This is a genomic window from Aquabacterium sp. (assembly GCF_036279675.1).
Lineage (GTDB): Bacteria > Pseudomonadota > Gammaproteobacteria > Burkholderiales > Burkholderiaceae_C > Aquabacterium.
In genome coordinates this window covers 57,457-109,834 of sequence record NZ_DASUIS010000146.1, presented here as the reverse complement: position 1 = coordinate 109,834, position 52,378 = coordinate 57,457, and the positions used below count along the sequence as shown (strand labels likewise).

Genomic DNA, 52,378 nt, shown 5'->3' with positions numbered 1-52,378 from the left:
GGCCTGCTCCACCTCGGGCGGTACGGAGACATTCTCCAGCACGAAGCTGGTCACCTCGATGCCGTACTTCTCGACCATGGCCGGGTTGATGATCTGCACCAGCGCCTGGCCCAGGTCGCCATAGCGCGTGGCCACGTCCAGCACCGGCACCTGGGCCTTGGCCAGGGCCTCGGTGAAGACGCTGACGATGCGCGAGCGCATGGTGTCGGCAAACTCGTCGATGCGGAAGTTCTGGTCCGTGCCCGCCACTTCCTTGAGGAACAGCGCCGGCTGCACGATGCGGAAGTCGTAGGTGCCGAAGGCGCGGATGCGCACCACGCCAAAGTCCTTGTCGCGCATCAGCACGGGGTTGGAGGTGCCCCACTTGTTGCCCGTGAACAGGCGCGTGTTGATGTAATAGACGTCGCACTTGAAGGGCGACTGGAAACCGTACTTCCAGCCCAGGATGGTGGACAGCACGGGCACGTTCTCGGTGCTCAGCGTGTGCTTGCCGGGGCCGAACAGGTCGGCGTACTGGCCGGCGGCCACGAACTGCACCTGCTGCGATTCGCGCACGATCAGCTGGGCGCCGTTCTTGATTTCCTTGTCGTCGTCCGGCCAGCGGTAGGAGAGCGTGTCGCGCGAGTCATCGGTCCATTCGATGACCTCGATCAGTTGGTTCTTGATGATGTTGAACAGGTTCATGCCACGCCTCGCCCGCAGGGTTACAGGAAAAAGATGGAAAACATTGTAGGGGCCGGATACGCCGCCCCTGGCGGGGGTGTTTTCAAAAAATGTAGCTGTTTGCGTACGTCTGCCGGGTGTTTTGAAGTCATTTCGATTGAAAGCCATTGAAAAACAAGCGCTATCAGCTCACTTTTTGATGCAAGCCGGCCTGCCGGGCGCTGTGGCGCCGGGGCCGGCTGCGTCAAACCCCGGCCCGCGGGCCTAAAATCGCTGTTTTGCGCGCCCGTGCGCGGCACCCCGCGTGCCCGTTGGCCGAGCGCATCCACACCGACCCCAACGCGCCCGCGCCGCGCACCAAGACACCTTCTGAAGTCATGCTGACCTTCCAACAAATCATTCTGAAACTGCAGTCCTACTGGGCCGAACACGGCTGCGCACTGCTCCAGCCCTATGACATGGAAGTCGGCGCCGGCACGTCGCACACCGCCACCTTCCTGCGCGCCATTGGTCCCGAGCCCTGGAAGGCTGCCTATGTGCAGCCCAGCCGCCGCCCCAAGGACGGCCGCTATGGTGAGAACCCCAACCGCCTGCAGCACTACTACCAGTTCCAGGTGGTGCTCAAGCCCGCGCCCGACAACATCCTGGAGCTGTACCTGGGCTCGCTCGAAGCCCTGGGGTTCGATCTGAAGAAGAACGACATCCGTTTCGTCGAAGACGACTGGGAGAACCCCACGCTGGGCGCCTGGGGCCTGGGCTGGGAAGTCTGGCTCAACGGCATGGAGGTGACGCAGTTCACCTACTTCCAGCAAGTTGGCGGCATCGACTGCAAGCCCATCACGGGCGAGATCACCTATGGCCTGGAGCGTCTGGCCATGTACCTGCAAGGCGTTGAAAGCGTGTACGACCTGGTCTACTCGAAGGATCCGGCCGGCAACATCGTGAAGTATGGCGATGTGTTCCACCAGAACGAGGTCGAACAGTCCACCTACAACTTCGAGCACAGCAACGTCGAGTTCCTGCTCGATGCCTTCACCAATTACGAGACGCAGGCCAAGTACCTGATGGAGCAGAAGCTCGCGCTGCCCGCCTATGAGCAGGTGCTCAAGGCTGCACACACGTTCAACCTGCTGGATGCCCGTGGCGCGATCTCGGTGACCGAGCGCGCCGCCTACATCGGCCGCATCCGCAACCTGGCGCGTGCCGTGGCCGCGGCTTACCTTGACAGCCGTGCCCGTCTGGGCTTCCCGATGGCCCCCAAGGCCTGGGCTGACGAGGTGATCGAACAACTGAATAACAAGAAGGCTGCCTGAACATGAGCACCGCGAACCTCCTCGTTGAACTGTTTGTTGAAGAGCTGCCACCCAAAGCGCTCAAGAAGCTGGGTGAAAGCTTTGCCAATGTGCTGGCAGACAGCCTGAAGTCGCAAGGGCTGGCCAAGGCGGATGCCGTCGTCACGGCATTTGCTTCGCCTCGTCGTCTGGCCGTGCACGTGACCGAAGTGGCCTCCAGGGCCGCGGATCAGGCTGTGCAGCAAAAGCTGATGCCGGTGGCCGTGGGCCTGGATGCATCCGGCAACGCCACGCCTGCGCTGCTCAAGAAGCTGGCTGCATTGGGTGCCGGCCCGGAAGCGGTGGCGGGCCTCAAGCGTGCACCGGATGGCAAGGCCGATGCGCTGTTCTTTGACAGCGTCAAGGCGGGTGCCACGCTGGCCGAAGGCTTGCAAAGAGCGCTGGACGACACCATTGCCAAGCTGCCCATTCCCAAGGTCATGACCTACCAGCTGGAGCAAGGCGAAGGCGCCAACTTCCAGCCGGGCTGGACCAGTGTCAACTTCGTGCGTCCTGCGCATGGCCTGGTGGCCCTGCATGGTGATCAGGAGGTGCAGATTGGCGCCTTGGGTCTCAAGGCCGGCCGCAGCACCGTGGGGCATCGCTTCGAGGCACGCGTCGAGAAGATCATCCTGCTGACGGCTGACACGTATGCCGAGCAGATGCTGCATGACGGCGCCGTCATTGCCAGCTTCGCCGAGCGTCGCGCCGAAATCGAGCGCCAATTGGCGGCCGCTGCGGCCAAGGCCGGTGCCGACCTGAAGCCGATCGAAGACGACGCCTTGCTGGACGAGGTCACGGCCCTGGTCGAGCGCCCCAATGTGCTGACGGGCCGCTTCGAGCAGGCCTTCCTGGAAGTGCCTCAGGAGTGCCTGATCCTCACCATGAAGGCCAATCAGAAGTACTTCCCGCTGCTGGACGCATCGGGCAAGCTGACCAACCAGTTCCTGATCGTCAGCAACATCCGTCCGGAGGATCCGAGCGCGGTGATCGGCGGCAACGAGCGCGTGGTGCGCCCGCGTCTGGCCGATGCCAAGTTCTTCTTCGATCAGGATCGCAAGAAGACACTCGAGTCGCGCGTGGGTGGCCTGGCCAAGGTCGTGTACCACGGCAAGCTGGGCACGCAGGGTGACCGTGCCGAACGCGTGCGCGCCATTGCCCACGAGATCGTCAAGCAATGGAGCCTGGCCACCGTGCCCTTCACGGTGGACGCCAAGGACCACTTCGACGTGCTCGACATCAAGGCGCAGCAGGCTGCACGCCTGGCCAAGACCGACTTGCTGACCGACATGGTGGGCGAGTTCCCCGAACTGCAGGGCATCATGGGTGCGTATTACGCGCGCCATGAAGGCCTGCGTGACGGCGTGGCCATCGCCATCGAAGACCACTACAAGCCCCGCTTTGCAGGCGACGCGCTGCCACGCAACCACACCGGCACCGTCGTGGCCCTGGCTGACAAGCTGGAGACACTGGTGGGGCTGTTCGGTATCGGCCAGTTGCCCACGGGTGACAAGGATCCGTTTGCCCTGCGCCGTCACGCCCTGGGCGTCATCCGCATCCTGGTGGAAAACAACCTGCCGCTGGATCTGTCGGCACTGATCGCCGCCGTCATGCCCGTGTTCGGCGAGCTGATCAGCAACCCGGCCGAGCACCTGCTGAGCTTCTTCTCGGATCGCCTGGCCGTGTCGCTGCGCGAGCAGGGCTACAGCGCCCAGGAAGTTGACGCCGTGCTGGCGCTGCAGCCCGAGCGCCTGGGTGATGTGCCTCGCCGCCTGGCGGCAGTGCGTGCCTTTGCCGCGCTGCCCGAAGCCGCAGCACTGGCTGCCGCCAACAAGCGTGTGGGCAACATCCTCAAGAAGGCCGAAACCGAGGTGGAAGCCAAGGTCGATGTCGCCTTGCTGAAAGAGGCTGCCGAAGCCGCGCTTTACGAGGCATTGCAGGCGGCTGCGCCAAAAGCACGCGCAGCCTTCGAAGAAGGTGACTACACTGCAAGCTTGCAGGCGCTGGCCGTGCTGAGAGCACCCGTTGACGCCTTCTTTGACAGCGTCATGGTCAATGCCGATGATGCTGCCCTGAAGGCAAACCGCCTGGGTCTACTGGCCACGATGCACAAGGCCATGAACCAGGTTGCGGATATCTCCAGACTGGCGGCGTGATCTCTTGTCTGGACGCATCCACCCCGGAGAGGGCATGAAACTGGTCATCCTCGATCGCGACGGCACGATCAACCACGAACGCGAGGACTACATCAAGTCCAGCGACGAGTGGGTGCCGCTGCCCGGCGCACTCGAGGCCATTGCCCGGCTGAACCATGCCGGCTGGCATGTGGTTGTGGCCACGAACCAGTCCGGCATCGGTCGCGGCCTGTTCGACATGGTTGCGCTCAATGCCATGCACGCCAAGATGAACCAGTTGCTGGCGAGGGTCGGTGGTCGGGTCGAAGCGGTGTTTTTCTGCCCGCACACGCCGGAAGACCATTGCACCTGCCGCAAGCCTTTGCCCGGCCTTTTCCAGATGATCGGTCAGCGTTTCGGGCGCAGCCTGGATGGTGTGCCGATGGTCGGGGATCTGCCGCGTGACGTGCTGGCGGCGCAATCGGTGGGGTGTGAGCCTCATCTGGTTCGCACCGGTCAGGCCGCCACGATGAGCGAGGCTGATCTGTATGACCTGCGCCAGCGCGTGCCTGATCTGACCATTCACCCGGATCTGTCTGCATTTGCGGATTTCCTTATCCTGCGGGATCGCAAGGCCCATGGCGAAGACAGCCCGGTCGCGACCCATATGGGGGAGTTGACTTGAAACTCCCCGTGCCGATGCAGCTGGCTCTGTGGGGGGACGAAGAGTTCCGCGCTGAACCGCCGTCGGCTATCTCTGTCGTACCTCATTTTTTTCCTCCTTTGACTGCTGCTGTATCGCCGCTTGCGGCCCCTCCTTTGTCTTCGTCTTCTTCACTGGCATCCGATCCCGCAGGGCGGGGCGATGGCTTGCCAGCCCTGGATGACGCACCTGCGTCGTCCACCACGTCCGCCTTGCGGGCGCCTCATCATCATCACGTCGAGTGCCACCCTGTCAGTGGTCTGCCCTGGTTCCGTCACCCTCAAGGCGAGCATGAAATCCGTCTGGGCAAGGCGGTGGTGTCTTATGAAATCAAGCGTGCCCGTCGCCGCTCCATTGGCATGGTGGTGGGCGTCGAGGGCTTGAGCGTGCGTGCGCCGCGCTGGGTGTCGTCGACCGATATCGAGACGGCCTTGCGTGCCAAGGAGCGCTGGATCTGCACCAAGCTCGTCGAGCAGCGCGAGCGCGCCCAGAAGCAGTTGTCCGCGCGCATTGACTGGCGTGAGGGGGCCACCGTGCCCTACCTGGGCGATTCGGTGGTGCTGGTGCTGGACCCTCGCATTGAAGGTGCCGTGCTGCATGAGCCGTCGGTGCTGGTCGAGCGCGCCTTGCCGGGTGTGGCCCAACGCACCTTGCACCTGGGACTGCCTCAGAGTGCGTCATCCGATCAGATCCGCGATGCCGTGCAGGACTGGCTGCAGCAGGAGGCCGTCAAGGTCTTCCAGGCGCGGGTGCCCATCTACGCGGAGCGCCTGGATGTGTCGGTGCGCAAGGTCAGCCTGTCTTCTGCGAAGACGCGATGGGGCAGTGCCAGTGTGGATGGTTCCATCCGATTGCACTGGCGTCTGATCCACTTCGGCATCGATGTCATCGATTATGTCGTGGCCCATGAACTCGCTCACCTGCGCGAGATGAACCACAGCCCCCGTTTCTGGGAGGTGGTGCGTTCGGTGATGCCAGCGTTTGATGGCCCGCGCGACCAGCTTCGCCACGCGGTCATTCCCGACTGAGAGGGTGCCCGGGATGAGGCCTGACTCAGGCCTTGTCGTACAGCCAGGTGCCTTCCGGCGAGCGACTGCGCTTCAACTGGCCGCGGTGCCACAGGTAGTTGAGGTGCGCGATGGCCTCGCCCATGGCGAAGGTGGTCTGGTGCAGATCGAGTTGCCGCTTGAACAACACGGGCAACATGTCGGCAGCATGGCTGGGCCTGGCGCTGCAGGCTTTCAGCACGTCATTCAGGCGGTCGCGGTGATGGTCCTTCAACTGCTGAATGCGCGCGTGGATGCCGGTGAAGGGCAGGCCATGCGAGGGCAGGGCAAGCGTGTCGGCCGGCAGGGCGGCCATGCTGTCCAGCGAGTCCAGAAACAAGCCCAGCGAGTCCCCTTCGGGTTCGAGATCGACCACGCTGACATTGGTCGAGATGCTGGGCAGCAACATGTCACCCGAAATCAGCAGGCCGTCGCGTTCGTTGAACAGCGAGATGTGCTCCGGGCTGTGGCCGTAGCCGGCGATGCACCGCCATTCACGCTCACCGATGGTCAGGCGCATGCCATCCATCAGGCGGCGGTAGTCATAGGGCACCTGAGGCACCAGTGACTTGAAGTAATTGCTGCGTCCGCGGACCTTGCTCACGTCGTCCGGCTTGTTCAGGCCGTGTTCGGCAAAGAAATCTGCCGCGCGAGGTCCGCCAAAGCCGGTGGTCGATTCGCAGGCGAGTTGGGCAGCGAAGTGGTCCGTGGCGCTCATCCACAGGCGTGCGGGCTCGCCGGGGGCGCTGAATTGCTCGATCAGCCATTGGGCGTTGCCAACATGGTCGGGGTGCATGTGGGTGACCAGCATGCGCGTCAGAGGCTTGCCAGCCAAGGGCGCTTGCCACAAGGTCTGCCAGGCCTCACGGATGGCTTCGGTGGCCACGCCTGCATCCACGATGGTCCAACCTGCCTGGCCACCGGTGCTGTCGTCCAGGGCCCACAGATTGATGTGATTGAGCGCGAACGGCATGGGCATGCGGATCCAGTGCACGCCCGGCCGCAAGGTCATCAGCTCGCCGGTCTGGGGGCGAGCCTCGCCCAGTGGATAGTGCAGGGTGGAAGGCTGGTTGGGCATGGCGCTCGCAGGGATGAATCTGCGGACCATTGTGCCTTGCGTGCTTGCGGGGTGTGTCCTCAAATCCTTCGGATGCCCGGGCGCCAGAGCGTGGCGGGCGATAACAATGGGCTCGTCATGGGAAATGGCCTGGCTGACACGCTTCTTTTGCGTTGGGGCAGCAGGATCGGGGGCATCCCTTACTACACTCCCTCCTATGACACTTGACCACTTGTTTGACAACAACCGGGTCTGGGCGCGCGACATCGAGCAACGCACGCCTGGTTTCTTTTCGAGACTGCAGCAACAGCAGTCTCCCCAGTACCTGTGGATCGGCTGTGCAGACAGCCGTGTGCCGGCCAATGAAATCTGCGGCCTGCTGCCAGGTGAGCTGTTCGTGCATCGCAATGTGGCCAACGTGGTGGTGCACTCTGACCTGAACTGCCTCTCCGTCATGGAGTTCGCCATTGACTCGCTCAAGGTCAAGCACATCATGGTGGTGGGGCACTACGGGTGCAGTGGCGTCAAGGCGGCCATGGAGAACCTGCGCATCGGGATTGCCGACAACTGGCTGCGCCATGTTCAGGATGTACGGCACCAGCACAAGGACTGGCTGTTCAGCCTGCCTGAAGGGCAGACCCGGCTGGATGCCTTGTGCGAACTCAATGTGCTGGAGCAAAGCCTCAACGTCTGCCACACCACCGTGGTGCAGGATGCCTGGGAGCGTGGCCAGGAGGTCATGGTTCACGGCTGGGTATACGGCTTGCATAATGGCTTGATCAATGACCTGCGCATGTCCGTGGCCAATCCGGTGGCGCTGGTCGAAGCCTATTCGGAAGCGCTGGCCAAGCTCAAACAGCGCTACGCAAGCAGAACCTGATCACGTCCGCCCGTTTCATTCGTTCACTCAAGGCAAACGATGTTTCCACAACAGCTGACCGACCCACGTGTCTTTGAAATCGCCAAGGCCTTGCTCGATGGCTTCGACCGCCACTACAAGATCTTCAGCGAAACAAGTGCGCAGTCCAAGAAGCGGTTCGAGGAGGCCGACTGGCACGGCCAGCAGACGGCGCAGCGTGTGCGCATCGAGTTCTACGACTTGCGTGTGGATGAAGCCGTCGAGCGCCTGGAGCAGGACTACCAGGCCAGCACCTTGCCCATGGAGGTCTGGCACCAGATCAAGCTGTTCTACATTGGTTTGCTCACCGGCCACAAGCAGCCGGAGCTGGCCGAGACCTTCTTCAATTCGGTCACGATCAAGATCCTGCACCGCAAGTACTACAAGAACGACTTCATCTTCGTTCGCCCCGCCGTGTCGACCGAGTACATCGATGACGATGAAGGCGAGGGCAATGCCACCTTCCGCGCGTACTACCCCACGCGGGAGAACCTCAAGGCGATGCTCAAGACGCTGGTCGTGAACTACGAGCTGTCCATCCCCTTCGAGGATCTCGATCGGGACATCGGCTTCGTGCACGAGGCCTTGCTGGAGCAGATCGGCGACGTGCGCCTGCGCACCAACTTCCAGATCCAGGTGCTGTCCTCGCTGTTCTTCCGCAACAAGGGCGCCTACATCGTCGGCAAGGTGGTCAACGGCTTCCGCAGCCTGCCATTTGCCATCCCCATCCTGCACAACTCCAAGAGTCGCCTCTACATTGACGCGGCCCTGTTTGGCGAAGACGATCTGCTGGCGCTGTTCAGCTTTGCGCGCGCCTACTTCATGGTCAACATGCCGGTGCCTTCAGCCTATGTGCAGTTCCTGCGCACGCTGATGCCGCGCAAGCCCCGTGGCGAGCTCTACAGCGCCATCGGCCTGCAGAAGCACGGCAAGAACCTGTTCTATCGGGACTTCCTCTTCCACCTCAAGCATTCGAGCGACAAGTTCCGCATCGCCCCTGGTATCAAGGGCATGGTCATGCTGGTGTTCGATCTGCCGTCCTATCCCTTCGTGTTCAAGGTGATCAAGGACTACTTCCCGCCGCAGAAGGAAACCACGCGTGCGCAGATCATGGGCAAGTACCAGCTCGTGAAGCAGCACGACCGCGTGGGGCGCATGGCCGACTCGCTGGAGTTCACCAACGTGGCCTTCCCTCGTCATCGCTTTGACGATGAGCTCATCGAGGAGCTGCGCAAGTTCTCGCCCAGCGTCATCGAGGAGGATGAAGATGGCAAGGTGCTGATCCTCAAGCACCTCTACATCGAGCGCCGCATGGTGCCGCTCAACATCTACATCCAGGAAGCGGCTGGCGAGTCGCTGGAGCATGCCGTGATCGAGTACGGCAATGCCTTGAAGGACCTGGTGGCGGCCAACATCTTCCCTGGCGACATGCTGTGGAAGAACTTCGGTGTCACGCGCAACGGCAAGGTCGTGTTCTACGACTATGACGAGATCGAGTACGTCACCGATTGCAACTTCCGCAAGGTGCCCGAGCCGCGCAACGAGGAAGACGAGATGTCCGGCGAGATCTGGTACTCGGTCGGCCCACACGACGTGTTCCCCGAAACCTTCGGGCCCTTCCTGCTGGGTGATCCGCGCGTGCGTGCCATCTTCATGAAACACCATGCCGATCTGCTGGAGGCAGACTTCTGGCAGCAGCACAAGGAGCGCATCAAGGCGGGCTACGTGCACGACGTGTTCCCGTATGACCGGGCGCGGCGCTTCGTGCATCGCATCCACAGCGCGCAGACGCCCATCGATCCATCGGATGAGATCGCACCAGCCGAGGAGCCGGTCGATGTGCGGCCTCTTGGGCGCGAGGTGCACGACCAAGGGACGCTGTCGGGCTTCACCACGGGCGGCGCGGCCAGCGGCGACTGATCCTGCTGCTGCCCACCGTGCTGTGCGTCGGGCATGAAAAAGGGGGCGTCAAGCCCCCTTGTTCTGTGACGCCAGTTTCCGGCTCACCAGAGTTGCCACCAGGGCTTTTTGGCCGGCGCTTGCGCCGCTTCGGCTTGCCCGCCCAGGTAGCTGCTGTTGGGGAAGCTTTGCTTGAGCACGCGCTGGGCATCGTCACGCAATTGCACCAGCCCGAGGTTGTCGTAGGCCTTGTACATGATGTAGAGCGCTTCTTCGATGGCCGGCGATTGACGGTAGTCCTTCACGGCCTGTTGCGCCCGGTTGGCCGCGGCCAGGTTGGCACCCCGGCGCAGGTAATAACGCGCCACATGCACTTCACCCGCTGCCAGGGAGTTGACGATGTGGTTCATGCGCAGGCGTGCGTCCGGCGTGTACTTGGAGTTGGGGAAGCGTTCGCTCAGGAGCCGGAATGACTCGTAGGCATCGCGAGATGCCTGCTGGTCGCGCTCGGCCAGATCCTGGCTGGCCAGGCGACCGAACAGCCCGAGGTCATCATTGAAATTGACCAGGCCTTGCAGGTAGTAGGCGTAGTCCAGCGCGGGGCTGGTCGGGTGCAGGCGGATGAAGCGTTCCAGCTTGGCCAGTGCCTGTGCCTTTTCGCCCGTCTTGTAGTACGCGTAGGCCAGGTCGATCTGAGCTTGCTGGGCCAGGATGGTCCCGGAAGCGCGGGCTTCGACCTTTTCCAGGCGCTTGATCGCGCTTTCGAAATTGCCGTCAGCAGCCTCGTCCTTGGCGTCTGCGTACAATTTGTCCGGACTGATGTTGGCAAACTCGTCTTGAGGGGCCGTTCCGCATGCCACCATGAGGGCGCTCACGGCCAGTGCCAGCAGGCCGGCACGTTGGCCGGTCCAGTTGCTCCAAGAGGTGTTCTTCAGCAGTTTCACGTGTTTATGTTGCGGATTGCTCCGCTTGCAGTCCCGCCTTGCAGCGTCGGAACCCGCAGTATAGAAGCCCTCGGGCCCATCTTTGTTCCCTTACCAGGTTTGTTTGCCACATGGCACGTCGTCCCCGCATTGATTCCCCTCCCGCCGTTGCTGATCTGTCCTCAGAGGAGCTGGTCGATGTCGACATGCCTGATGACGACTGGGCGGATGCGCCGGTGCCTGTCATGGCAGCCAGCGGGCAGGAGCCCGAGCGGCGCACGCTGCAGGTCGGCGCAGACGCGCACGGGCAGCGCCTGGACGTGTTCCTGGTGAGCGGGGCGGGGGAGTTTTCGCGCAGCCACCTCAAGAACCTGATCGATGAAGGCTGTGTCGAGGTCGATGGCAAGGTGGCCAGTTCGGCTTCCCGCAAGGTGCTGGCGGGCCAGCAGGTCGTCGTCCTGCTGAAGCCGACGGCACAGAGCCAGGCCTTTCAGGCAGAAAAGATGGACCTGCCCATCGTCTTCGAAGACGCACATCTTCTGGTGGTGAACAAGCCGCCAGGTCTGGTCGTTCATCCTGCTGCGGGCAATTGGACGGGCACGCTGATGAACGGCCTGCTGGCGCATCACGCTGGCGCAGCCGACTTGCCCCGCGCCGGCATCGTGCACCGCCTGGACAAGGACACCAGCGGGCTGATGGTGGTGGGCAAGACGGTGACGGCCGTCACCGCCCTGACGCGTGCCATCGCTGCGCGTGAGGTGAGCCGGCAGTATCTGGCGCTGGTCCATGGCCAGGTGGCGGAGTCGTTTTCGGTGGAGTCGTCCATCGGCCGGGATCCGACCACCCGCATCAAGATGGCGGTGGTGCCATCGGGCAAGCCCGCTCGAACCGATGTGCGGCGTCTCCTGGTGGGTGACTGGGCCCCCAAGCCTTTGACCGGCAAGGACGATCAACTGCTCGCCCGCCGTTTCAGCGGTGTGTTGTGCACCTTGCACACCGGCCGCACGCACCAGATTCGCGTTCACATGAGCAGCCGGCGTCACCCCCTGGTGGCCGATGCCCTGTATGGCGGGGCGCCAGCGCTGGGCATGACGCGTCAGGCCTTGCACGCGGCCAGGTTGTCCTTCGTGCACCCCGCGACCGGGCAGACGGTGAAATTCGAGGCACCGTTGCCCGAGGACATGGCCGCGGCCTGGGCCCTGCTGGAAGCCTCCGTGCAACCGGCTTGATGATCTGCGCCAGATTTCGCGTAACTGGTGCATAATGCACCGACAGATATCGGGTCAAGAACCCGAAATCGGGCGGCTTTTGAGAAAAAGCCTGTCACGGGAGGTCAGCCCTCAAGGCGTTCCCCGGCCTGATCACCTCGAACCGAGGTCCCTTTTTCAAAGAAACCGGGCGCATCAAACGCCCCCCGCGTGGCCTGACTCGCAGATGAGCCGCCTCAAATCGGCGTATCTGCACCAGGCGTTTCGTTCGGAAGCCATGCAAGGCCATCCGACCACAATCGATTGAAGAGATGGAAGTCCTCAATCCTCAGGATGCCCAGTGCGTTCTTGAAGCGGCGCTGATGTGCGCCCACCAGCCCATGACGGTGCGTGAGATGCGCCAGTTGTTCGACGACACGATGTCGGCGGACACAGTGCTGTCCCTGCTGGCTGAGTTGAGCGCGCGCTGGGAGGGGCGAGGGGTCGAGTTGCGTCAGACGGCGCACGGGTGGCGCTTTCAGACCCGTGCCGAGGTTCAGCCGCATCTGGATCGACTCAATCCTGAAAAACCGCCCAAGTACTCTCGTGCCACGCTGGAAACCTTGGCCATCATTGCCTACAAGCAACCGGTCACGCGTGGCGACATCGAAGACATCCGCGGCGTGACGGTGAGTTCCAACATCGTCAAGCAGCTTGAAGAGCGTGGCTGGATCGAGGTCATCGGGCACCGTGAGGCGCCCGGTCGGCCAGGCCTGTATGCCACCACGAAGCAGTTCCTGGACGACCTGGGGCTGGCTTCCCTGAACGAATTGCCGACGCTGGACGGTTTGCCGGTCAGCCAGGCCTTGTTGCCCGGGCTGGAAGAGTCCGAGCCGGAAGATGGGCCTGCCGATGAGGCTGGCCCGACCGAAGATCAGCCGTCTCTGCTGGAGTCGGATGCCGCTTTGTCACCTGATTTGATGCCCACCGAGCCCGTTGGCGACGTGGAAGAACTTGCCGTGGCTGACCTGCCTGTCGCGTCCGCTGCACCACTTGATGAACCGGCTGCTCCGTCTGAAGTGCAGGAGCCGACCGACACAGAACCCCATACCGATTTCCCTGCTCCATGACCACAGACAACGTGCCCATGCAAGAACCCAATGAACAGCCTTTGGTCACCGAAGAGGTGGTCAAGCCCAAGCGTACGCGTCGTACAAAGACGGCCGAAGAGGCCGCGCCCGTTGCGGAGGCCGTGACGGCGTCCGAAGAGGCTGCACCCGTCAAGAAGGCGGCCACTCGCCGCAAGAAGGTCGTGGCCGAAGCCGCGCCAGTGGACGGTGGCGCCGAGGTGGTGGCCGAGGTCGTCGCGGAAGCTGCCGAGCCCGTCAAGCCCAAGCGCGCACCGCGCAAGAAGGCTGTCGAGGCAGTGGAAGCGGCTGAAGCGCCGGTTGTGACCGAGTCGCCGGCGGCTGTGGCTGCGGAAGCATCTCGCGAGGAAGCCGCGCACGGCTTCATTCAACTGGCGCCGGAGACTGCGGGTGAAGGTGCTGCGCAAGCGGATGGCGAGCAGGCGCCCGCCGAAGGCGGCGCACCACGTGAAGCGCGCGAAGGCCGTGGCCGTCGTGACCGTGATCGTGGCGACCGTCAGCGCGGTCCTCGCGGCGATCGTCCTCCACGTGAAGAGCGCCAGGCCCTGTCGGGTGAGGGCGAGCAGATGGAAGGTGTTGCCAACGAGTCGTCTGACGAGTCCGGCGACGAGCAACGTCCGTCCCGCCGTGCCGCCATCGCGGCCGAACAGGCGACCGAGGTGTTTGCCGAGTTGCTCTCGGGCGACTTCGACAAGACCCACGAGGAAGAAGTGGCGGAAGCCGCTGCCGAAGACACCGGTCCCTACAAGCGCGTGCTGCGTCCCGAGCCCGATGCGCCCAAGCTCCAGAAGGTGCTGGCCCAGGCGGGTGTGGGTTCGCGTCGCGACATCGAGCAGATGATCGAAGACGGTCGCATCGAGGTCAATGACCAGGTGGCGCACATCGGTCAGCGCATTTCCTTTGGCGACCGCATCAAGGTGGCAGGTCGTCCGATCCGCGTGCGCATTGCGCCGCCGCCCGCGCGCATCCTGGCGTACCACAAGCCGACCGGTGAAGTGGTCACGCACGACGATCCGCAAGGTCGTCCGACGGTGTTCCAGCGTTTGCCACGCCTGCAAAACGGCAAGTGGATGTCGGTGGGGCGCCTGGACCTGAATACAGAAGGTCTGCTGCTGTTCACGAACTCCGGCGAACTGGCCAACCAGCTCATGCACCCGCGCTTTGGCGTGGAGCGTGAGTACGCCGTTCGCGTGCTGGGTACGCTGGACGAAGGTGCGCGCAACAAGCTCCTGACGGGCGTCGAGATCGAGGGCCAGTCGGCATCGTTCGTGTCCATCAGCAAAGGCGAAGGCGAAGGCGTGAACCAGTGGTACCGCGTGGTCATCACCGAAGGTCGCAACCGCGAAGTGCGCAAGTTGTTTGACGCCGTGGGCCTGACGGTCAACCGCCTGATCCGCGTGCGCTACGGCGCCATCGTGCTGCCGCGTGGCCTCAAGCGTGGCGTGTGGGTTGAACTGGGTGAATCCGACGTGCGTGCCGTGAAGTCGCTGGCGGGCATGGATCGCCAGGAGTTCGGCCAGGGGCAGGGTCAAGGCCAGGGTCGTGGCGGCAAGAACCAGCCACGCGGCCAGCAAGGTCAGGGCCAGGGGCAAGGCCAGCAGGGCTTCAAGAGCAAGCAGGGCGGCCGCGGTGGTCAGCCGCAGCAAGGCCAGGGTGGTCGTCCTCAGCAGGGCAACCAGGGTGGTCAAGGCGGCTATGGCAACAAGCAGCAACAGCGCGGCCCGCAGCAAGATCGCCAGCAGGACCGTCAGATGGCGCCTCGCCAGGACATGGACGATGACCTGGACCACATCGGACCCATCCCCAATCCGCTGGAGCAGACCTTCGACAAGCGCTTCGTGAAGGGCTCCAAGCGCATCACGTCGGGCTTTGGTCGTCCGGACCAGCAGGACCATGGCGGCGGCCAGAAGAAGGGCAGCGGCCCTCGTCAGCCGGATCCGCTGCAAACCTCCGTGGGCTACATCGGCGCCGATGCCTATTTCGGCAAGGCTGGTGGTGGTGGCCGTCGGGGCGGTGGTGGTGGCGGCGGCGGACGCGGTCGCCGTTGATTTTGCATGGTGGGATGCCGGGCGGCGTGGCCTCAGGGAAACCCGCGTTGACACCCCGCCTTTGAATACTTTTCACGCTCGGCACTGTCACTGACGCACAGTACAATGCCGGGTTTTGTCAAATCTGCAGATCTTTTCTGAGAATCAGGAGAACTAAATGGCTATCGAACGCACCCTCTCGATCATCAAACCCGACGCCGTTGCCAAGAACGTCATTGGCCAAATCATCAGCCGCTTCGAAGGCGCTGGCCTGAAGGTTGCCGCTGCCAAGCTGGTGCAGCTGTCGCAAGCTGAAGCCGAAGCTTTCTACGCTGTGCACGCTGCCCGTCCTTTCTTCAAGGATCTGGTGAGCTTCATGATCTCCGGCCCCGTGTTCGTGCAAGTGCTGGAAGGCGAAGGCGCCATCCTGAAGAACCGCGACCTGATGGGCGCCACCGACCCCAAGAAGGCCGAAAAGGGCACCATCCGTGCTGACTTCGCTGACAGCATCGACGCCAACGCCGTGCACGGTTCGGACGCGCCCGAAACCGCCGCCGTTGAAATCGCTTTCTTCTTCCCCGCTCTGAACGTCTACAGCCGTTAATTCGCTGTTGACCGTTTTCTGGTTCGAGAAGAAGTATGGACGCCGTCAATCTGCTTGACTATGACCTCGAGGGGTTGACCGCGTTCTGCGAGCAACTGGGTGAGAAGCGTTTTCGCGCCACCCAGTTGTTCCGCTGGATCCATCAGAAAGGTGCGACCGATTTCGATCAGATGTCGGATCTCGCCAAGTCGCTGCGCGGCAAGCTCCAGGGTGTGGCCACCCTCAAGCGTCTGCCCGTCATCAGCGAACACATCTCGTCGGATGGCACGATCAAGTGGCTGTTCGATGTGGGCGGCGGCAACGCTGTCGAAAGTGTCTACATTCCCGAAGACGACCGCGCCACGCTGTGCATCTCATCGCAGGCGGGTTGCGCCGTTGGTTGCCGTTTCTGCTCGACAGGCCATCAGGGTTTCAGTCGCAATCTCACCACGGGTGAGATCCTGGCCCAGTTGTGGCATGCCGAGCACGTGTTGCGTCAGCGCTTGAACACGTCCGAGCGCATCATCAGCAATGTGGTGATGATGGGCATGGGCGAGCCGCTGCAGAACTACAACGCGCTGGTGCCAGCCTTGAAGGTCATGCTCGATGACCACGGCTATGGCCTGTCGCGCCGCCGCGTCACGGTGTCCACCTCGGGTGTGGTGCCGATGATCGAGCGCCTGAAGACTGATTGCCCTGTTGCACTGGCCGTGTCGCTGCACGCGCCCAATGATGCCTTGCGCGACGAGCTGGTGCCCATCAACAAGAAGTACCCGATTCACGAATTGCTCGATACCTGCCGCGATTACCTGCAGGCAGCACCGCGCGATTTCATCACCTTCGAATACTGCATGCTCGATGGTGTCAACGACACCGATGCGCATGCCCGCGAGCTGATCGCCCTGGTCAAGGGCAAGATCAACTGCAAGTTCAACCTGATTCCCTTCAATCCCTTCCCTCAGTCGGGCTTGCATCGTTCTCAGAATGAGCGCGTGCAGGCGTTTGCGCGCCTGCTGGCCGACGCCGGGATCGTCACCACGGTTCGCAAGACGCGTGGCGACGACATCGATGCTGCTTGCGGGCAGCTGGCGGGCGAAGTGCAGGATCGCACCAATGCGCGAGATCGCATGTTGCGTCAACCTGTCGAGGCCAAGGTGGCATCCCCGAAGCCCGGGGAACGCAACCGTCACGCGCATTGATGCGCGCTCAGGCGAGGACAGGGGCGCTGGAGCCTCTACACTGAACCCTTTTCAAGGAGACTGCTGCATGAGGATGCTTCGCTCGGTGGTGTTGACAGCTTGCACGCTGGGTGCCTTCATGGCTGGCCTGGGGCAACTGGGCGGCTGCGCCGGAGGTCCTGCGTCGCGGGTGTCGTCTTCTGGCGACATCGTCACCGCCTCGGATGAGGGTGATGTGCAAAAGCGCGCGCGCATTCGCATGGAGCTGGCTTCCACGTATTACGCGCAAGGGCAGTACAACACCGCGCTGGATGAGTTGAAGCAGGCGGTGGCCATCGATCCGTCCTTACCCGATGCCTACGAGATGCGCGCGCTGATTTATGACGCGATGGGCGATGACGCGCGTGCCGTGTCGAACTACAAGCAAGCCTTGTCGCTCGATGCGCGCAACGGCAGCGTCTTGCACAACTACGGCTGGTACCTGTGTCGCAAGCGCCAGTTTGCCGAAGCCGATGCCTTGTTCGAGCGTGCAGCGTCCTTGCCGCAAACGGTGTCCACCAGCAAGACGCTGTTGGCGCGCGGTGTGTGCCAGATCAGCGCCGGCCTGTACCCCGAGGCTGAAAAGACGCTGGTGCACTCGTACGAGCTTGATCCATCCAATCCGGCAACCGCCTTCAACCTGGCTTCCGTGCTGTATCGCCGGGGCGAGCTGGAGCGTGCACGTTTCTACATTCGGCGCGTGAACAATGTGCCCGCCCAGGTGACGGCAGAGTCGCTGTGGCTGGCCATCCGCATCGAGCACAAGCTGGGCAATGCCAATGGTCGCGATGAGATGTCGGCGCAACTGCGCAGCCGATTCCCGACGGCGCGCGAGGCCAATGCCATGGAGCTAGGGAGGTTTGATGACTGAGCCCACGCCCATCATCCTGTCTTCGCCGGATGCCGGCAATCGGGGTGCGGGGGAAATCCTGCGTCTGGCCCGCGAGGCCCAGAACATGACACTCGAGGGGCTGGCCTCGACCATCAAGGTCACGCCCGCCAAGCTGGAGGCGCTCGAGCAGGGGCAGTACGACCGCCTGCCTGACGCCAACTTCACACGTGCGCTGGCCATGACGGTGTGTCGCGCCTTGAAGCTGGATCCGACCGAGGTGCTGGCGGCCTTGCCTGCTGCGCGCCCGACTGCGCTGGCGGAGGGCAAGCCACCTCTGAATCAGCCGTTCAAGGACGTGCGCGGGGGTTCCCCGCTGTTCGATCGTCAGTGGGACTGGTCTGCGCTGCTGAGCTTCAAGTGGCTGGCGCCCATCGTGTTGCTAGCCGGCGCTGTGGCGATCTACGTCCTGCCGGACTCGGTCGATGTGCCAGCCTGGGTGCAAAAGGTGTTGCAGACCGCGCCGAAGCCGACGGAAACCGCTGTCGTGGAGTCGTCCGCCTCCGCGGTGGAGGCGTCTGCCTCCGAAGCATCCGCGCCTGAGCCTGTCGTGGAGCCTGCCTCTGGTGTAGCTCCTGCAGTGTCAGCGACGGTGGCGGCGCCAGGGGCATCGTCGTCGCTGGTGCTCGACTCGGCCGACGCGGGTGCATCTGCGCCTGTCCCAGCCGCCGTGCCTGATCCCCGGTTGGCTCCGGTTGCGGCTGCCTCTGCGGTCACGCAGGCCGCCAGCGGTACGACCACCTCGGGGCCGCTGGTCCTGACCGTGACCGAGGCCTCCTGGATCGAGGTTCGTGACGCCAAGGGCGTGAAGCTGCTGTCTCAGCAGGTCCGTCCCGGCGAGACCTTGTCGCTCAACGGCACGCCCCCTCTCAAGGCCCTGGTTGGCAATGCCGCGGGTGTCAACATGAGCTACAAGGGGCAGCGCGTTGATCTGGTGTCACAGACGCACAACAATGTGGCCCGCGTGGAATTGAAATGACTCTGGAAAATCACCGCCTCATCGACATCGCCCGACCGGCTGCGCGCCGTTCGCGGCAGGCCCGTGTCGTGTGGGGTTCTCGTGTGGTCACCATTGGCGGCGATGCGCCTGTGCGCGTCCAGTCGATGACCAACACGGATACCGTGGACGTGATCGGCACGGCCATTCAGGTCAAGGAACTGGTCCTGGCCGGCTCCGAGCTGGTGCGCATCACGGTGAACACGCCGGAGGCTGCCGAGGCCGTGCCGCATGTGCGCGAGCAACTCGATCGCATGGGCATCGATGTGCCTCTGGTGGGCGATTTCCACTACAACGGGCACCGTCTGCTCACCGATTACCCGGCTTGTGCCGAAGCCTTGTCCAAGTACCGGATCAATCCGGGCAATGTGGGCAAGGGTGACAAGGGTGATCGCCAGTTTGCTCAGATGATCGAAGTGGCCATGCGCTACAACAAGCCTGTTCGCATCGGTGTGAACTGGGGCAGCCTGGATCAGGAGTTGCTGGCGTCCCTGATGGACGAAAACGCCCGCAGTGCCGATCCATGGGATGCACAGCAGGTCATGTACCAGGCGCTGATCAGCTCAGCCCTGCAGTCGGCGCAAGCAGCGCGCGAACTGGGCATGGCGCCTGAACAGATCATCCTGTCTTGCAAGGTCAGTGGCGTGCAGGATCTGATCAGTGTCTACCGTGGTCTGGCCGATCGCTGCGACTACCCGCTGCATCTGGGGCTGACCGAAGCCGGCATGGCCACCAAAGGCACGGTGGCATCGGCCACGGCGCTGTCCATCCTGCTGCAGGAAGGCATTGGCGACACCATTCGCGTGTCCCTGACGCCTCAGCCCGGCGAGGCGCGCACGCAAGAGGTCGTGGTGGCGCTGGAGATCCTGCAGGCCCTGGGGCTGCGCACCTTCGTGCCCAGCGTGACCGCCTGCCCAGGCTGCGGTCGCACCACGAGCACCACCTTCCAGGAACTGGCCAAGCAGATCGATGACTTCCTGCGCGCCCAGATGCCCGTCTGGCGCAGCCAGTACCCCGGTGTCGAAAAGCTGAAGGTGGCCGTGATGGGTTGCATCGTCAACGGCCCGGGCGAGAGCAAGCATGCCGACATCGGCATCAGCCTGCCTGGCAATGGCGAGGCGCCTGCTGCCCCCGTGTTCATTGACGGTGAGAAGGCCATGACCCTGCGTGGCGAGCGCATCGCCGAAGAATTCCAGCAGATCGTCCAGAGCTATATCGATCGCCGTTTCAACAAGGCTGAATCCGCCTCCTGAGCGGCTGCCTGACTCCCTACGCAAAAGAAGAAGATCCCATCCATGGCCGAGATTTTGAAAGCCATCAAAGGCATGAACGACATCCTGCCGCCGGAATCGGCGCGCTGGGAATGGCTGGAAGACGTGGTGCGCAAGGTGATGCGTCGCTACGGCTACCAGAACATGCGCACCCCCATCGTGGAGCCCACGGCCTTGTTCGTGCGCGGCCTGGGCGAGGTGACCGACATCGTCGAAAAGGAGATGTACTCCTTTGAAGACAGCCTCAATGGCGACAAGCTCACGCTGCGCCCCGAAGGCACGGCCGGTTCCGTGCGGGCCATCATCGAGCACAACTTCCTGTACGAAGGCGGCAAGCGCCTGTACTACATCGGCCCGATGTTCCGCCACGAGCGTCCTCAGAAGGGGCGCTACCGTCAGTTCCACCAGGTGGGGGCCGAGGTGCTGGGCTTTGCCGGCCCCGATGTGGACGCCGAGCTGATCCTGATGACCGCCGCACTGTGGCGTGACCTGGGCCTGGAGATCGGTCGCGACGTCTCGCTGCAGATCAACTCCCTGGGGCAGCCGGAAGAGCGCAAGGCGCACCGCGCGGCCTTGATCACCTACCTGGAATCGCACGCCGAGTTGCTGGATGAAGAGGCGCGTCGTCGCCTGCACACCAATCCGCTGCGCATCCTGGACACGAAGAACCCCGCCATGCAGGCCATCGTGGAAGGTGCGCCCAAGCTGATCGATTTTCTGGGCGAGGCCTCGCTGGAGCATTTCGGCGCCATCAAGCACGTGCTGGACGTGGCGGGCGTGCCGTATCAGGTCAACACGCGCCTGGTGCGCGGCATGGATTACTACAACCTCACCGTGTTCGAGTGGGTGACCGACAAGCTGGGCGCCCAGGGCACGGTGTGTGGCGGTGGTCGCTACGACGGCCTGATCGAGCAACTCGGTGGCAAGCCCGCGCCAGCCGTGGGTTGGGGGCTGGGGATGGAGCGCCTGTTGCTGCTCTTGCAGGAAGTGGGTATCGAATCACCGTCCACGGCGCCGGACGCCTTTGCCGTCGTGTTCACCGGTGCCCCGATGGCCACTGTGCTGACCACGATCGAGGGGCTGCGCGCCAAGGGTGTGCAGGTGGTCCTCAATCCCGCGGGCAAGGATGGCCCGGCCAGCCCCAAGTCCCAGTTCAAGAAGGCCGACGCCAGTGGCGCCCGGTTTGCCCTGATTTTCGGGCCTGACGAAGTGGCCCAAGGGCAGGTTGCCATCAAGCCGCTGCGTGACGGTGGCGAGCAACTGACGCGTCCGCTTGATGCCACTGGGGATTGGGCTGAGCTTCTGCTGCCTTCCTCGCGGTCATAATCCTCGGCTTTTACACCTACACAAACGGGAACCGTCATGGCGACCTACGATCTCGAACAACAGGAACAGCTTGATCAGTTCAAGCACTTCTGGAAGCAGTACGGCAACCTGATCACCTGGGTGCTGGTTCTCGCCTTGGGCGCCTACGCAGCCTGGTCCTACTACCTGTACTGGCAACAGCAACGCGGCACAGCTGCAGCCGCCCTGTACGAAGAGCTGGACCGAGCTGCCCTGACGGGCAACGCAGACAAGGTGGCCCAGATCTTTGGCGACATGAAGGACAAGTACGCTGGCGCCACCTTCACCGAGCAAGGTGCCTTGCTGGCCGCGAAGGTCGAAGTCGACAACAAGAAGGTCGATGAAGGCAAGGCCACGTTGCAATGGCTGGTCAGCGGTGGCAAGAACGCCAACCTGGTGGCCGTCGCGCGCCTGCGTCTGGCTGGCCTGCAGATGGACGCCAAACAGTACGACGAAGCACTCAAGACGCTGTCGGGTGATCTGCCTGCCGATTTTGTGCCACTGGCGGACGACCGTCGCGGTGACATCCTGATGGCCCAGGGCAAGAAGGAAGAAGCTGCGAAGGCCTACCTGGCTGCCTGGAAGGGCGTCGATGCCACCGTGGAATACCGCCGCTTCATCGAAAGCAAGCTGACGGCACTGGGCCAACCGCCTGCGCCGCTGCGCAGCAAGGTGGCGCCTGAAGGTGCTGGCGCTGCTGCAGGCATGCCGCCTGGCCTGGCCCCCACGAACTGATCTTTCTGATACTGTCCCCGTCTGGCTGCACTTTCAACCGGACGCTGTCCTGGAATCCCTCATGACCCTGATTCGTGCCAACCTGGTGAATTTGTCCCCGGTCGCCTCTCGCCTGACCAGGCTGGCCCTGTCGGCCGCCGTGGTGGCGGTGCTGGCGGCCTGCGGTTCCAGCAAGCCGAGCCCGGCAGCACTGGAATCGTTGACGCCGACCGTGCGCGTGGCGACGCAGTGGTCCCACCGCATTGGCTCGGTGGAAGGTCAGCAGATTCTGGCCGCGCGCAATGGTCAGGTGACGGCAGCCAGCTCCGATGGCGACATCGTGTCTTTCGACATCGCTTCGGGCAAGGAGCGCTGGCGCGCCAAGGCTGGTGCCGACCTGACGGCTGCCGTGGGCAGCGATGGTCGCTACGCCGCCGTGGTGACGCAAGCCAATGAGCTGCTTGCCTTTGACCAGGGCAAGCAGGTGTGGCGTGAGAAGCTGCCAGGCCGCGTGATCACCGCCCCTCTGGTGGCCGGTGAACGGGTGTTCATCCAGTCGGTCGATCGCAGCGTGCGTGCCTATGACGTGCTGGATGGCCGCTGGCTGTGGCAATACCAGCGTCCAGGTGGCGAGCCGCTGGCTCTGGCCAATGCCGGTGTCATCACGGCTTTCCGTGACACCTTGCTGGTGGGGCAGGGCCCACGTCTGGTCGGTCTGGATCCTCTCAAGGGTACGGTCCGCTTTGATGTGAATGTGGGCACACCTCGTGGCACGAACGAAGTCGAGCGTCTCGCCGACCTCGTGGGGCCGCTGGCGCGCGTGGACGACGAAGCCTGTGTGCGCACCTTCCAGTTGAATGTAGCCTGCCTGGAGCTCAACCGTGGTTCGCTGCGCTGGAGTCGTCCGCAAGCAGGGCGGATGGCCGTCGCGGCCGACGAACGCATCGTGGTGGGCGCCGATGGTGCCGATCGCCTCACGGCCTGGAAGGCCGAGAATGGCGACTTGCTGTGGCGTGTCGACCGTTTCACTTACCGTAGCCTGAGTGCGCCGGCTGTCTGGGGCAACCGTGTTGTCGTGGGCGACGGCAAGGATTACCTGCATGTGCTGGCCGCCGATGACGGCCGCACCGTGGGCCGCATCGAACTGGATGCCCCGCTTGTCGCGGCGCCCGTCGTCGATGGTGACACCCTGCTGGTTCTCACCCGCAAGGGCACGCTGTACGCCTTGCGTGCCAATTGATCTGTTAGCTGAAATTTCATGAAACCAGTTATTGCCTTGGTCGGACGACCCAACGTCGGCAAATCGACGTTGTTCAACCGGATGACCAAGAGCCGCGATGCCATCGTGGCCGACTTTGCCGGCCTGACCCGTGACCGTCACTACGGTGAGGGGAAGCTCGGCTCGCACGAATTCATCGTCATCGATACAGGTGGCTTCGAGCCTGAGTGCACCTCGGGCATCTTCAAGGAGATGGCCAAGCAGACGCGCCAGGCCGTGGCGGAAGCCGATGCCGTGATCTTTGTCGTCGATGCCCGCAATGGCCTGTCGGCACAGGACCACGACATCGCCAAGTACCTGCGCACCGCCAACAAGAAGGTGCTGTTGGCTGCCAACAAGGCGGAAGGCATGCAGACCGGCCCGCAACTGGCCGAGTTCTATGAGCTGGGCATCGGTGAGCCGATCCCGGTGTCGGCCGCGCACGGGCAGGGCATCCGAAGCCTGGTCGACATGTCTCTGGAAGGTTTCTTCCCCGAGGAAGACGAGGATGACCTGGTCGACGGCCGCGACTGGCGCGAGATGGACCTCGACAAGCCCATCCGTCTGGCTGTGGCCGGGCGTCCCAACGTCGGCAAGTCCACCTTGATCAACACCTGGCTGGGTGAAGAGCGTCTGGTGGCCTTCGACATGCCCGGCACCACGCGGGACGCCATCAGCGTGCCATTCGAGCGTGAAGGCAAGCGTTTCGAGTTGATCGACACGGCAGGTCTGCGCCGCAAGGGCAAGGTGTTCGAGGCCATCGAGAAGTTCTCCGTGGTCAAGACCCTGCAGGCAATTTCCGACGCCAACGTGGTGTTGCTGCTGGTGGATGCCACGCAGGGTGTGACCGAGCAGGATGCGCACATTGCCGGCTTCGTGCTGGAATCCGGCCGCGCCGTGGTGATTGCCATCAACAAGTGGGATGCAGTTGACAGCTATCAGCGCGAGATGCTGCAGCGCTCGATCGAGCAGCGTCTGGCCTTCCTGAAGTTTGCACCCGTGCTGCACATCTCGGCCATCAAGCGCCAGGGCCTGGGGCCCCTGTGGAAGGCCATCACGGCCGCCTGGGTCTCGGCCACCAAAAAACTGCCGACGCCGGTGCTCACGCGCCTGCTGCAGGAGGCTGTGCAGTTCCAGCAGCCCAAGCTGGCTGGCGCGTATCGCCCCAAGCTGCGTTACGCCCACCAGGGCGGTCAGAACCCGCCCATCATCGTCATCCACGGCAATTCGCTGGAGCACATCAGCGCTGCCTATCAACGCTATCTGGAAGGGCGTTTCCGCGAGCATTTCAAGCTCACCGGCACGCCCTTGCGTATCGAGTTCAAGTCGTCGCAGAATCCGTTTGCCGACAAGGAACAATAACCCTGGCCACCTGAAAGTGGCGCTGGGCGAAGGCATTTAACCCCGCACAGCGTCATCGATCACATAACCATATCCGGTCAGGTGACGGGGACTGTGTTAAGGTGGCAAATCCGAAACTTTTCAACACGGAGCATATCGTGAGCAACAAAGGGCAACTCCTACAAGACCCCTTCCTGAACCTTTTGCGCAGAGAACATGTGCCGGTGTCCATTTACCTGGTCAACGGCATCAAACTCCAGGGACATATCGAATCGTTCGACCAGTACGTCGTGTTGCTCCGCAATACCGTCACGCAAATGGTCTACAAGCACGCCATTTCCACGGTGGTGCCTGGGCGTGCGGTGAATTTCCACGCCAGCGAATCGACCGAAGACTGATCAGCGAAAGCTGAGCAGTTTTTCTCAACCAGCCGACCCAAGCCCTGACGCCTTGACGACCTCCTCTTCAACGTCTGTGCTTCATCCTTCCGAGGATCCCCGGGTCGTGCTGGTCGGGGTCGATCTGGGCCCCGGCTCATCCTTTGACCCCACATTGGACGAACTGGCATTGCTGGCCGAGTCTGCGGGTGACCAACCCGTGGCCAAAGTCACCGCCAAGCGCAAGGCACCTGACGCGGCCTTGTTTGTTGGCTCCGGCAAAGCCGACGAGATCAAGTCGATCGTGGACCTGTACCAGGCTCACGGTGTGATCTTCGATCAGGCACTTTCGCCCGCCCAGCAACGCAACCTGGAACGCCATCTGGGCGTCGAGGTGCTGGATCGCACGGGCCTCATTCTCGAAATTTTTGGTGCACGCGCGCGCAGCCATGAGGGCAAGCTGCAGGTCGAGCTCGCTCGTCTGCAATACCTCTCCACGCGCCTGGTGCGCCGCTGGTCCCACCTGGAGCGGCAACGTGGTGGCGTGGGCCACCGTGGCGGCCCGGGCGAAACGCAGATCGAGCTGGATCGCCGGATGATCGACGCCAAGATCAAGTCGCTCAAGGCCAGCCTCATCAAGGTCAAGAGGCAGCGCAATACGCAACGCCGGTCGCGTGAACGTACCGGCGCGTTTCGCGTCTCCCTGGTGGGCTACACCAACGCGGGCAAGTCCACGCTGTTCAACGCCTTGACCAAGGCAGGTACGTACGCGGCCAACCAGCTGTTTGCCACGCTGGATACCACCACGCGCCAGTTGTTTCTGGCCGAAGCGCAGCGCAGCGTGACCCTGTCCGACACCGTGGGCTTCATTCGCGATCTCCCGCACTCTCTGGTCGAGTCCTTCGAGGCCACCTTGCAGGAAGCGGCAGAAGCCGATCTCCTGCTGCACGTGGTGGATGCCGCCAGCCCGGTTCTGCACGAGCAGATCGACGAGGTGCTGCGCGTGCTCGACAGCATCGGCGCGGGCGAACTGCCTCAGGTGCTGGTGTTCAACAAGAGTGACTGCCTTGACGCACACCAGCAGCCGCGGGTGTTGCGCGATATTTACGAATTGCCCTCGGGGCGCCGTTGCGTACGTGTGTTTGTCAGCGCGCTCAAGGGCGAAGGCCTGGATGTGTTGCGCGGGGTACTCGCTGAAGCGGCATTGCACGGGCTGGAAGGTGTTCCTGGTGCCAATCAGCCACCAGATCCCCGTTTCGACATGCACAATCCCATCGACGCAGAGGTGCCCAGTCCGGCGTACCCTGCTTATCCGACAATCCGAACATGAACATGCAATCCATGGAAACGGGTTCTCCGTCTGAACCAGCTCGCCCGGGGGCGATCAATGCCGTGGCATCCGCTGCCTGGCAGCTGGTCCGGTTTTCTTATGGCGCGACCCGGCGCTTGAGCTGGTTGGGCCTGAAGGCCGTCCGCGAGGCGACGCCTGGTCTGGCTCGTCCGCAGGGCATGCGCAGCGAGCGCAATGACGGCCCGCCCGACCTGGATGAGCTGTGGCGCGATCTCAATCGCAAGCTGTCCGGCATTTTCTCCGGTCGTCCTGGTGGCGGTGACAGCGGTCCTGGCGGCAACATGACGCCTGATCCGACCGGTGCAGGTATCGGCATTGGGCTGGTGTTGGGTCTGATTGCGCTGGTCTGGCTGGGCAGCGGCTTTTTCATCGTTCAGGAAGGCCAGCAGGCTGTGGTGATGACCTTCGGGCGCTACAGCCACAAGGTGGACGCTGGTTTCCAGTGGCGTGCGCCGTTCCCCTTCCAGAGCCACGAACTGGTCAACCTGACCCAGTTGCGCTCCATTGATGTGGGCAGCAACTCGGTCATGCAGGCCACGGGCTTGCGCGATTCGTCGATGTTGACACGAGACGAGAACATCGTCGACATCCGCTTCACGGTCCAGTACCGTCTGTCCGATGCCCGTGAGTACCTGTTCGAGAACCGTAACTCCGACGAGGCCGTGCTTCAGGCAGCAGAGTCGGCCGTGCGTGAAATCGTGGGCAACAGCACGATGGATTCGGTGTTGTACGAGCAACGTGATGCCATCGCCACCGAACTGGTCAAGTCGATTCAGCATCAGGTCAACAAGCTCAAGGCCGGCGTGACGATTGCCAACGTGAACGTCCAGAGCGTCCAGGCGCCAGAGCAGGTTCAGGCAGCGTTTGACGACGCGTTCAAGGCCGGCGCCGACCGCGAGCGCCTGAAGAACGAAGGCCAGGCCTACGCCAACGACGTGATCCCCAAGGCCCAGGGCACGGCGGCCCGCCTGCGTGAAGAAGCCGCTGGTTACGCCGCGCGCGTGGTGGCCCAGGCTGAAGGTGATGCGCAACGCTTCAAATCCGTGCTGGCCGAGTACCAGAAGGCCCCGGGCGTGACCCGTGACCGCCTCTACATCGACACCATGCAGCAGATCTACAGCAACGTCACCAAGGTGATGGTGGATTCGCGTCAAGGCAGCAACCTGCTGTACCTGCCGCTGGACAAGCTGATGCAGTTGTCTTCGCCAGCCGGTACCGCACCGGTGACGCCTGTGCCGCCCGCAACGCAGGGCAGCGGCACGACGGGCAGTGGCACAGCCGATCTGCCTGCTTCCTCAGGCCCTACGCTGGGTACGCAGGATGCCCGTTCGCGGGACGGCCTGCGCAGCCGCGATCGTGACGCTCGCTAAGCGGCACGCAGCAAGGACAGCAAGGAATCTGACATGAATCGATTAGGCATCATCCTTGGCGGCGTAGTGCTGGCCATCATCATCTCGGCATCGACTTTGTTCATCGTGGACCAGCGGGAATTCGCCGTGGTCTACGCGCTGGGTGAAATCAAGGAAGTGATCACCGAGCCCGGCCTCAAGGCCAAGTTGCCCGCCCCGTTGCAGAACGTCGTGCGCCTGGATCGCCGCGTGCAGACGCTGGACAGCCCCGAGTCACGCCCCATCTTCACGGCCGAGAAGAAGAGCCTGGTGATCGACTGGCTGGTGAAATGGCGTGTGGTCGAACCCAAGCAGTTCATTCGCAACAACGGCGTGGACCTGCGCAATGCAGAGAACCGCCTGTCGCCCATCGTGCAGGCTGCCCTCAACGAGGAAGTGACCAAGCGCACGGTCGGCTCGATGCTGTCTTCCGAGCGTGACAAGGTGATGCAAGGTGTGATCAAGCGCCTGGCCGACGACGCCAAGTCTTTCGGCATCGAGATCGTGGACGTGCGCATCAAGCGTGTGGATTTCGCCGTCAACATCACCGAGTCGGTTTATCGCCGCATGGAGTCCGAGCGCAAGCGCGCGGCCAACGAGCTGCGCTCAACCGGTGGTGCCGAGGGTGAAAAGATCCGCGCCGATGCCGATCGTCAGCGTGAAATCATCGTGGCCGAGGCTTACCGTGATGCGCAAAAGATCAAGGGTGACGGCGATGCCAAGGCGTCTGCCATCTACGCTGATGCCTTCGGCAAGGACCCGCAGTTCGCGCAGTTCTATCGCAGCCTGGAAGCCTACCGTTCCACATTCCGCAACAAGACGGACGTCATGGTGCTGGACCCCAGCAGCGAGTTTTTCAAGGCCATGCGCGGCAACAGCGCGCCTGCACCTGCAGGCAAGAAGTGACCGTCTGACGGCGCTACGCTTGTTCGCACATGTCTGACGCGATCTGGATCGCACTGGCTTTGTTGCTGGTGCTGGAAGGCCTGATGCCCGCCATCAACCCTGGTGGCTGGCGTCGCATGTTCGAGCAGATCATGCAGCTCAATGACCAGCAGATCCGCACCGTCGGCCTGGTGAGCATGGTGCTGGGTCTGGTCATGCTCTGGGTGCTGCAATAGCCCTAAAGCGCGCGCCTTGAGGCCCTGTTTCACGGGTATGAGTGTGTCGGATTGGTAAACCGACGTCATCCCCCTGTAGAATCTCGTTTTTAACCCCCACACGTTTTCCTATGTCGTCTGCTTGGCTGTTGCCAGAGCACATTGCTGACGTTTTGCCTGCGCAGGCGCGTCGCGTGGAAGAGTTGCGCCGCGTCTGGCTGGATGCGGCCCGCAGCTACGGCTACGAACTGGTCATGCCGCCGCTGCTCGAGCACATCGAGTCGCTGCTGTCCGGTACGGGGCACGCTCTGGATCTCAAAACCTTCAAGCTGGTCGACCAGCTCAGCGGCCGCACCCTGGGGGTACGCGCTGACGCCACCCCGCAGGTGGCGCGCATCGACGCTCACCTGCTCAATCGTGATGGTGTGACCCGCCTGTGCTACTGCGGCCCCGTGCTGCACACGCGCCCGGCCACGCCCCAGTCCAGCCGTGAACCCCTGCAACTGGGCGCCGAGATCTATGGCCATGCCGGCCTGGAAGCGGATCTGGAGTCCACCGAGCTGGCGCTGGAAGGCTTGCGTGCCACCGGTCTGTCTGGCCTGGTCATCGATCTGGCCGATGTCCGTCTGGTCAATGGCGTGCTCGCCGGCTTGGGCGTGCCCACCCTGGACACCGCTACCCACAACGCGTTGGTGCTGGCCTTGACCACCAAGGATGTCGGCACGCTGCGAGAGCTGGCTGCACAGGGCCCGCTGGCCACCGTGCCGGCTGCCGCTGATGTGCTGGTGCGTCTGACCAGCCTGTTTGGCGGCGAAGAGGTGCTGGCCCAGGCGCGCGCCGTGCTGCCACAGCATGCCCTGGTGGACGCTGCACTGAACGATCTGACCTGGCTGGCTGCGCAATTGCGCCATGCCCAGCCTGAAGTCTCCGTGGGCTTCGATCTCTCCGATCTGAGTGGCTATGCCTACTACAGCGGTACCCGATTTGCCATCTACGCGCGGGGGCACGCTGATGCCCTGGTGCGTGGTGGCCGCTACGACGAGGTGGGGGCGGTTTTTGGCCGTCGCCGTCCCGCCGTGGGCTTCAGTCTCGACCTGAAGATCCTGGCTGATCTGCTGGCTGGCCTTCAAGGGCTGGCTGTGCGCTCGGCCGTGCGTGCACCCTGGGGTGAAGACCCCGCCTTGCGCGAGGCCGTGCGCGCTTTGAGAGGGCAGGGCCACACCGTGGTGTGCGTGCTGCCCGGACATGAACACGACGTCCAGGAATTCGACTGCGATCGCGAACTCGCGCTGGTCGATGGACGCTGGTCGGTGCGCGCGCTCTAAGCGCCCCGATCCTTTCAAGCGAAACAGGAATACGCCATGCAAAGCACTTCCGCGTCGGTACGTCCCGACTCCGCATCCGCCCGCAACGTCGTGGTCGTCGGCACCCAATGGGGTGACGAAGGCAAGGGCAAGGTGGTCGACTGGTTGACCGACCATGCCGCAGCGGTCGTTCGATTTCAGGGCGGTCACAACGCCGGCCACACGCTGGTCATCAACGGCAAGAAGACGGCCCTGCAACTGATTCCCTCGGGCATCATGCGCGAAGGCGTGGCCTGCTACATCGGCAACGGCGTGGTGGTGGATCCCACCCACCTGCTGTCCGAGATCGAGCGCCTGGAAGCCGCTGGCCTGAACGTGCGCTCGCGCCTGTTCATCAGCGAGTCCTGCCCCCTGATCCTGCCTTTTCACGTTCAGGTGGACAAGGCTCGCGAAGCCCTGCGTGAAACCAGCGGCAGCGGCAAGATCGGCACCACCGGCAAGGGCATCGGCCCGGCCTACGAAGACAAGGTGGCCCGCCGTGCACTGCGCGTGCAGGATCTGAAGCACCCCGAGCGCTTCGCTGCGAAGCTGAAGGAGCTGCTGGATCTGCATAACTTTGCACTCACTGGCTACCTGAAGTCCGAGGCACTTGAGTTCCAGCCCATCTATGACCAGGCCATGAAGGCCGCCGAGCAGATCCTGCCCATGCTGGCTGACGTCGGCGTGAAGATCCATGGTCACAATGTGGCCGGCGGCAGTGTGCTGTTCGAAGGCGCGCAGGGCACACTGCTGGACATCGACCACGGCACCTATCCCTTCGTGACCTCCAGCAACTGCGTGGCCGGCAATGCCGCCGCGGGTTCGGGTGTCGGTCCGGACAAGCTGCACTACATCCTCGGCATCACAAAGGCTTACACCACACGTGTTGGCAGTGGCCCGTTCCCGACCGAACTCGAGTGGGATGTGCCTGACACCGTCGGCTACCACCTGTCCACCGTGGGCCAGGAGCGTGGCACCGTGACCGGCCGCGCACGTCGTTGTGGCTGGCTGGATGCCGCAGCGCTGAAGCGCTCGGTGCTGATCAATGGCGTCTCCGGCGTCTGCATCACCAAGCTGGACGTGCTGGATGGTCTCAAGGAGATCAAGGTCTGCACAGGCTACATGCTCAACGGCCAGCGCATCGACATCCTGCCGCTGGACGCTGATGAGATCGTCGCCTGCGAACCCATCTACGAAACCTTCCCGGGCTGGGAAGGCACCACCTTCGGTATCACCGAGTGGGACAAGCTGCCCGCCAATGCGCGTGCATACCTCGAGTGCGTGCAAGGCCTGATTGGCGCGCCCATCGACATGGTGTCCACTGGCCCCGACCGCGATCACACCATCCTGTTGCGTCACCCTTACAAAGGCTGATCGGCACACTGCGGTCAATCACGTTTTGCCCATACCTTCGCAACTCAGCAAGAAAGACGTTCTCATGCTCACTGACGACGGCAAGCACCTGTATGTGTCCTGGGAGGAGTATCACCAGCTCACCGAGCGCCTGGCTCTGAAGGTCCATGCCTCCGGCTGGGAGTTTGATCAGATCCTGTGCCTGGCTCGTGGTGGCATGCGCCCTGGCGACGTGCTGTCGCGCATCTTCGATCGTCCGCTGGGCATCATGTCCACGAGTTCTTATCGCGATGACGGCGGCACCTTGCAGGGCCGCCTGGACATGGCCAAGTACATCACCATGCCCAAGGGTGAGCTGGCTGGCCGCGTGCTGCTGGTCGATGACCTGGCTGATTCGGGGGTGACCCTGCGTGCCGTGGTGGATCGTCTGCGCAGCATGCCGGCCATCACCGAATTGCGCTCGGCCGTGATCTGGGTGAAGGGGGTGTCTACCTACACGCCCGATTACTACGTGGACACCTTGCCGACGAGCCCCTGGATTCACCAGCCGTTCGAAGAGTACGACACGCTGCGTCCCGAGGCCTTGCTCAAGCGCTACAAGGTCTGAGCGGGCGCTGGTCAACTGTCTCATCTGAAACGGCTCGGGGTGTGTCTCCGGGCCGTTTTTTCATGGCCGAGCCATATCAAGGCGACGGTGTTGTGGCGGCGTGTGCATCAGGACGCGCAAGCAAAGAAAAAGCCGCTTGATGCAAGATCAAGCGGCTTTTCAATTGGTGCCCAGGAGAGGACTCGAACCTCCACGGAGTTACCCGCTAGTACCTGAAACTAGTGCGTCTACCAATTCCGCCACCTGGGCAGGTACTTTTTTGAATCGGCGTTGTTGCCAGCGCGTCATCGAGACCATGAATATAGCATGACTTTCATGCTTTTCAGGTTGTGTGGCGGTCGGGCATCAAAAAAGTTGAATTTGGGCGGGGCGCGTTGCTTTTTTGATGGCTGATCGACGCGGGATTTCAAAGGGGATGTCCGACATGTGCCACATCGCGCCTTGGCTCCGGCGAAAAGGTGTACGCTGGACTGGCACTGACCTATTTGATGTTGACCAGTTTTTCTTTGATCACGGATATTCGTTCGGCCTTCAGGACGACATTGCCTGCGCAGGACGCAGCAGGCATTGTTCAGGCGTCTTCCGGGGGGCTGAGCGCTCTTGATGTCTGTTGCCGCTGGGGTCATGTCATGCATGCCCGCAACGACATCGGCCAACACGCTGGTCAATACATCAGCATCAGGCAAGAAAAAAGCCGCTTGATGCTGGATCAAGCGGCTTTTCATTTGGTGCCCAGGAGAGGACTCGAACCTCCACGGAGTTACCCGCTAGTACCTGAAACTAGTGCGTCTACCAATTCCGCCACCTGGGCAGGTACTTTTTTAGCTTCTGACTTCTGGCTTGAACTTCTTGGCATCTTTCGATGCTTGAAATTTCTGCCTCAGTCATCAGCGAAGAATTCAATTCTAGCATCAAAATGATGACTATGACAACACCCTCTCAAAATTTTGTGAATCTCATGAGCGAAGTCGTGGGCACCGTACAGGGCCACCGTGATGGACACGGCTTCGTTCAGCCTGATGAAGGCGACGTGAGCATCTACCTGTCTCCCCAGGAGATGCGCTCGGTCATGCACCGTGATCGGGTCAAGGTTCGCGTGGTGCGCTTCGATCGACGGGGGCGCCCGGAGGGCCTGGTGCTCGAGATCGTCGAGCGCAAGAAGACGCCCATCATCGGGCGCCTGTTGCATGAAGGCGGGGCCTGGGTGGTGGCGCCGGAAGATCGCCGCTTCGGTCGCGACATCCTGATCCCCGCCAAGGCCACGGCGAACGCCGAGCCGGGGCAAGTGGTGGCGGTCGAGCTGACGGAGGCGCCTTCGCTGAGCGCGCAGCCCGTGGGGCGCGTGACCGAGGTGCTGGGTGGCATTGATGACCCTGGCATGGAAATCGAGATTGCGGTGCGCAAGTACGAAGTGCCGCACAAGTTCAGCGAGGACACGCTGGCCCAGGCCGCCAAATTGCCCGAGAAGCTGCGTGCGGCAGACAAGAAGGGCCGCATCGACCTGACGGACGTGCCGCTGGTCACCATTGATGGTGAAGATGCGCGTGACTTCGATGATGCGGTGTATTGCCAGCCCGCCAGCATCGGTCGCTCCAAGGCGCCCAATGCCTGGCGCTTGCTGGTGGCGATTGCGGACGTCAGTCACTACGTCAAGCCAGGCGACCCGCTGGATCGCGATGCCTACGAGCGCGCGACATCGGTGTACTTTCCGCGGCGTGTGATTCCCATGCTGCCTGAGAAGCTGTCCAACGGCCTGTGCTCGCTCAATCCCGAGGTCGAGCGCCTGTCCATGGTGTGCGACATGCTGGTCACGCAGGAGGGGGAGGTTCACGCCTACCAGTTCTATCCCGCGGTGATCAATTCGCATGCGCGCTTCACCTATACCGAGGTGGCCACGATCCTGGGCAACACGCGTGGCCCGGAGGCGCAGAAACGCGGTGAGCTGGTGACGCACCTGCTGCATCTGCATGAGGTGTACAGGGCGCTGCTGAAGTCTCGTTCCGGGCGTGGTGCGGTGGACTTCGACACCACCGAGACCCAGATCGTGTGCGATGACAACGGCAAGATCGCCAAGATCGTGCCGCGTGTGCGCACTGAGGCGCACCGCTTGATCGAGGAGGCCATGCTGGCGGCCAATGTCTGTTCGGCAGACTTCATCTCGCGCGCCAAGCACCCCTCGCTGTACCGCGTGCACGAAGGGCCGACGCCTGAAAAGCGCGCCTTGCTCAAGAATTACCTGAAGGCGCTGGGCCTGGGTTTGAGCCTGGGTGAGGAGCCAACGCCGGGTGAATTCCAGGCGATCGCACAAGCCACCAAGGATCGTCCGGACGCGACGCAGATCCACACCATGCTGCTGCGCTCCATGCAGCAAGCCATGTACACGCCAATCAACAGCGGGCACTTCGGCCTGGCCTATGAGGCGTACACCCACTTCACCAGCCCGATCCGACGTTATCCGGATTTGCTGGTGCACCGCGTGATCAAGGCCTTGCTGGGCAGTGCGCGATATGGCCTGAAGGTGCCCGAGGGTGTGATCTCTTCGGTGTCCACATTCAAGCGCAAGCCTGGTGGCAAGCCAGGTGCGCCTGCGAAGGGGCTGCCGGCTGCGCCCACCAAGGCTGCGGCGCGGATCAAGTTGCCGCCTCAGGAGCTGGCTGCCTGGGAAACCGTCGGCATCCATTGCAGCGCGAACGAACGCCGCGCCGACGAGGCTTCGCGCGATGTGGAGGCCTGGCTCAAGTGCATGTTCATGCGTGAGCGCCTGGGCGAGGAGTATGGCGGTACCGTGACGGCTGCCACGAGCTTCGGCTTGTTTGTTCAGCTCGACGGTTTGTATGTGGAGGGCTTGATCCACATCACCGAGCTTGGTGGTGAGTATTACCGGTTTGACGAAGCGCGCCAGGAGTTGCGTGGCGAGCGTACCGGTGTGCGCTACAGCATCGGTTCACGTGTGCGGATTCAGGTCAGTCGCGTGGATCTGGATACCCGCAAGATCGACTTCCGCATGGTGCGCGAAGGCGTGGAGCCGCGTCCTGGTGCGGCGCCTGGCGGTGCGCGTCGCAAGGGGCGGGGCGCAGACGCAAACTGGCCCGGTGATGTGTCGGCTCAGGAGGAGTTGGCCGACATCCAGGAGGCGGACCGCGAAGCCAAGCGAGGCGGCAAGGCTGCCAGCAGGGGCGGGAAGTCCGGCGGCAAGGGGCGCGATCGCAGTGTCGTCGCCGAAGTGGCGCCCGTGCGCGCGGCCTCTGGCGGGCGCGGGGCGACCAAGGCTGCCGGCAAGAAAGCGGTTGCGCGCAAGGGAGGCAAGGGCAAACGCTGAGTTTCATGCTAGAATGCCAGAGTTTGCCCGAAATGGGTTTGGGCAAATTAATCGCGAAGCCGGCAATTCCCAAGGTGTCGCAGTGCGTTCCAGTCCTTCTCCATTCGGGGTTGGCTGTGCAGTTCACTGAGATCGCTGTCGGCTTCTAGAAACAACCTCTGGAGCATTCCATGTCCGTATCCATGCGCGAAATGCTGGAAGCCGGTGTCCACTTCGGTCACCAAACCCGCTTCTGGAACCCCAAGATGGCCCCGTATATCTTCGGCCATCGCAACAAGATCCACATCATCAACCTCGAGAAGACGCAGCCTGCGTTCGAAGAGGCTCTGAAGTTCATCAAGCAACTGTCGGCTCGCCGCGGTACCGTGATGATGATCGGCACGAAGCGTCAAGCTCGTGACACCATCGCTCTGGAAGCCGAACGCGCTGGCGTGCCTTTCGTGAACCAGCGCTGGTTGGGCGGCATGCTGACCAACTTCAAGACGGTCAAGGGCTCGCTGAAGAAGCTGAAGGACATGCAGGCTCAGGTCGAAACCGGCCTGGACAACCTGAAGAAGAAGGAAGGCCTGCTGTTCCAACGTGAACTGGCCAAGCTGGAAAAGGACATCGGCGGCATTCAGGACATGAACGCACTGCCTGACGCCCTGTTCGTGATCGACGTCGGCTACCACAAGATCGCCATCGCCGAAGCCAAGAAGCTGGGCATCCCTGTGATCGGCGTGGTTGACACCAACCACTCGCCCGAAGGCATCGACTACGTCATCCCCGGCAACGACGACTCCTCCAAGGCTGTGGCGCTGTACGCCAAGGCCGTGGCTGATGCCGTGCTGGAAGGCAAGGCCAATGCCGTGAACGAAGTGGTGGCCGCTGCTGCTGGCGACGACGAGTTCGTGGAAGTCAACGAAGCTGCCTGAGGCTCCTTGACCTAGCAAGAAGGGGCTGACCAATCAGCCCCTTTTTTTCAACAGAATTTCCTGTGTGGCGGTGATGACACCGCCCCTGAATCAAACGGAGAAAGCAAATGGCTGCTATTACCGCCAGCATGGTCGCCGAACTGCGCGCCAAGACCGACGCTCCCATGATGGAGTGCAAGAAGGCTCTGACCGAAGCTGATGGCGACTTCGCCAAGGCTGAAGAGATCCTGCGCGTCAAGCTGGGCAGCAAGGCTTCCAAGGCCGCTGCCCGCGTGACCGCTGAAGGTGTGGTGTCGGCCGCTGTGTCCGGTGCAACCGGCGCCCTGGTTGAAATCAACTGCGAAACCGACTTCGTTTCCAAGAACGAATCCTTCCTGGCTTTCGCCAAGTCGGTGGCCGAGCTGATCGCTCAGAACAACCCCGCTGACGTGGCTGCCATCGGCGACCTGCCTCTGTCGCAAGACGGTTTCGGTCCTACCGTGGAAGAAGTCCGCAAGGGTCTGATCGGCAAGATCGGCGAGAACATGTCCATCCGCCGCTTCAAGCGCTATGCTGACGGTGGCAAGCTGGCCGCCTACCTGCACGGCGCCCGCATCGGCGTGGTCGTGGAGTTCGACGGTGACGACGTCGCCGCCAAGGACGTGGCCATGCACATCGCTGCCATGAAGCCCGTGTCGCTGTCGTCGGCCGACGTGCCTGCTGCACTGATCGAGACTGAACGCAGTGTGGCCACGGCCAAGGCCGCCGAGTCCGGCAAGCCTGCCGACATCGCTGCCAAGATGATCGAAGGCGCTGTTCAGAAGTACCTCAAGGAAGTGTCCTTGCTGAACCAGGTCTTCGTGAAGGCCGCCGATGGCAAGCAGACCGTCGAGCAGTACCTGAAGTCGACCAACACCTCGGTCAAGAGCTTCACGATGTTCGTCGTGGGTGAGGGCATCGAGAAGAAGCAGGACGACTTCGCTGCTGAAGTGGCCGCCACGGTGGCCGCTGCCAAGGGTCAGTAACCCGACGCAAGACAAGGGGGCTTTCAGCCCCCTTGTGCTATGCGGCTTGCTTTGCCTCAAGGGGCTTCAAGCTTTACAGAACAAAGGTCGCCGATTCATGGAACCATCGCGCGATCAGTATTTCAAAGACCAAAGGTCTGGGTGGCTTCAAAGTTGCGATAACCTTTGAAGTCGCCACAAGTCATCAAACAAGGACGTCTGCATGCCCGCCTATAAGCGCATCCTCTTGAAACTTTCTGGTGAGGCCCTGATGGGCGACGATGCGTACGGCATCAACCGCGCGACCATCGTTCGCATGGTCAAGGAAATCCAAGAGGTCACCGCCATGGGCACCCAGGTTGCTGTGGTGATCGGCGGTGGCAATATTTTCCGCGGCGTGGCGGGTGGCTCGGTCGGTATGGACCGCGCCACGGCTGACTACATGGGCATGCTGGCCACGGTGATGAACTCGCTGGCCCTGGCTGACACCATGCGCCAGGAAGGCATGACCGCCCGCGTCATGTCGGCCATCAGCATCGACCAGGTGGTCGAGCCCTACGTGCGCCCCAAGGCCTTGCAATACCTCGAAGAGGGCAAGGTGGTGGTGTTCGCTGCCGGTACCGGCAATCCCTTCTTCACGACCGACACGGCCGCAGCACTGCGTGGTGCCGAAATCGGTGCAGAGATCATGCTCAAGGCCACCAAGGTGGATGGTGTGTACACGGCTGATCCCAAGAAGGATCCGTCTGCCACGCGCTACACCAGCATCACTTTCGACGAGGCCCTGATCAAGAACCTGCAGGTGCTGGACGCGACGGCTTTCGCCTTGTGCCGCGATCAGAATCTGCCTTTGAAGGTGTTCTCCATCTTCAAGCCCGGCGCGCTCAAGCGCGTGGTGCAGGGCGAAGACGAAGGCACTCTGGTTCACGTCTGAGCGCAGGTTCGGGCACAATTTCGTCTTCCGGTTTTCCCTCTCACGCGTTTGTCAGTCAGGTAGTCAAACATTCGCACGGAGTTCTCCATGAGCATCGCTGAAATCAAGAAAAACGCCGAGCAGAAAATGCTCAAGTCCATTGAGGCATTCAAGAACGAGCTGGCCAAGATCCGCACCGGTCGCGCGCACCCTGGCATCCTGGATCAGGTTCAGGTGGATTACTACGGTTCGCTGGTGCCCATCAGCCAGGTGGCCAATGTCTCCCTGATCGATGCCCGCAACATCAGCGTGCAGCCTTGGGAAAAGGGCATGGCCGCCAAGATCGAAAAGGCGATCCGCGAATCCGACCTGGGTCTGAACCCCTCGACCCAAGGCGACCTGATTCGCGTGCCGATGCCTCCGCTGACCGAAGAGCGCCGCAAGGAGCTGACCAAGGTGGTCAAGAACGCTGGTGAAGATGCCAAGATCGCCGTGCGCAACCTGCGCCGCGATGCCAACGAGCACGCCAAGCGCCTGCTCAAGGACAAGGAAATCACCGAAGACGAGGATCGCCGTTCGCAGGATGACGTTCAGAAGCTGACCGACAAGACGATCGCCGAGATCGACAAGCTGGTCGCTTCCAAAGAAGCCGAAGTGCTGGCGGTTTGATCAGCCGCGCTTTGTCATAATCTTGACGTAGTCCGAGGCGGCATGGCCGCCTCGATGTATTTCTGGCTGGCCTGCTTCACGTGCGAGTCAGCCCGGCCGATTCCTTTCTTGCTGAACCGATGTCCAAGACACCAGTTGCCGACCTTGTCCCTCGCCATGTGGCCATCGTGATGGATGGGAACGGGCGTTGGGCGCGCAAACGCTTCATGCCGCGAGGTGTCGGGCACAAGGCTGGCGTGGATGCCTTGCTCAAGGTGGTGCAGGCTACAGTGGATCGCGGGATCGGGTTTCTGACCGTGTTTGCTTTTTCGTCAGAGAACTGGAAGCGCCCCGAGGAAGAAGTGTCAGGTCTGATGAGCCTGTTGCTGGTGGCGCTGTCCAAGTATCTGGCCAAGATGAACGCAGACGGCGTGAGCATTCGGATTGCGGGCGATCTGGAGAACGTATCGGAGAAGGTTCGCAACGCTTTGCTGGATGCTCAGGCAACCACGGCACACAACGACAAATTGATATTGACGGTTGCCTTCAACTACGGCGGGCGCTGGGACATTGTTCAGGCTGCCCGCCAGGCCATGGCCGCCGGCGTGCGACCGGAGCAACTGGATGAGGCGACCTTGTCGCGTTACATGGCCATGAGCTATGCGCCAGATCCGGACTTGTTTGTCCGCACGGGGGGGGAGGTGCGGCTGTCGAACTTTCTTCTCTGGCAGAGCGCCTATGCAGAGTTGTATTTCACGGATTGCCTCTGGCCCGACTTTGATCACCGGGAGCTCGACAAGGCGATTGCGAGTTACGCCCGGCGAGAGCGGCGATTCGGGGATGTGGGCTCGTCGGGTGAGGGTGATGGGGCCATAGGCAGTGGCGACGACAGTTGTGACAAGGGTGCCCCAAGGGCTTCCGTCTGAAGGATCCACAGATGCTCAAGCAACGTGTCATCACGGCCCTGATTCTGGTGGCCATTCTGCTGCCCACACTGGCCGCACAGGCCGCCTGGCCCTTTGCCATCCTGACGCTGGTTTTCATCTCTGCCGCAGGGTGGGAGTGGTCGCGTCTGAATGACGCGCCTGGCGTGCGCGCCATCATCATGGGCGCGGCCGTTGCGGGCGCCTGTGCCACTGCTGCCCAGTATCTGGGACTGCCGGTCTGGGGGGCGGCGCAGGCGGTGGTGTCCGATGCCCAGGGGCATGTACATGGCTGGGGGCACCCGCTGGTGGGCTTCGGAACGCCCGCCTTCATCTGGCTGGCTGCCGTGCTCATCTGGGTGATCGGTGGGGTGGCCGTGCTGCGCTATGGCACGCTTTACTGGAAGCAGGTGCCGCAGGACCTGCGTCGCTTGCTGGGCCTGGCACTGCTGGTGCTGGCCTGGCTGGCGCTGGTCGAAAGCAAGATGCAGGGCCTGAACTACCTGCTGTCGGTTTTTTGCCTGGTATGGGCCGCTGACATCGGCGCCTATTTTGGTGGCCGGACCTTCGGCAAGCGCAAGCTGGCACCGTCCATCAGCCCCGGCAAGAGCTGGGAGGGCGTGTGGACAGGGATGCTGGCCGTGGGGCTGCTCGCCGCGGGCTGGATCTGGATTGACCGTAACATCGGCGTGGACTCACCCAGCCTGTACAGTCGTTTGCTCATGGGCCTGGGGCCTGTCGGCATGCTGGTCGCACTGGCCTTTCTGACTGGCATGAGCGTGGTGGGGGATCTGTTCGAATCCTTGATCAAGCGTCAGGCTGGCGCCAAGGACAGCAGCCAGTTGCTGCCTGGGCATGGTGGTGTGCTCGACCGTATTGATGCCTTGCTGCCGGTGTTGCCCTTGTCGCTGGCCTTGATGACCCTGTGCCATGGTTGATCACACACATCATCGCCGCCTTCGCCTGTGCATCCTGGGTGCCACGGGCTCCATTGGCACCAACACGCTGGACGTGGCCGCGCGCCACCCCGATCGTTTCGAGATCTGGGCCCTGAGCGGGGCCTCCCGTGTGGACGAGCTGTTTGCGCAGTGCGTGGCACATCGCCCCACGTATGCCGTGATGCCGGCCGAGTCGCTGGCGGCGCAGTTGCGTGACAAAGTGCGTGCCGCAGGTTTGCCCACCGAGGTGCTCAGCGGCGAGCAGGCACTGAGTGAGGTGGCCTCCCATGCCGATGTCGACGTCGTCATGGGCGCGATCGTGGGTGCCGCCGGGCTGGCGCCCTGTCTGGCTGCGGCCAGGGCGGGCAAGCGACTGCTGCTGGCCAACAAGGAAGCCCTGGTCGTGGGGGGCGCCTTGTTCATGGACGCCGTGAAGCAAGGCGGCGCCACCTTGTTGCCCATTGACAGCGAGCACTCGGCCATCTTCCAGTGCCTGCCCGAAGACCCCGCCACCTGGTCGGCGCGCATCGACCACATCGTGCTGACGGCATCGGGTGGCCCTTTCCGCGATCGCGATCCGGCCACGTTTGCAGACATCACGCCTGACCAGGCCTGCGCGCATCCCAACTGGGTGATGGGGCGCAAGATTTCCGTGGATTCGGCCACGATGATGAACAAGGCGCTGGAGATCATCGAGGCGCGCTGGCTGTTCGGTCTCTCGCCGGAGCAGATCCGCGTGGTGCTGCATCCGCAAAGCATCATCCACTCGATGGTGGTGTGTCGGGATCGGTCCGTGCTGGCGCAACTCGGGACGCCGGACATGCGCGTGCCCATCGCCTACGGCCTGTCCTGGCCCGAGCGCATCGAGTCTGGCGCAGAACTGCTGGATTTCACGAAACTTAACGCCTTGACCTTCCGTGAGCCCGACGCAGCCCGCTATCCTGGGTTGCAGCTCGCATGGGAGACCCTGCGAGCGGCACCGGGCAGCACCTGCGTGCTCAATGCAGCCAACGAAGTGGCGGTTGACGCGTTTCTCAAGCACCGGATCCGGTTTGATCAGATTCACCGCGTGAACGTGCAGACCCTGGCCGATTGCCCTGTTACGGCCGATGCGGCGTCGTCCGTGGAAGGGTTGTTGTCACTGGATCAGCAGTCACGGCGTGTGGCAGAGTCCGTGGTGGCGGGGCTGGCGCGTTGATCGCGTGATGGCCGGCCTATTGGTTGCCCTCGGGGCAGTCTTCCCAGGAGTGTGTCGATGCTGTTGAATGCGCTGGCGTTTATCGTGATGATCGGCGTGCTGGTGGTCATCCACGAGTACGGACACTACCGCGTGGCGGTGGCCTGCGATGTCAAGGTTCTGCGCTTTTCCGTTGGCTTCGGTCGGGTGTTGTGGTCGCGCATGCGTGGCGAGACCGAATTCGTGATCTCCGCGTTGCCGCTGGGTGGCTACGTCAAGATGCTCGATGAGCGCGAAGGGCCGGTCGACCCTTCCGAGCTGCATCGTGCCTTCAATCGCAAGCCCGTTCTTCAGCGCGCGATGGTGGTGGTCGCGGGGCCGCTGGCCAATCTGGTGCTGGCCGTACTGCTGTATGCCAGCGTGAACTGGGTGGGTGTGTCGGAGATGAGGCCCTGGTTCGCGCAGCCCTCTGCAGGCAGCCTGGTGGCTCAGGCCGGCATGCGCGTGCAGGATGAAATTGTCGCGCTCAAGCGAGATGGTCGCGCCGCAGAAGCACAGTCCGACGACGATGCCGAGTGGCACGCCATTCGCTCCATGAACGACCTGCAGTGGTGGCTCACCAGTTCTGCCTTGAGCGGCCACGACATCGTTCTGCGCGTGCAGTCCAGAAGCGCACCCGATCAAGCCGCTCGCGGTGAGCGCGAGCTGCACGTGAGCCTGGGCCAGATCAAGGCATCCGAGGTGGACGGCGACCTCATGACCCGCATTGGTTTGACGGGCCCCTATGCCGATCCTGTCGTGTCGCGGGTGATGGAGGGTGGCCCCGCACACAAGGCTGGTTTGCGCGATGGGGACAAGGTCTTGCTGATCAACGGCGTCGCCCCGACGGACGCCACGCATTTGCGACAGGTCATCCGCAACAGCCAGCGCAATGGCCAGCCCTTGCCTTTGAGCTTGCAGATCCAGCGTGGTCAGGACACCTTTGGCGTCAACGTGACGCCGGTGATGAAAGAGATCCAGGGGCAATCCGTGCCGCGCATCGAGGCGGGTCTGGGCGGGCCACCTGCCGTGGTGGATGTGCGCTATGGCTTCACGGAAGGCTTGAAGCTGGCCTTGGACAAGACCTGGGGCATGGCCCGGCTGAGTCTGGAAATGCTGGGCAAGATGGTGGTCGGGCAGGTGTCGGTCAAGAACCTGAGTGGCCCGCTGGCCATCGCCGATCTGGCCGGGCAGTCTGCTCGCCTGGGGTGGGTTTACTACATCGGTGCGCTGGCGCTGGTCAGTGTCAGCCTGGGGGTGCTCAATTTGCTGCCCCTGCCGGTCCTCGATGGTGGACACCTCATGTATTATCTTTTCGAAGGTGTCACGGGCCGGCCCGTTTCCGAACGTTGGCTGGAGCGCCTACAACGTGGTGGCGTCGCCATCATGCTGGTGATGATGTCACTGGCCCTTTATAACGACCTGGCGCGTTTCGTCGGCGCGCACTGAGTTACTTCCGCATGCAAATCTCCTCCATGACTGCTGTCCGGTTCAAGCCGTCCCTGCTCGCTGCCTTGCTGGCATCTTCCTTGTTCCAGGCGGCCTGGGCCGTCGAGCCTTTTGTGCTCAAGGACATTCGTGTTGAAGGTCTGCAGCGCGCGGATGCCGGTACCGTGTTTGCGTCTCTGCCATTCCGCGTGGGCGACACCTACACCGACGACAAGGGGGCCGCTGGCTTGCGCTCCTTGTTTGCCACAGGCTTGTTCAAGGACGTGCGCATCCAGATCGATGGCAAGGTCGTGGTCATCGTGGTGGAAGAGCGTCCGGTGATCTCGCGCGTCGAATTCGTGGGTACCAAGGAGTTCGACAAGGACAACCTGATCAAGGCACTCAAGGACGTCGGCATTGGTGAAGGGCAGCCGTTTGACCGTGCCCTGGCCGATCGCGCCGAGCAGGAACTCAAGCGCCAGTACCTCACCCGCAGCCTGTACGGTGTGGAAGTCGTCACCACCATCACGCCAGCCGAGCGCAACCGAGTGAACGTGACCTTCACTGTGACGGAAGGCGAAGTCACCAAGATCAAGAGCATCCGCATCACGGGCAACCAGGCCTTTTCCGAGAGCACGCTGCTGTCGCAGATGGACCTGACCGTGGGCGGCTGGCTGACCTGGTACACCAAGTCTGACCAATACGCCCGCTCCAAGCTCAATGCCGACCTGGAGTCGATCAAGGCCTACTACCTCAACCGAGGTTACCTGGAGTTCCGCATCGACTCCACGCAGGTGGCCATCTCTCCTGACAAGCAGGACATCTCGATCGCGATCAACGTGACCGAAGGCCCCCGCTACGTGATCACGGGCGTCAAGCTCGATGGCGATTACCTGGGCAAGGAAGACACCTTCCGCAAACTGGTGACCATCAAGCCGGGTGAGGGCTATCGCGCGGAGGATGTGGCTTCGACCATCAAGGCCTTCACCGATCGCTTCGCTGCGTTTGGCTATGCCTTCGCGCGCGTTGAGTTCCGTCCCGAACTGAACCGTGACAAGGGCCAGGCTGTGGCCGTGCTGGTGGCCCAGCCGCAGCGTCGCGTCTATGTGCGCCGCGTGAACGTGGCCGGTAACTCCCGCACGCGAGATGAGGTGATTCGCCGTGAGTTCCGCCAGTTCGAGGCAGCCTGGTATGACGGGCAGAAGATCAAGCTGTCGCGCGACCGCGTCGACCGTCTGGGTTATTTCAAGCAGGTCAACATCGAAACCACGGAAGTGCCCGGCACGGCCGATCAGGTCGATCTGACCATCTCGGTCGAAGAAAAGCCGACCGGCAACCTGATGCTGGGGGCGGGTTTCTCCAGCGCCGAGAAGTTCACCCTGACCGCATCGGTCAAGCAGGACAACGTGTTCGGTACGGGGAACTATCTGGGGGTTGAGCTCAACACCAGCAAGTACAACCGCACGATCGTGGTCAGCACGGTGGATCCGTATTTCACTGACAACGGCATTTCGCGCTCCTATGACGTGTATTACCGTACCTCGCGCCCCTTGAGCACGCAGGGTGGTGATTACGAAATCGTGACGCCAGGTGCCAAGGTCAATTTCGGCGTGCCCTATACCGAATTCGATACCGTGTTCTTTGGTATTGGTGCAGAGCAGACGGCCATTCACGGGACGACAGGTTTGCCTCTGAGCTACCAGATTCACCGCGAGACCTTTGGCGAACGAAGCCTTTCCATCCCCTTGACCACGGCCTGGCAGCGTGACTCGCGAGACAGCGTGATCGCGCCGTCTTCTGGCCGCTACCAGCGCATCAACCTGGAATGGGGTGCTCTGGGCGATACGCGTTACCTGCGTTCCGACTACCAGTTCCAGCAGCATTTTGCGCTGACCAACCGCTATACCTTCAGCTTCAATGGCGAAATAGCCTACGGTATCGGGTTGCAGGGCAAGCCTTATCCGGTGTTCAAGAACTGGTCGGGTGGTGGTCTGGGCAGCGTTCGGGGTTTCGAGCAAGGGACACTTGGTCCGATCGACGCCCTGGGTTCCTCGATTGGCGGTAACAAGCGCATCAACCTGAACAACGAGTTCTATGTGCCGTTCCCCGGCGCAGGCAATGATCGGACCTTGCGTCTGTTCGGCTATGTGGATGCCGGTAACGTCTGGGGCGAGAACGAACCAATCAAGTTCAAGGACTTCCGCGCCTCGGTGGGGGTGGGTGTGAGCTGGGTTTCACCGGTCGGTCCTCTGAAACTGAGCTACGGCAAACCGTTCCGCTACTTCGATCAAGATAAAATCCAGAAACTCCAGTTCCAGATCGGCACGGCATTCTGATCATGAAATCGATTCGCAAGATTCTGCTTGCCAGCATCACGGTGTTGGTCTCCTTGGCCGCTCATGGTCAGGAGCTCAAGATCGGCGTGGTCAATCTGGACCGTGTGCTGCGTGACACCACAGCGGCGAAGGCGGCGCAGACCAAGCTGGAGGCCGAGTTCAAGCCTCGCGAGAAAGAGCTCAACAAGATCGAGGGCGTCATCAAGTCGGCCTCCGAACGGTTCGAGAAAGACGCGCCGACGCTGGGCGAAAGTGAGCGCATTCGCCGTCAACGCGATCTGCTGGATCAGGATCGCGAGTTGCAGCGCAAGCGTCGCGAATTCCAGGAAGATTTCAATCAGCGGAAAAATGAGGAGCTCACCAGCATCCTCGACCGTGCCAATCGGGTGGTCAAACAGATCTTCGAACAGGAAAAGTTCGACCTGATCCTGCAGGAAGCCGTGTTCGCCAGCAACCGTGTGGACATCACTGGCAAGGTCATCAAGGCACTGGATACCGGATCTGCCAAGTGAGCGCCCCGCATATCGCGCAAGACGACCGTGCCGCGCTCAACCCCGCCACCACGCTCGGTGGGCTGGTGGATGCGCTGGGTGGTGAACTGCTGGGCCAACGTGACACCGTGATTCGCCACATTGGGGCGCTGGACACAGTTCGCCCTGATGCCATCTCGTTCCTGTCCAACCCGAAATACCGCGGTCAGCTGGCCTCGACACAGGCCGTGTGCGTGATCGTCAGCCCGGCCGTGAAGGATGAGGCGGCTGCGCGTGGTGCCGCCATCGTCTGCGACGACCCTTATCTTTATTTTGCGCGCCTGACCCAATGGTGGGCGGCCCGTGTGCGGCCTCGTCCTGCCGCAGGCGTTCACCCGTCTGCCGTGGTTGATGCGACGGCGGTGATCGGGCAGGGCGTGACCATCGGTCCGCTGGCAGTGATCGAGGCGGGTGCGGTCATTGGCGACAACGTGATCGTCGGGTCTCACTGTGCCGTAGGCGCGCGTGCGCGCATCGGCGCTGGCAGCAAGCTGGCGCCTCACGTCACGCTGGGCTTCGATTGTGTGGTCGGTGAGCGCTGCATCCTGCACAGCGGGGTGGTGATCGGTGCGGATGGCTTTGGTTTCGCGCCCAACCAGGGCCGCTGGGAAAAGATCGAGCAACTCGGGGCCGTGCGCATCGGTGATGATGTGGAGCTCGGCGCCAACACCTGTGTGGACCGCGGTGCCATCGAAGACACCGTGATCGACAATGGTGTCAAGCTCGACAACCTGGTCCAGATCGCGCACAACGTGCACATCGGTGAGCACTCGGCCATGGCTGGCTGCGTCGGTGTGGCGGGCAGCGCGCGCATTGGCAAGCATTGCACGGTCGGGGGCGCCGGGATGATCCTGGGCCACCTCACGCTGGCTGACAATGTGCACGTGTCTTCCGGCACGCTGATTTCCCGCTCCATTCCACAGCCCGGCATGTATACCGGGGTGTTCCCCTTCGACGACAACGCATCCTGGGAGAAGAACGCAGCCACGCTGCGGCAACTCCATGCCTTGCGTGATCGCATCCGAACCCTAGAGAAACAGATCAAATCGTGATGGACATCCACAAGATCCTCGACAAGCTCCCGCATCGCTACCCCTTCCTGATGGTGGACCGCGTGCTGGAGATCGAAAAGAACGTGCGGATCCGCGCCTTGAAGAACGTGACCATCAACGAGCCGTTCTTTCAGGGGCACTTCCCCACGCGCCCCGTGATGCCTGGCGTGCTGATGCTCGAAGCGCTGGCCCAGGCGGCCGCCCTGCTGGCCTTTGATGCCCGTGGCGAAGGTGCGGACGAAGACTCCGTGTACTACTTCGTCGGCATCGATGGTGCGCGTTTCAAGCGCCCTGTGGAGCCTGGCGATCAGCTCATCCTGGACGTGGCGATGGACCGCAACAAGGCCGGCATCTACAAGTTCAACGCGCAGGCGTTTGTGGGTGAGGAACTGGCTGTGTCCGCGCAGATCATGTGCACCGTGCGCAAGGTGGCCTGATCTCGTCATGGCGAACATCCATCCCACCGCGATCGTCGATCCAAAGGCGCAACTGGCCGAGTCCGTATCGGTTGGCCCCTATTCGATCATCGGTCCCCATGTGGTCATCGGCGAAGGCTCGAGCGTTGGCGCGCATTGCGTGATCGAGGGCCATACCACGATCGGGCGCGACAACCGCATCTACCAGTTCGCTTCGCTGGGGGGCGATCCTCAGGACAAGAAGTACGCAGGCGAGCCGACCAGGCTTGTGATCGGCGACCGCAACACCATCCGCGAGTTCACCACGTTCAACACGGGCACCGTGCAGGACAAGGGCATCACGCAGATTGGCGATGACAACTGGATCATGGCCTATGTGCACGTGGCGCATGACTGCGTCATCGGCAACCACAATGTCATTGCCAACTCGGTGCAGTTCGCCGGGCATGTGACCGTGGGCAATTACACCTTGATCGGTGGCATCAGCGGTGTGCACCAGTTCGTGCGCATTGGCGATTTCGCCATGGTGGGCTTCCAGACCCGCTTGTCGCAAGACTTGCCACCATTCATCCAGGCCGCGGGCAACCCGGCCGAAGCTCAGAACGTTCACCAGGAGGGCCCACGCCGCCGCGGCTATGCCCCTGAACGCCTGAGCATCCTCAAGCAGATGTACCGCACGCTGTACCGCAAGGGCCTGACGCTGGAGGCCGCCAAGGCCGAGATCGCCACCTTGCGCGGGCAGCACGCCGACGCGGATGCCGACATCGACATGATGCTGGCCTTCCTGGCTGACGCCACGCGCGGTATCGTGCGTTGATACCCATGGGGACAGCCGCACCTCGGGTGGCCATGGTGGCCGGCGAGACCTCCGGGGATCTGCTGGCCGGCTTGCTGCTGGGTGGCATGAAAGCCCGTTGGCCTGAGCTCACTGCATCCGGCATAGGTGGGCCACGCATGGCAGCGCTCGGCTTTCAGGCCCACTGGCCCTACGAGAAGCTGGCCGTGCATGGCTTCAACCTGGAAGTGCTGCGGCGATTTCGCGAGATCTGGGGCATCCGTGAGCAACTGGCAGAACGCCTGCGCAAGGAGCGGCCCGATGTGTTCATCGGGGTGGATGCGCCTGACTTCAACCTGGGCCTGGAAGCGCGCCTGAAGACTGCCGGCATCAAGACTGTGCACTTTGTCAGCCCCTCCATATGGGCCTGGCGGGGAGGGCGCATCAACAAGATCCATCAATCGGTGGACCACATGTTGTGCCTGTTTCCGTTCGAGCCTCAGCTCTATCATGACAAGGGTATCGCGGCCACCTTCGTGGGGCATCCCCTGGCTGACACCTTTCCGCTGGAAGTGCCGCGTGAAGCCGCGCGCGCCAGGTTGGGTCTGCCAGTCGATGCGCCCGTGGTGGCCGTGTTGCCAGGCAGTCGCGGGGGCGAGATACGGCACATCGCGCCCACCTTTCTGCAAACCATCGCACGCCTGAGCCAGATGCGTCCGGATCTGCGTTTTGTGCTGCCGGTGGTGCCGGGCATGCGCGGGTTGATCGACCCGATGGTGGCCGAGCATGTGCCAGACAAGGCCCGGTTGATGGTGCTGGATGGCCAGTCGCATGACGCGCTGGCTGCCTGCGACGTCACGCTGATCGCCAGTGGCACGGCCACGCTGGAGGCGGCTCTGTTCAAGCGCCCCATGGTGATCGCCTACAAGATCAGCGCCTTGAGCTGGCCCATCATGAAGCGCATGGCTTATCTGCCATGGGTAGGCCTGCCCAACATCCTGCTGCGCGATTTTGTGGTGCCCGAGCGCCTGCAGCATGATGCCAACCCCGAGCAACTGGCTACCGACGTGCTGGCCTGGCTGGATCAGCCGGCGCGGGCGCAGTCGGTCCAGCAGCGTTTCCTTGAACTACACCATACCCTGCGGCGCAACACCGCCCAGGCCGCCAGCGATGCCATCGCCCAAGTCCTCGAAAGCCACTAAAGCGCCCAACGTGGCCACCAAGGGCAGCCGGGCCAGCAAGGCCGCTGTCGAGCTTGTGGTGCCGCAACAGCTGGATCTGTTGTGGCCGACTGCCTCTGCGGGCTTGCTGGCTGGTGTGGATGAGGCCGGTCGAGGGCCTTTGGCTGGCCCCGTGGTGGCTGCGGCGGTGATCCTGGATGACCAGCAGCCGATTTCAGGCCTGGCGGATTCCAAGAAACTGACGGCCCGCGCACGCGAGCGCTTGTACGACGAGATCCGGGCCAAGGCGCTGTGCTGCTGCATTGCAGAAGCCAGTGTCGAAGAGATCGACGAGCTCAACATCCTGCACGCGACCATGCTGGCCATGCGTCGTGCGGTAGAGGGGCTGCGCTTGAAGCCGGCGATGGTGCAGGTGGACGGCAACCGCGTGCCCCCGCTCAGCGTGCCGGCGCAGGCCATCGTCAAGGGCGACGCCAAGGTGCAGGCGATTTCGGCCGCGTCCATTCTGGCCAAGGTGCACCGTGATCGCCTTTGCGAGCAGTTGCACGAGGCTTATCCTCAGTACGGCTTTGACGGCCACAAGGGCTACCCGACTGCCGACCATGTCGCCGCCTTGAAGTTGCACGGCGCGACACCCGCGCATCGTCGCAGTTTCGGCCCCGTGAAGGTGGTACTTGGCCTGGCGCCTGATCCCTCCCTGGTGCAGCCGCGTTCGGGTCGACGTTGACCCCCAGGCCCTGACTCCCACATGACCACACAACTGATCACCTCCCGCGACAACCCGCTGGTTCAGCGCTTGCGCAAGCACGTGCAGGATCCATCCGCCTACCGCAAGCTGGGCGAGGTCTGGCTGGAAGGCGATCACCTGTGCTCGGCCTGTCTGGCCCGCGGGGTTCCCGTCGCCTTGGCGGTGATCGCCGATACCGCGTGGCAGGGTGAGCATGGCGTGGCGCCGGCCTTCGACGAGCAGGCACGCAGGCTCAGCGAGTTGGCCAGGCAGGCGAGCAAGGTGGTGGTGGTACCCGAGGCCTTGTGGAAAGCATTCACGAGCCTGGAGTCGCCCGCCAGACTTGGATTCCTGCTGAATCGCCCAGGGCTGGACGGGCAGGGCGCTGGCATCCGGCGTGGCGTGCGCACGGTGGTGCTGGATCGCGTTCAGGACGCGGGCAACGTCGGCAGCATCCTGCGCAGTGCCTCGGCCATGGGTTTCGAGCAACTCGTGGCCCTCAAAGGGACGGCAGCGCTGTGGTCAGGCAAGGTGCTGAGGGCCGGCATGGGGGCGCACTTCGCCTTGCATCTGGTCGAACAGGCCAGCGCAGATGATCTGGACGGCCTGGGCGTGCCCATGGTGGCCACCAGCTCGCACACGGATCAGATGCTGCCATCGGCCCCCTTGCCTGATCCCTGTGCCTGGGTGATGGGGCATGAAGGACAGGGCGTGGCCGAGGCTGTCATGGCGAAGTGCCAGTTGAGGGTGTGCATCCCTCAGCCGGGCGGCGAAGAATCACTCAACGTGGCGGCCGCGGCGGCGGTTTGTCTATACGAGTCACTGAGGCGGCGCCATCCTCACTGATATCGCGGGCCGAAAAGGCCTGGCATCTTGAAGTTTTCTTTAGCACCCTGATTTTCCAGGCGCAGCCTACAATCTGCGTGCAGGTAGCGGGCTTTGGCCTGTGCCGTTTTTCGTTTTCGGAGGATACATGGATCGTTCTATCAAACCCCTTGATGTCGTTTATGGCGGCTCGTCCCTGGGTGTGGACCGTCAGCGGGTGCTGCGCAATACCTATGCCCTGCTGGCCCTGTCGATGGTGCCTACGGTGCTGGGTGCCTGGCTGGGCGTGTCCATGGGCTTCAGCTTCTTTGCTGGCAGCCCGCTGATGGGCTTCTTGCTGTTCATGGCCGTGTCGTTCGGCTTCTTTTTCGGCATCGAAAAATACAAGAACTCCGGCGTGGGTGTGTTGCTCCTGCTGGGTTTCACCTTCTTCATGGGGCTCATGCTGTCGCGTCTGATCGGTCACGCCCTGGGCATGTCCAATGGCGCGCGGCTGATCTCGCTGGCCTTCGGTGGTACCGGTGCGGTCTTCCTGGGCATGGCTGCGATGGCCAGCACCATGAAGCGCGACGTATCCAGCATGGGCAAGTGGCTGTTCATGGGCATGATCGTCATCCTGGTGGCGGCCGTGGCCAACATCTGGCTGCAACTGCCTGCGCTGCACCTGGCGATCTCGACCATGGCAGTGGTGATCTTCTCGGCCTTCATCCTGTACGACATCAAGCGCGTGCTGGACGGTGGCGAGACCAACTATGTCACGGCCACCCTGGCCATCTACCTGGACGTCTACAACGTCTTTTCGTCTTTGCTGCAGTTGCTCATGGCGCTGGGTGGCAACGACGACTGAGGCCGGGGGATGGGAGGGCTTGAAAACTGGCTCGCAAATACCATGTAGGGTATGTGAACGAGTTGGAGCCTTCCCATGTCAAGCCCATCACTGGAACTGGTCTGTCCGCATTGCGAAACCATCAACCGCGTGCCTGCGGCGCGCTTGAATGACGGTGCGCAATGCGGCAAGTGCGGGCAATCCGTGCTGCCAGCCTCGCCCGTTGTGCTGACGGCGCGCAACTTCGAGCGTTTCATCACCCGCAATCAACTGCCTGTGCTGGTTGATTTCTGGGCGCC

Annotated in this window: 48 protein-coding genes and 2 tRNA genes (1 of these 50 cut by a window edge); 45 read left to right on the top strand and 5 right to left on the bottom strand. The window is 62.6% G+C overall.

What is annotated here, in order from left to right:
* Positions 1-684 (bottom strand): SPFH domain-containing protein (locus tag VFW93_RS17085; RefSeq protein WP_329695150.1); only part of this gene is annotated, 684 nt, incomplete at its 3' end.
* 356 nt (positions 685-1,040) lie between these two features.
* On the opposite strand from VFW93_RS17085, the gene glyQ reads away from it, so the two are divergent.
* From glyQ to VFW93_RS17065, 4 genes are all read left to right on the top strand, one after another.
* Entirely contained in the window at positions 1,041-1,976 is a 936-nt protein-coding gene (glyQ, locus tag VFW93_RS17080) for a glycine--tRNA ligase subunit alpha (protein WP_329695149.1), read from the top strand.
* 2 nt (positions 1,977-1,978) lie between these two features.
* Positions 1,979-4,150 (top strand): glycine--tRNA ligase subunit beta, encoded by a 2,172-nt coding sequence (glyS, locus tag VFW93_RS17075; RefSeq protein ID WP_329695148.1) that lies wholly within the window; start codon positions 1,979-1,981, stop codon positions 4,148-4,150.
* Between the two features lie 34 nt (positions 4,151-4,184).
* The gene (gene gmhB / locus VFW93_RS17070) at positions 4,185-4,793 is read left to right on the top strand and encodes a D-glycero-beta-D-manno-heptose 1,7-bisphosphate 7-phosphatase (RefSeq protein ID WP_329695147.1); all 609 of its coding nucleotides are present in this window, start codon (positions 4,185-4,187) and stop codon (positions 4,791-4,793) included.
* A 134-nt stretch (positions 4,794-4,927) separates the two neighbouring features.
* Positions 4,928-5,839, top strand: coding sequence for a SprT family zinc-dependent metalloprotease (locus tag VFW93_RS17065; protein WP_329695146.1), 912 nt, complete (start codon positions 4,928-4,930; stop codon positions 5,837-5,839).
* Between the two features lie 25 nt (positions 5,840-5,864).
* Here VFW93_RS17065 and VFW93_RS17060 read toward each other — a convergent pair whose 3' ends face one another.
* Entirely contained in the window at positions 5,865-6,935 is a 1,071-nt protein-coding gene (locus VFW93_RS17060; RefSeq protein ID WP_329695145.1) for an MBL fold metallo-hydrolase, read from the bottom strand.
* Positions 6,936-7,131: 196 nt separating this feature from the next.
* On the opposite strand from VFW93_RS17060, the gene can reads away from it, so the two are divergent.
* Both can and aceK read left to right on the top strand, forming a co-directional pair.
* Entirely contained in the window at positions 7,132-7,794 is a 663-nt protein-coding gene (can, locus tag VFW93_RS17055; RefSeq protein WP_329695144.1) for a carbonate dehydratase, read from the top strand.
* Between the two features lie 39 nt (positions 7,795-7,833).
* Positions 7,834-9,732, top strand: coding sequence for a bifunctional isocitrate dehydrogenase kinase/phosphatase (gene aceK / locus VFW93_RS17050; RefSeq protein ID WP_329695143.1), 1,899 nt, complete (start codon positions 7,834-7,836; stop codon positions 9,730-9,732).
* Between the two features lie 83 nt (positions 9,733-9,815).
* On the opposite strand, the gene VFW93_RS17045 is transcribed toward aceK, so the two are convergent.
* Positions 9,816-10,649, bottom strand: a complete 834-nt coding sequence (locus tag VFW93_RS17045) for an outer membrane protein assembly factor BamD (RefSeq protein WP_414639715.1) — start codon at positions 10,647-10,649, stop codon at positions 9,816-9,818.
* A gap of 116 nt (positions 10,650-10,765) precedes the next feature.
* Here VFW93_RS17045 and VFW93_RS17040 point away from each other — a divergent pair, with 116 nt between their 5' ends.
* The 20 genes from VFW93_RS17040 to VFW93_RS16945 all read left to right on the top strand — a co-directional run bounded on the left by VFW93_RS17040 (position 10,766) and on the right by VFW93_RS16945 (position 32,129).
* Entirely contained in the window at positions 10,766-11,863 is a 1,098-nt protein-coding gene (locus tag VFW93_RS17040) for an RluA family pseudouridine synthase (RefSeq protein ID WP_414639714.1), read from the top strand.
* A gap of 290 nt (positions 11,864-12,153) precedes the next feature.
* The gene (gene scpB, locus VFW93_RS17035) at positions 12,154-12,951 is read left to right on the top strand and encodes an SMC-Scp complex subunit ScpB (protein ID WP_329695142.1); all 798 of its coding nucleotides are present in this window, start codon (positions 12,154-12,156) and stop codon (positions 12,949-12,951) included.
* Positions 12,948-15,017: a 23S rRNA pseudouridine(2605) synthase RluB gene (rluB, locus tag VFW93_RS17030; protein WP_329695141.1), complete on the top strand. Its 2,070-nt coding sequence runs from the start codon at positions 12,948-12,950 to the stop codon at positions 15,015-15,017. Before scpB ends, rluB begins: the two co-directional genes overlap by 4 nt.
* A 157-nt stretch (positions 15,018-15,174) precedes the next feature.
* The gene (gene ndk / locus VFW93_RS17025) at positions 15,175-15,600 is read left to right on the top strand and encodes a nucleoside-diphosphate kinase (protein WP_329695140.1); all 426 of its coding nucleotides are present in this window, start codon (positions 15,175-15,177) and stop codon (positions 15,598-15,600) included.
* A 35-nt stretch (positions 15,601-15,635) separates the two neighbouring features.
* Positions 15,636-16,778, top strand: a complete 1,143-nt coding sequence (rlmN, locus tag VFW93_RS17020; protein ID WP_329695139.1) for a 23S rRNA (adenine(2503)-C(2))-methyltransferase RlmN — start codon at positions 15,636-15,638, stop codon at positions 16,776-16,778.
* A gap of 67 nt (positions 16,779-16,845) precedes the next feature.
* On the top strand, positions 16,846-17,667 hold the full coding sequence (pilW, locus tag VFW93_RS17015) for a type IV pilus biogenesis/stability protein PilW (RefSeq protein WP_329695138.1): 822 nt from the start codon (positions 16,846-16,848) through the stop codon (positions 17,665-17,667).
* Positions 17,660-18,664: a helix-turn-helix domain-containing protein gene (locus VFW93_RS17010; RefSeq protein WP_329695137.1), complete on the top strand. Its 1,005-nt coding sequence runs from the start codon at positions 17,660-17,662 to the stop codon at positions 18,662-18,664. The genes pilW and VFW93_RS17010 overlap by 8 nt, the downstream gene beginning before the upstream one ends.
* On the top strand, positions 18,661-19,935 hold the full coding sequence (ispG, locus tag VFW93_RS17005) for a flavodoxin-dependent (E)-4-hydroxy-3-methylbut-2-enyl-diphosphate synthase (protein WP_329695136.1): 1,275 nt from the start codon (positions 18,661-18,663) through the stop codon (positions 19,933-19,935). Before VFW93_RS17010 ends, ispG begins: the two co-directional genes overlap by 4 nt.
* Positions 19,936-19,977: 42 nt before the next feature.
* Entirely contained in the window at positions 19,978-21,279 is a 1,302-nt protein-coding gene (gene hisS / locus VFW93_RS17000; RefSeq protein WP_329695135.1) for a histidine--tRNA ligase, read from the top strand.
* A gap of 36 nt (positions 21,280-21,315) precedes the next feature.
* The gene (locus tag VFW93_RS16995) at positions 21,316-22,032 is read left to right on the top strand and encodes a tetratricopeptide repeat protein (RefSeq protein ID WP_329695134.1); all 717 of its coding nucleotides are present in this window, start codon (positions 21,316-21,318) and stop codon (positions 22,030-22,032) included.
* A 61-nt stretch (positions 22,033-22,093) separates the two neighbouring features.
* The gene (gene bamB, locus VFW93_RS16990) at positions 22,094-23,251 is read left to right on the top strand and encodes an outer membrane protein assembly factor BamB (RefSeq protein ID WP_329695133.1); all 1,158 of its coding nucleotides are present in this window, start codon (positions 22,094-22,096) and stop codon (positions 23,249-23,251) included.
* 18 nt (positions 23,252-23,269) lie between these two features.
* A complete protein-coding gene (gene der, locus VFW93_RS16985; RefSeq protein WP_329695132.1) occupies positions 23,270-24,631 on the top strand; it encodes a ribosome biogenesis GTPase Der in 1,362 nt (453 codons plus the stop codon).
* A gap of 137 nt (positions 24,632-24,768) precedes the next feature.
* Positions 24,769-25,008 (top strand): RNA chaperone Hfq, encoded by a 240-nt coding sequence (gene hfq / locus VFW93_RS16980; RefSeq protein WP_290639920.1) that lies wholly within the window; start codon positions 24,769-24,771, stop codon positions 25,006-25,008.
* A gap of 106 nt (positions 25,009-25,114) precedes the next feature.
* Positions 25,115-26,317 (top strand): GTPase HflX, encoded by a 1,203-nt coding sequence (gene hflX / locus VFW93_RS16975; protein WP_329695131.1) that lies wholly within the window; start codon positions 25,115-25,117, stop codon positions 26,315-26,317.
* Positions 26,318-26,496: 179 nt separating this feature from the next.
* Complete coding sequence (gene hflK / locus VFW93_RS16970; protein WP_329695154.1) at positions 26,497-27,708, top strand: FtsH protease activity modulator HflK; 1,212 nt, start codon at positions 26,497-26,499, stop codon at positions 27,706-27,708.
* Positions 27,709-27,741: 33 nt separating this feature from the next.
* A complete protein-coding gene (gene hflC, locus VFW93_RS16965) occupies positions 27,742-28,632 on the top strand; it encodes a protease modulator HflC (protein WP_329695130.1) in 891 nt (296 codons plus the stop codon).
* Between the two features lie 29 nt (positions 28,633-28,661).
* Positions 28,662-28,847 carry a DUF2065 domain-containing protein gene (locus VFW93_RS16960; RefSeq protein ID WP_329695129.1) on the top strand — a complete coding sequence of 62 codons (186 nt, stop codon included), beginning with the start codon at positions 28,662-28,664 and terminating at the stop codon, positions 28,845-28,847.
* Positions 28,848-28,957: 110 nt separating this feature from the next.
* The gene (locus tag VFW93_RS16955) at positions 28,958-30,151 is read left to right on the top strand and encodes an ATP phosphoribosyltransferase regulatory subunit (protein ID WP_329695128.1); all 1,194 of its coding nucleotides are present in this window, start codon (positions 28,958-28,960) and stop codon (positions 30,149-30,151) included.
* Positions 30,152-30,187: 36 nt separating this feature from the next.
* On the top strand, positions 30,188-31,543 hold the full coding sequence (locus VFW93_RS16950; RefSeq protein WP_329695127.1) for an adenylosuccinate synthase: 1,356 nt from the start codon (positions 30,188-30,190) through the stop codon (positions 31,541-31,543).
* Between the two features lie 64 nt (positions 31,544-31,607).
* The gene (locus VFW93_RS16945; protein ID WP_329695126.1) at positions 31,608-32,129 is read left to right on the top strand and encodes a phosphoribosyltransferase; all 522 of its coding nucleotides are present in this window, start codon (positions 31,608-31,610) and stop codon (positions 32,127-32,129) included.
* A gap of 164 nt (positions 32,130-32,293) precedes the next feature.
* On the opposite strand, the gene VFW93_RS16940 is transcribed toward VFW93_RS16945, so the two are convergent.
* A tRNA-Leu gene (locus VFW93_RS16940) sits at positions 32,294-32,378 on the bottom strand.
* 477 nt (positions 32,379-32,855) lie between these two features.
* Positions 32,856-32,940: transfer RNA gene (locus VFW93_RS16935), tRNA-Leu, on the bottom strand.
* Positions 32,941-33,087: 147 nt separating this feature from the next.
* On the opposite strand from VFW93_RS16935, the gene rnr reads away from it, so the two are divergent.
* The 19 genes from rnr to trxC form a co-directional block, all read left to right on the top strand.
* Positions 33,088-35,448: a ribonuclease R gene (gene rnr, locus VFW93_RS16930; protein ID WP_414639713.1), complete on the top strand. Its 2,361-nt coding sequence runs from the start codon at positions 33,088-33,090 to the stop codon at positions 35,446-35,448.
* A gap of 170 nt (positions 35,449-35,618) precedes the next feature.
* Entirely contained in the window at positions 35,619-36,362 is a 744-nt protein-coding gene (gene rpsB, locus VFW93_RS16925; RefSeq protein ID WP_329695124.1) for a 30S ribosomal protein S2, read from the top strand.
* 107 nt (positions 36,363-36,469) lie between these two features.
* A complete protein-coding gene (gene tsf / locus VFW93_RS16920) occupies positions 36,470-37,366 on the top strand; it encodes a translation elongation factor Ts (protein WP_329695123.1) in 897 nt (298 codons plus the stop codon).
* 202 nt (positions 37,367-37,568) lie between these two features.
* Positions 37,569-38,279 carry a UMP kinase gene (gene pyrH, locus VFW93_RS16915; RefSeq protein WP_290675548.1) on the top strand — a complete coding sequence of 237 codons (711 nt, stop codon included), beginning with the start codon at positions 37,569-37,571 and terminating at the stop codon, positions 38,277-38,279.
* A gap of 87 nt (positions 38,280-38,366) precedes the next feature.
* Positions 38,367-38,927 carry a ribosome recycling factor gene (frr, locus tag VFW93_RS16910; RefSeq protein WP_329695122.1) on the top strand — a complete coding sequence of 187 codons (561 nt, stop codon included), beginning with the start codon at positions 38,367-38,369 and terminating at the stop codon, positions 38,925-38,927.
* A 119-nt stretch (positions 38,928-39,046) separates the two neighbouring features.
* Positions 39,047-39,832, top strand: a complete 786-nt coding sequence (gene uppS, locus VFW93_RS16905) for a polyprenyl diphosphate synthase (RefSeq protein WP_329695121.1) — start codon at positions 39,047-39,049, stop codon at positions 39,830-39,832.
* An 11-nt stretch (positions 39,833-39,843) separates the two neighbouring features.
* Positions 39,844-40,767 (top strand): phosphatidate cytidylyltransferase, encoded by a 924-nt coding sequence (locus tag VFW93_RS16900; RefSeq protein ID WP_329695120.1) that lies wholly within the window; start codon positions 39,844-39,846, stop codon positions 40,765-40,767.
* Positions 40,760-41,965, top strand: coding sequence for a 1-deoxy-D-xylulose-5-phosphate reductoisomerase (gene ispC, locus VFW93_RS16895; RefSeq protein WP_329695119.1), 1,206 nt, complete (start codon positions 40,760-40,762; stop codon positions 41,963-41,965). Before VFW93_RS16900 ends, ispC begins: the two co-directional genes overlap by 8 nt.
* 57 nt (positions 41,966-42,022) lie before the next feature.
* The gene (rseP, locus tag VFW93_RS16890) at positions 42,023-43,432 is read left to right on the top strand and encodes an RIP metalloprotease RseP (RefSeq protein ID WP_329695118.1); all 1,410 of its coding nucleotides are present in this window, start codon (positions 42,023-42,025) and stop codon (positions 43,430-43,432) included.
* Between the two features lie 26 nt (positions 43,433-43,458).
* Positions 43,459-45,747 (top strand): outer membrane protein assembly factor BamA, encoded by a 2,289-nt coding sequence (bamA, locus tag VFW93_RS16885; RefSeq protein ID WP_329695117.1) that lies wholly within the window; start codon positions 43,459-43,461, stop codon positions 45,745-45,747.
* A 2-nt stretch (positions 45,748-45,749) separates the two neighbouring features.
* Positions 45,750-46,259: an OmpH family outer membrane protein gene (locus VFW93_RS16880; protein ID WP_290675534.1), complete on the top strand. Its 510-nt coding sequence runs from the start codon at positions 45,750-45,752 to the stop codon at positions 46,257-46,259.
* Positions 46,256-47,329 carry a UDP-3-O-(3-hydroxymyristoyl)glucosamine N-acyltransferase gene (lpxD, locus tag VFW93_RS16875; RefSeq protein WP_329695116.1) on the top strand — a complete coding sequence of 358 codons (1,074 nt, stop codon included), beginning with the start codon at positions 46,256-46,258 and terminating at the stop codon, positions 47,327-47,329. Before VFW93_RS16880 ends, lpxD begins: the two co-directional genes overlap by 4 nt.
* On the top strand, positions 47,326-47,766 hold the full coding sequence (fabZ, locus tag VFW93_RS16870) for a 3-hydroxyacyl-ACP dehydratase FabZ (protein ID WP_329695115.1): 441 nt from the start codon (positions 47,326-47,328) through the stop codon (positions 47,764-47,766). Before lpxD ends, fabZ begins: the two co-directional genes overlap by 4 nt.
* 7 nt (positions 47,767-47,773) lie before the next feature.
* On the top strand, positions 47,774-48,562 hold the full coding sequence (lpxA, locus tag VFW93_RS16865) for an acyl-ACP--UDP-N-acetylglucosamine O-acyltransferase (protein ID WP_329695114.1): 789 nt from the start codon (positions 47,774-47,776) through the stop codon (positions 48,560-48,562).
* Between the two features lie 5 nt (positions 48,563-48,567).
* Positions 48,568-49,722, top strand: coding sequence for a lipid-A-disaccharide synthase (lpxB, locus tag VFW93_RS16860; RefSeq protein WP_329695113.1), 1,155 nt, complete (start codon positions 48,568-48,570; stop codon positions 49,720-49,722).
* Positions 49,691-50,428: a ribonuclease HII gene (gene rnhB / locus VFW93_RS16855; protein WP_329695112.1), complete on the top strand. Its 738-nt coding sequence runs from the start codon at positions 49,691-49,693 to the stop codon at positions 50,426-50,428. The genes lpxB and rnhB overlap by 32 nt, the downstream gene beginning before the upstream one ends.
* Positions 50,429-50,449: 21 nt before the next feature.
* Entirely contained in the window at positions 50,450-51,274 is an 825-nt protein-coding gene (locus VFW93_RS16850; RefSeq protein WP_329695111.1) for an RNA methyltransferase, read from the top strand.
* A 127-nt stretch (positions 51,275-51,401) separates the two neighbouring features.
* Positions 51,402-52,100, top strand: coding sequence for a Bax inhibitor-1/YccA family protein (locus VFW93_RS16845; protein ID WP_329695110.1), 699 nt, complete (start codon positions 51,402-51,404; stop codon positions 52,098-52,100).
* 75 nt (positions 52,101-52,175) lie between these two features.
* A protein-coding gene (gene trxC, locus VFW93_RS16840; protein WP_329695109.1) for a thioredoxin TrxC crosses the window boundary here: on the top strand, positions 52,176-52,378 show its 5' portion. Its footprint extends 238 nt past the window's final position; 203 of the gene's 441 nt are visible here — the first part of the coding sequence; it begins with the start codon at positions 52,176-52,178; its stop codon lies off the right edge, out of view.

What these genes read in the sequence shown, in the direction of transcription:
- glyQ (WP_329695149.1), top strand. Translation starts at nt 1,041, where the DNA reads ATGCTGACCTTCCAACAAATCATTCTGAAACTGCAGTCCTACTGGGCC.
- glyS (WP_329695148.1), top strand. Translation starts at nt 1,979, where the DNA reads ATGAGCACCGCGAACCTCCTCGTTGAACTGTTTGTTGAAGAGCTGCCA.
- gmhB (WP_329695147.1), top strand. Translation starts at nt 4,185, where the DNA reads ATGAAACTGGTCATCCTCGATCGCGACGGCACGATCAACCACGAACGC.
- VFW93_RS17060 (WP_329695145.1), bottom strand. Translation starts at nt 6,935, where the DNA reads ATGCCCAACCAGCCTTCCACCCTGCACTATCCACTGGGCGAGGCTCGC.
- can (WP_329695144.1), top strand. Translation starts at nt 7,132, where the DNA reads ATGACACTTGACCACTTGTTTGACAACAACCGGGTCTGGGCGCGCGAC.
- aceK (WP_329695143.1), top strand. Translation starts at nt 7,834, where the DNA reads ATGTTTCCACAACAGCTGACCGACCCACGTGTCTTTGAAATCGCCAAG.
- VFW93_RS17040 (WP_414639714.1), top strand. Translation starts at nt 10,766, where the DNA reads ATGGCACGTCGTCCCCGCATTGATTCCCCTCCCGCCGTTGCTGATCTG.
- scpB (WP_329695142.1), top strand. Translation starts at nt 12,154, where the DNA reads ATGGAAGTCCTCAATCCTCAGGATGCCCAGTGCGTTCTTGAAGCGGCG.
- rluB (WP_329695141.1), top strand. Translation starts at nt 12,948, where the DNA reads ATGACCACAGACAACGTGCCCATGCAAGAACCCAATGAACAGCCTTTG.
- ndk (WP_329695140.1), top strand. Translation starts at nt 15,175, where the DNA reads ATGGCTATCGAACGCACCCTCTCGATCATCAAACCCGACGCCGTTGCC.
- rlmN (WP_329695139.1), top strand. Translation starts at nt 15,636, where the DNA reads ATGGACGCCGTCAATCTGCTTGACTATGACCTCGAGGGGTTGACCGCG.
- pilW (WP_329695138.1), top strand. Translation starts at nt 16,846, where the DNA reads ATGAGGATGCTTCGCTCGGTGGTGTTGACAGCTTGCACGCTGGGTGCC.
- VFW93_RS17010 (WP_329695137.1), top strand. Translation starts at nt 17,660, where the DNA reads ATGACTGAGCCCACGCCCATCATCCTGTCTTCGCCGGATGCCGGCAAT.
- ispG (WP_329695136.1), top strand. Translation starts at nt 18,661, where the DNA reads ATGACTCTGGAAAATCACCGCCTCATCGACATCGCCCGACCGGCTGCG.
- hisS (WP_329695135.1), top strand. Translation starts at nt 19,978, where the DNA reads ATGGCCGAGATTTTGAAAGCCATCAAAGGCATGAACGACATCCTGCCG.
- VFW93_RS16995 (WP_329695134.1), top strand. Translation starts at nt 21,316, where the DNA reads ATGGCGACCTACGATCTCGAACAACAGGAACAGCTTGATCAGTTCAAG.
- bamB (WP_329695133.1), top strand. Translation starts at nt 22,094, where the DNA reads ATGACCCTGATTCGTGCCAACCTGGTGAATTTGTCCCCGGTCGCCTCT.
- der (WP_329695132.1), top strand. Translation starts at nt 23,270, where the DNA reads ATGAAACCAGTTATTGCCTTGGTCGGACGACCCAACGTCGGCAAATCG.
- hflK (WP_329695154.1), top strand. Translation starts at nt 26,497, where the DNA reads ATGCGCAGCGAGCGCAATGACGGCCCGCCCGACCTGGATGAGCTGTGG.
- hflC (WP_329695130.1), top strand. Translation starts at nt 27,742, where the DNA reads ATGAATCGATTAGGCATCATCCTTGGCGGCGTAGTGCTGGCCATCATC.
- VFW93_RS16960 (WP_329695129.1), top strand. Translation starts at nt 28,662, where the DNA reads ATGTCTGACGCGATCTGGATCGCACTGGCTTTGTTGCTGGTGCTGGAA.
- VFW93_RS16955 (WP_329695128.1), top strand. Translation starts at nt 28,958, where the DNA reads ATGTCGTCTGCTTGGCTGTTGCCAGAGCACATTGCTGACGTTTTGCCT.
- VFW93_RS16950 (WP_329695127.1), top strand. Translation starts at nt 30,188, where the DNA reads ATGCAAAGCACTTCCGCGTCGGTACGTCCCGACTCCGCATCCGCCCGC.
- VFW93_RS16945 (WP_329695126.1), top strand. Translation starts at nt 31,608, where the DNA reads ATGCTCACTGACGACGGCAAGCACCTGTATGTGTCCTGGGAGGAGTAT.
- rnr (WP_414639713.1), top strand. Translation starts at nt 33,088, where the DNA reads ATGAGCGAAGTCGTGGGCACCGTACAGGGCCACCGTGATGGACACGGC.
- rpsB (WP_329695124.1), top strand. Translation starts at nt 35,619, where the DNA reads ATGTCCGTATCCATGCGCGAAATGCTGGAAGCCGGTGTCCACTTCGGT.
- tsf (WP_329695123.1), top strand. Translation starts at nt 36,470, where the DNA reads ATGGCTGCTATTACCGCCAGCATGGTCGCCGAACTGCGCGCCAAGACC.
- pyrH (WP_290675548.1), top strand. Translation starts at nt 37,569, where the DNA reads ATGCCCGCCTATAAGCGCATCCTCTTGAAACTTTCTGGTGAGGCCCTG.
- frr (WP_329695122.1), top strand. Translation starts at nt 38,367, where the DNA reads ATGAGCATCGCTGAAATCAAGAAAAACGCCGAGCAGAAAATGCTCAAG.
- uppS (WP_329695121.1), top strand. Translation starts at nt 39,047, where the DNA reads ATGTCCAAGACACCAGTTGCCGACCTTGTCCCTCGCCATGTGGCCATC.
- VFW93_RS16900 (WP_329695120.1), top strand. Translation starts at nt 39,844, where the DNA reads ATGCTCAAGCAACGTGTCATCACGGCCCTGATTCTGGTGGCCATTCTG.
- ispC (WP_329695119.1), top strand. Translation starts at nt 40,760, where the DNA reads ATGGTTGATCACACACATCATCGCCGCCTTCGCCTGTGCATCCTGGGT.
- rseP (WP_329695118.1), top strand. Translation starts at nt 42,023, where the DNA reads ATGCTGTTGAATGCGCTGGCGTTTATCGTGATGATCGGCGTGCTGGTG.
- bamA (WP_329695117.1), top strand. Translation starts at nt 43,459, where the DNA reads ATGACTGCTGTCCGGTTCAAGCCGTCCCTGCTCGCTGCCTTGCTGGCA.
- VFW93_RS16880 (WP_290675534.1), top strand. Translation starts at nt 45,750, where the DNA reads ATGAAATCGATTCGCAAGATTCTGCTTGCCAGCATCACGGTGTTGGTC.
- lpxA (WP_329695114.1), top strand. Translation starts at nt 47,774, where the DNA reads ATGGCGAACATCCATCCCACCGCGATCGTCGATCCAAAGGCGCAACTG.
- lpxB (WP_329695113.1), top strand. Translation starts at nt 48,568, where the DNA reads ATGGGGACAGCCGCACCTCGGGTGGCCATGGTGGCCGGCGAGACCTCC.
- rnhB (WP_329695112.1), top strand. Translation starts at nt 49,691, where the DNA reads ATGCCATCGCCCAAGTCCTCGAAAGCCACTAAAGCGCCCAACGTGGCC.
- VFW93_RS16850 (WP_329695111.1), top strand. Translation starts at nt 50,450, where the DNA reads ATGACCACACAACTGATCACCTCCCGCGACAACCCGCTGGTTCAGCGC.
- VFW93_RS16845 (WP_329695110.1), top strand. Translation starts at nt 51,402, where the DNA reads ATGGATCGTTCTATCAAACCCCTTGATGTCGTTTATGGCGGCTCGTCC.